General features: G+C 62.2%; 49 protein-coding genes and 1 riboswitch (1 of these 50 running past the window's edge). Of the genes, 27 read left to right on the top strand and 22 right to left on the bottom strand.

Translation table 11 applies throughout. From position 1 onward, the window contains the following. Window positions 1-1,281 carry the 5' portion of a dihydroorotase gene (locus tag OKB87_RS02865; RefSeq protein WP_005302169.1) on the bottom strand. It extends 63 nt beyond the left edge of the window, so only the first 1,281 of its 1,344 coding nucleotides appear in the window; its start codon is at window positions 1,279-1,281; the stop codon falls past the left edge of the window. 79 nt (window positions 1,282-1,360) lie between these two features. Here OKB87_RS02865 and OKB87_RS02860 point away from each other — a divergent pair, with 79 nt between their 5' ends. Further along, window positions 1,361-2,245 carry a 6-carboxytetrahydropterin synthase gene (locus OKB87_RS02860; protein WP_270826405.1) on the top strand — a complete coding sequence of 295 codons (885 nt, stop codon included), beginning with the start codon at window positions 1,361-1,363 and terminating at the stop codon, window positions 2,243-2,245. Between the two features lie 75 nt (window positions 2,246-2,320). Here the strand turns inward: OKB87_RS02860 and OKB87_RS02855 are convergent, their stop codons facing one another. Further along, complete coding sequence (locus OKB87_RS02855) at window positions 2,321-4,321, bottom strand: methyl-accepting chemotaxis protein (RefSeq protein ID WP_270826404.1); 2,001 nt, start codon at window positions 4,319-4,321, stop codon at window positions 2,321-2,323. Window positions 4,322-4,583: 262 nt separating this feature from the next. Here OKB87_RS02855 and hinT point away from each other — a divergent pair, with 262 nt between their 5' ends. The 9 genes from hinT (at window position 4,584) to secF (ending at window position 12,717) form a co-directional block, all read left to right on the top strand. Then, the gene (gene hinT / locus OKB87_RS02850) at window positions 4,584-4,934 is read left to right on the top strand and encodes a purine nucleoside phosphoramidase (protein WP_010633658.1); all 351 of its coding nucleotides are present in this window, start codon (window positions 4,584-4,586) and stop codon (window positions 4,932-4,934) included. Beyond that, the gene (locus OKB87_RS02845; protein ID WP_270826403.1) at window positions 4,934-6,355 is read left to right on the top strand and encodes a COG3014 family protein; all 1,422 of its coding nucleotides are present in this window, start codon (window positions 4,934-4,936) and stop codon (window positions 6,353-6,355) included. Before hinT ends, OKB87_RS02845 begins: the two co-directional genes overlap by 1 nt. Before the next feature lie 68 nt (window positions 6,356-6,423). After that, window positions 6,424-6,822, top strand: coding sequence for a YcfL family protein (locus tag OKB87_RS02840; protein WP_270826402.1), 399 nt, complete (start codon window positions 6,424-6,426; stop codon window positions 6,820-6,822). Further along, on the top strand, window positions 6,822-7,418 hold the full coding sequence (gene lpoB / locus OKB87_RS02835) for a penicillin-binding protein activator LpoB (RefSeq protein ID WP_005302153.1): 597 nt from the start codon (window positions 6,822-6,824) through the stop codon (window positions 7,416-7,418). Before OKB87_RS02840 ends, lpoB begins: the two co-directional genes overlap by 1 nt. Then, the gene (locus tag OKB87_RS02830; RefSeq protein ID WP_270826401.1) at window positions 7,408-8,262 is read left to right on the top strand and encodes a choline kinase family protein; all 855 of its coding nucleotides are present in this window, start codon (window positions 7,408-7,410) and stop codon (window positions 8,260-8,262) included. Before lpoB ends, OKB87_RS02830 begins: the two co-directional genes overlap by 11 nt. A 61-nt stretch (window positions 8,263-8,323) precedes the next feature. Beyond that, window positions 8,324-9,181 carry a DUF6279 family lipoprotein gene (locus OKB87_RS02825; protein WP_270826400.1) on the top strand — a complete coding sequence of 286 codons (858 nt, stop codon included), beginning with the start codon at window positions 8,324-8,326 and terminating at the stop codon, window positions 9,179-9,181. Between the two features lie 52 nt (window positions 9,182-9,233). Continuing rightward, window positions 9,234-9,740, top strand: coding sequence for a hypothetical protein (locus OKB87_RS02820; protein WP_270826398.1), 507 nt, complete (start codon window positions 9,234-9,236; stop codon window positions 9,738-9,740). Window positions 9,741-9,887: 147 nt separating this feature from the next. Then, complete coding sequence (gene secD / locus OKB87_RS02815) at window positions 9,888-11,690, top strand: protein translocase subunit SecD (RefSeq protein WP_024944905.1); 1,803 nt, start codon at window positions 9,888-9,890, stop codon at window positions 11,688-11,690. 112 nt (window positions 11,691-11,802) lie between these two features. Further along, complete coding sequence (gene secF, locus OKB87_RS02810; protein WP_024944906.1) at window positions 11,803-12,717, top strand: protein translocase subunit SecF; 915 nt, start codon at window positions 11,803-11,805, stop codon at window positions 12,715-12,717. 64 nt (window positions 12,718-12,781) lie between these two features. On the opposite strand, the gene OKB87_RS02805 is transcribed toward secF, so the two are convergent. Further along, a complete protein-coding gene (locus OKB87_RS02805) occupies window positions 12,782-13,384 on the bottom strand; it encodes a DUF924 family protein (RefSeq protein WP_085734856.1) in 603 nt (200 codons plus the stop codon). Window positions 13,385-13,642: 258 nt separating this feature from the next. Between OKB87_RS02805 and OKB87_RS02800 the strand changes: the two genes are divergently transcribed. From OKB87_RS02800 to OKB87_RS02790, 3 genes are all read left to right on the top strand, one after another. Then, window positions 13,643-14,560, top strand: coding sequence for a DUF808 domain-containing protein (locus tag OKB87_RS02800; RefSeq protein ID WP_242798598.1), 918 nt, complete (start codon window positions 13,643-13,645; stop codon window positions 14,558-14,560). A gap of 180 nt (window positions 14,561-14,740) precedes the next feature. Next, window positions 14,741-16,519 (top strand): M3 family oligoendopeptidase, encoded by a 1,779-nt coding sequence (locus tag OKB87_RS02795; protein ID WP_270826397.1) that lies wholly within the window; start codon window positions 14,741-14,743, stop codon window positions 16,517-16,519. Between the two features lie 93 nt (window positions 16,520-16,612). Continuing rightward, complete coding sequence (locus OKB87_RS02790; RefSeq protein WP_270826396.1) at window positions 16,613-18,421, top strand: M3 family oligoendopeptidase; 1,809 nt, start codon at window positions 16,613-16,615, stop codon at window positions 18,419-18,421. A 51-nt stretch (window positions 18,422-18,472) separates the two neighbouring features. Here OKB87_RS02790 and OKB87_RS02785 read toward each other — a convergent pair whose 3' ends face one another. Then, the gene (locus OKB87_RS02785) at window positions 18,473-19,888 is read right to left on the bottom strand and encodes a nucleobase:cation symporter-2 family protein (RefSeq protein WP_244088916.1); all 1,416 of its coding nucleotides are present in this window, start codon (window positions 19,886-19,888) and stop codon (window positions 18,473-18,475) included. A gap of 469 nt (window positions 19,889-20,357) precedes the next feature. Here OKB87_RS02785 and ycfP point away from each other — a divergent pair, with 469 nt between their 5' ends. Continuing rightward, window positions 20,358-20,897: an alpha/beta hydrolase YcfP gene (ycfP, locus tag OKB87_RS02780; protein WP_016351064.1), complete on the top strand. Its 540-nt coding sequence runs from the start codon at window positions 20,358-20,360 to the stop codon at window positions 20,895-20,897. Between the two features lie 78 nt (window positions 20,898-20,975). Beyond that, entirely contained in the window at window positions 20,976-22,268 is a 1,293-nt protein-coding gene (locus tag OKB87_RS02775; RefSeq protein ID WP_270826395.1) for an NAD(P)/FAD-dependent oxidoreductase, read from the top strand. Window positions 22,269-22,373: 105 nt separating this feature from the next. Here OKB87_RS02775 and OKB87_RS02770 read toward each other — a convergent pair whose 3' ends face one another. Genes OKB87_RS02770 through OKB87_RS02760 form a run of 3 tightly spaced genes read right to left on the bottom strand, consistent with a single transcriptional unit; the run spans window position 22,374 to window position 25,443 of the window. Continuing rightward, the gene (locus OKB87_RS02770; RefSeq protein WP_270826393.1) at window positions 22,374-23,174 is read right to left on the bottom strand and encodes a hypothetical protein; all 801 of its coding nucleotides are present in this window, start codon (window positions 23,172-23,174) and stop codon (window positions 22,374-22,376) included. A 46-nt stretch (window positions 23,175-23,220) separates the two neighbouring features. Beyond that, complete coding sequence (locus OKB87_RS02765; RefSeq protein ID WP_016351061.1) at window positions 23,221-24,300, bottom strand: HBL/NHE enterotoxin family protein; 1,080 nt, start codon at window positions 24,298-24,300, stop codon at window positions 23,221-23,223. 24 nt (window positions 24,301-24,324) lie between these two features. Beyond that, window positions 24,325-25,443: a hypothetical protein gene (locus tag OKB87_RS02760; RefSeq protein WP_270826391.1), complete on the bottom strand. Its 1,119-nt coding sequence runs from the start codon at window positions 25,441-25,443 to the stop codon at window positions 24,325-24,327. A 448-nt stretch (window positions 25,444-25,891) separates the two neighbouring features. On the opposite strand from OKB87_RS02760, the gene OKB87_RS02755 reads away from it, so the two are divergent. Both OKB87_RS02755 and OKB87_RS02750 read left to right on the top strand, forming a co-directional pair. Continuing rightward, window positions 25,892-26,209 carry a heavy metal-binding domain-containing protein gene (locus OKB87_RS02755; protein ID WP_011706400.1) on the top strand — a complete coding sequence of 106 codons (318 nt, stop codon included), beginning with the start codon at window positions 25,892-25,894 and terminating at the stop codon, window positions 26,207-26,209. 272 nt (window positions 26,210-26,481) lie between these two features. Continuing rightward, on the top strand, window positions 26,482-27,084 hold the full coding sequence (locus OKB87_RS02750) for a hypothetical protein (protein ID WP_044800221.1): 603 nt from the start codon (window positions 26,482-26,484) through the stop codon (window positions 27,082-27,084). Window positions 27,085-27,126: 42 nt separating this feature from the next. Here the strand turns inward: OKB87_RS02750 and cysG are convergent, their stop codons facing one another. From cysG to OKB87_RS02725, 5 genes are all read right to left on the bottom strand, one after another. Beyond that, window positions 27,127-28,518, bottom strand: coding sequence for a siroheme synthase CysG (cysG, locus tag OKB87_RS02745; RefSeq protein ID WP_270826390.1), 1,392 nt, complete (start codon window positions 28,516-28,518; stop codon window positions 27,127-27,129). A 172-nt stretch (window positions 28,519-28,690) separates the two neighbouring features. After that, window positions 28,691-29,701 carry a sulfite reductase subunit C gene (gene asrC, locus OKB87_RS02740; RefSeq protein WP_270826389.1) on the bottom strand — a complete coding sequence of 337 codons (1,011 nt, stop codon included), beginning with the start codon at window positions 29,699-29,701 and terminating at the stop codon, window positions 28,691-28,693. 11 nt (window positions 29,702-29,712) lie between these two features. Further along, window positions 29,713-30,552, bottom strand: a complete 840-nt coding sequence (asrB, locus tag OKB87_RS02735) for an anaerobic sulfite reductase subunit AsrB (RefSeq protein WP_333563315.1) — start codon at window positions 30,550-30,552, stop codon at window positions 29,713-29,715. Window position 30,553: 1 nt separating this feature from the next. Then, window positions 30,554-31,612, bottom strand: coding sequence for an anaerobic sulfite reductase subunit AsrA (gene asrA / locus OKB87_RS02730; protein ID WP_270826387.1), 1,059 nt, complete (start codon window positions 31,610-31,612; stop codon window positions 30,554-30,556). A 200-nt stretch (window positions 31,613-31,812) separates the two neighbouring features. After that, a complete protein-coding gene (locus OKB87_RS02725; RefSeq protein WP_270826385.1) occupies window positions 31,813-32,655 on the bottom strand; it encodes a patatin-like phospholipase family protein in 843 nt (280 codons plus the stop codon). 265 nt (window positions 32,656-32,920) lie between these two features. Here OKB87_RS02725 and OKB87_RS02720 point away from each other — a divergent pair, with 265 nt between their 5' ends. Beyond that, window positions 32,921-33,934 carry a S66 family peptidase gene (locus OKB87_RS02720; RefSeq protein ID WP_270826384.1) on the top strand — a complete coding sequence of 338 codons (1,014 nt, stop codon included), beginning with the start codon at window positions 32,921-32,923 and terminating at the stop codon, window positions 33,932-33,934. Window positions 33,935-34,023: 89 nt separating this feature from the next. On the opposite strand, the gene OKB87_RS02715 is transcribed toward OKB87_RS02720, so the two are convergent. After that, window positions 34,024-36,285 (bottom strand): LTA synthase family protein, encoded by a 2,262-nt coding sequence (locus OKB87_RS02715; RefSeq protein ID WP_270826383.1) that lies wholly within the window; start codon window positions 36,283-36,285, stop codon window positions 34,024-34,026. A 254-nt stretch (window positions 36,286-36,539) separates the two neighbouring features. Between OKB87_RS02715 and OKB87_RS02710 the strand changes: the two genes are divergently transcribed. Next, entirely contained in the window at window positions 36,540-37,628 is a 1,089-nt protein-coding gene (locus tag OKB87_RS02710; RefSeq protein WP_024944922.1) for a hypothetical protein, read from the top strand. Between the two features lie 94 nt (window positions 37,629-37,722). Here the strand turns inward: OKB87_RS02710 and lysC are convergent, their stop codons facing one another. Then, on the bottom strand, window positions 37,723-39,075 hold the full coding sequence (lysC, locus tag OKB87_RS02705) for a lysine-sensitive aspartokinase 3 (RefSeq protein WP_270826381.1): 1,353 nt from the start codon (window positions 39,073-39,075) through the stop codon (window positions 37,723-37,725). Between the two features lie 89 nt (window positions 39,076-39,164). Next, window positions 39,165-39,389: riboswitch (Lysine riboswitch) on the bottom strand. Window positions 39,390-39,496: 107 nt separating this feature from the next. Next, a complete protein-coding gene (gene argA, locus OKB87_RS02700; RefSeq protein ID WP_270826380.1) occupies window positions 39,497-40,825 on the bottom strand; it encodes an amino-acid N-acetyltransferase in 1,329 nt (442 codons plus the stop codon). Between the two features lie 259 nt (window positions 40,826-41,084). Here argA and msrA point away from each other — a divergent pair, with 259 nt between their 5' ends. After that, the gene (msrA, locus tag OKB87_RS02695; protein WP_168967243.1) at window positions 41,085-41,717 is read left to right on the top strand and encodes a peptide-methionine (S)-S-oxide reductase MsrA; all 633 of its coding nucleotides are present in this window, start codon (window positions 41,085-41,087) and stop codon (window positions 41,715-41,717) included. A 339-nt stretch (window positions 41,718-42,056) separates the two neighbouring features. Here the strand turns inward: msrA and OKB87_RS02690 are convergent, their stop codons facing one another. From OKB87_RS02690 to OKB87_RS02680, 3 genes are read right to left on the bottom strand one after another with little or no spacing between them, the layout of a single operon-like run. Further along, a complete protein-coding gene (locus OKB87_RS02690) occupies window positions 42,057-42,392 on the bottom strand; it encodes a DUF3802 family protein (protein ID WP_024944925.1) in 336 nt (111 codons plus the stop codon). Window positions 42,393-42,447: 55 nt separating this feature from the next. Then, a complete protein-coding gene (locus OKB87_RS02685) occupies window positions 42,448-42,936 on the bottom strand; it encodes a GNAT family N-acetyltransferase (protein WP_270826379.1) in 489 nt (162 codons plus the stop codon). Beyond that, window positions 42,933-43,289, bottom strand: coding sequence for an MmcQ/YjbR family DNA-binding protein (locus OKB87_RS02680; RefSeq protein WP_270826378.1), 357 nt, complete (start codon window positions 43,287-43,289; stop codon window positions 42,933-42,935). Before OKB87_RS02680 ends, OKB87_RS02685 begins: the two co-directional genes overlap by 4 nt. Before the next feature lie 106 nt (window positions 43,290-43,395). Between OKB87_RS02680 and OKB87_RS02675 the strand changes: the two genes are divergently transcribed. After that, a complete protein-coding gene (locus OKB87_RS02675) occupies window positions 43,396-44,178 on the top strand; it encodes an alpha/beta fold hydrolase (protein ID WP_005302068.1) in 783 nt (260 codons plus the stop codon). A gap of 153 nt (window positions 44,179-44,331) precedes the next feature. Further along, window positions 44,332-44,727, top strand: a complete 396-nt coding sequence (locus OKB87_RS02670; RefSeq protein WP_270826377.1) for a VOC family protein — start codon at window positions 44,332-44,334, stop codon at window positions 44,725-44,727. Window positions 44,728-44,803: 76 nt separating this feature from the next. Here the strand turns inward: OKB87_RS02670 and OKB87_RS02665 are convergent, their stop codons facing one another. Together OKB87_RS02665 and OKB87_RS02660 are read right to left on the bottom strand one after the other, a co-directional pair. Beyond that, complete coding sequence (locus OKB87_RS02665) at window positions 44,804-45,118, bottom strand: ribbon-helix-helix domain-containing protein (protein ID WP_139704571.1); 315 nt, start codon at window positions 45,116-45,118, stop codon at window positions 44,804-44,806. A gap of 66 nt (window positions 45,119-45,184) precedes the next feature. Beyond that, a complete protein-coding gene (locus OKB87_RS02660) occupies window positions 45,185-46,090 on the bottom strand; it encodes a LysR family transcriptional regulator (RefSeq protein ID WP_270826375.1) in 906 nt (301 codons plus the stop codon). A gap of 132 nt (window positions 46,091-46,222) precedes the next feature. Here OKB87_RS02660 and OKB87_RS02655 point away from each other — a divergent pair, with 132 nt between their 5' ends. From OKB87_RS02655 to OKB87_RS02635, 5 genes are read left to right on the top strand one after another with little or no spacing between them, the layout of a single operon-like run. Next, window positions 46,223-47,920, top strand: a complete 1,698-nt coding sequence (locus OKB87_RS02655; protein ID WP_270826621.1) for an L-lactate permease — start codon at window positions 46,223-46,225, stop codon at window positions 47,918-47,920. A 13-nt stretch (window positions 47,921-47,933) separates the two neighbouring features. After that, entirely contained in the window at window positions 47,934-48,710 is a 777-nt protein-coding gene (locus tag OKB87_RS02650) for a (Fe-S)-binding protein (RefSeq protein WP_270826620.1), read from the top strand. Then, window positions 48,703-50,139, top strand: coding sequence for a LutB/LldF family L-lactate oxidation iron-sulfur protein (locus OKB87_RS02645; RefSeq protein WP_270826374.1), 1,437 nt, complete (start codon window positions 48,703-48,705; stop codon window positions 50,137-50,139). Before OKB87_RS02650 ends, OKB87_RS02645 begins: the two co-directional genes overlap by 8 nt. Before the next feature lies 1 nt (window position 50,140). Beyond that, on the top strand, window positions 50,141-50,785 hold the full coding sequence (locus OKB87_RS02640; protein ID WP_270826373.1) for a LutC/YkgG family protein: 645 nt from the start codon (window positions 50,141-50,143) through the stop codon (window positions 50,783-50,785). Next, window positions 50,785-53,592 carry an FAD-binding and (Fe-S)-binding domain-containing protein gene (locus OKB87_RS02635; protein ID WP_270826372.1) on the top strand — a complete coding sequence of 936 codons (2,808 nt, stop codon included), beginning with the start codon at window positions 50,785-50,787 and terminating at the stop codon, window positions 53,590-53,592. Before OKB87_RS02640 ends, OKB87_RS02635 begins: the two co-directional genes overlap by 1 nt. A gap of 54 nt (window positions 53,593-53,646) precedes the next feature. Here the strand turns inward: OKB87_RS02635 and OKB87_RS02630 are convergent, their stop codons facing one another. Together OKB87_RS02630 and OKB87_RS02625 are read right to left on the bottom strand one after the other, a co-directional pair. After that, a complete protein-coding gene (locus OKB87_RS02630) occupies window positions 53,647-55,380 on the bottom strand; it encodes an anti-phage dCTP deaminase (RefSeq protein ID WP_270826371.1) in 1,734 nt (577 codons plus the stop codon). A gap of 120 nt (window positions 55,381-55,500) precedes the next feature. After that, entirely contained in the window at window positions 55,501-56,469 is a 969-nt protein-coding gene (locus OKB87_RS02625; protein WP_270826370.1) for a hypothetical protein, read from the bottom strand. Between the last annotated feature and the right edge of the window lie 203 nt (window positions 56,470-56,672).

Raw genomic sequence — 56,672 nt, 5'->3', positions numbered from 1 at the left:
GATCTGGCCGTTGACCAGGGTCATCTCCACCGTGCTGTGGAAACGGTAGCCGTTGAAGGGCGACCAGCCGCACAGATAGAGCAGGTTGCTGTCGTTGACCACGTAGGGCTTGCCCAGATCCAGCAGCACCAGGTCGGCGAAGTAACCCTCGCGGATGTAGCCGCGATCCTGCACCTGGAAGCGCTCGGCCACCGCGTGGGAGGTTTTTTTGACGATGGTCTCCAGCGAGAATACCCCGTTGTGGTAGAGCTCCAGCAGGGCCAGCAGGGAGTGCTGCACCAGCGGCACGCCGGACGGCGCCTTGAAGTAGCTGTTCTGCTTCTCTTCCCAGGTGTGGGGGGCGTGGTCGGTGGCGATGATGTCGAGCACGTCATTGCGCACCGCATCCAGCAGGGCGTGCTGGTCGGCGGCGCTCTTCACCGCAGGGTTGCACTTGATCTGGCTGCCCAGGGTGTCGTAGTCCGCCTCGTTGAAGAACAGATGGTGAACGCACACCTCGGCGGTGATGTTCTTGTCCTTGAGATCCTTCAGATCCGGGGTGGCGGTGAAGAGCGACAGCTCCTTGGCGGTGGTCAGGTGCAGCACGTGCAGCTTGGCGCCGTACTGCTTGGCCAGGGAGACCGCCAGGCTGGAGGACTTGTAGCAGGCGTCGGCGCTGCGGATGCGGCCGTGCTCGCGCATCGGCACATCTTCGCCCCACTTGGCGCGGGCTTCGTCTTCCAGCACCTTGATGGTGGGGGTGTCCTCGCAGTGGGTGACGATCATCACCGGGCTCTCGCGGAAGATGGCGGCCAGGGTCTCCTGATTGTCCACCAGCATGTTGCCGGTGGAGGCACCCATGAAGATCTTGATGCCGCAGGACTGTTTCGGATCGAGCTTCTTGATCTCTTCCAGGTTGTCGTTGGTGGCGCCGAGGTAGAAGCTGTAGTTGGCGGCGGAGGAGTTGGCGGCTATCTGGTATTTGGCTTCGAGGGCATCGAGGGTGGTGGTCTGGGGATTGACGTTGGGCATTTCCATGAAGCTGGTGGTGCCACCGGCCACGGCGGCCCGGGATTCACTGGCGATGGTCCCCTTGTGGGTCAGCCCTGGCTCCCGGAAGTGGACCTGATCATCGATCATTCCGGGGATGAGGTGGCGGCCCGCGGCATCGATCACCACTGCATCGGGGGCGCTGATATCCGGGGCGATGCGGGCGATCCGTTCCCCCTCGATCAGCACGTCGGAGGCATAGATGCGGCCTTCGTTGACCAGGGTGGCATTCTTGATAAGCAATTTGTTCATGGGGGGTTCCAGTTCCTTTGCCGATAATCGCGGGTCATAATAGCGCAAACCGCCCTTTCTCTGTAGCAAGGCCTGACTGATGAAGTTATTTGTAAAAGATTTGACCGTGATCGACTCCAGCTACCTGTGCGAACGCCGCGGCATGGTGGGGGAGAGCTGGCTGGTGGACATCGAAATGAGCGGCGAGCTCAACGAGATGAGCATGTTGCTGGACTTCGGCCGGGTCAAGAAACTGATCAAGTCGATCATCGATGACGAGGTGGATCACAAGCTGCTGGTGCCGACCGAATGCCCCCTGGTACAGGTGGCCCAGCTGGATGGTGACGAGAGCACCGTCGATCTGCTGCGGCCGGGTCGCTCCATTCACCTGCGCTGCCCGAGCCAGGGCTTTGCCTTCATTCCGGCCCCCCAGGTGGACAAGGAGTCCGTCACCCGCTATCTGCTGTCGGTGCTGGCCAAACGGCTGCCGGGCAACATCAAGGATCTGTCGCTGACCCTGCGCCAGGAGGCCATCGACGGCGCCTTCTACCACTACAGCCACGGCCTCAAGAAGCACGACGGCAACTGCCAGCGCATCGCCCACGGCCACCGCTCTCCCATCGAGATCCACGTGGACGGCGAGCGCGACCAGGAGCTTGAGCTCAACTGGGCCGAGCGCTGGGCCGACATCTATCTGGGGACCGACGAGGATCGGGTGGTCCTCGGCGATCTCGCGTTGAGCGAGCAGGCCAAGGCCATCCTGCAAGAGGCTGGCGAGCACTACGTCGGCTTCAAGTATGTGGCGCCGCAAGGGCTGTTCCAGCTGGCCATGCCGGCGGCGGAGGTGGAGATGATCGACACCGACACCACCATCGAGCTGCTGGCCCACTACATCGCCCGCGAGGTGAAGAAGAGCGTGGGCGACAAGTTCATCAAGATTGTCGCCTATGAAGGGGTGGGCAAGGGCGCCATCGCCTACGCCTGATCCCGCGCCGCTTGCCAGTAAAAAACAAGGCCCCGCATCTGCGGGGCCTTGTCGTTGCCGGGGCTGGCGTGGGTGTCAGGCGCTGAGCCGGAAGCGCTTGACCAGGCTCTCCTGCTGCTCGGCCAGCGAGTCGAGCTGCTGGCTGGTCTCGGCCACCCGCTCTATGCCCTGATAGTTGAGATCCGAGATGTCGGAGATGCGGTTGAGGTTGGTGGCGATGTCGGCACTGGTGGCCTGCTGCTGCTCGGCGGCGGAGGCGATCTGGCTCGACATGTCGCTGATGAGCACCACTATGCCCTGTACCTCCTCCATGGCGTTGTTGGCGTGGGAGCTCTGATCCATGCAACTGTCCATCTCGCGCGAGCACTCCTGCATCACGGTCACCGCCTTGGCGACCCCCTGCTGCAGGTTCTCGATCATGGTCTGGATTTCGCTGGTGGACTGGGCGGTGCGTCCGGCCAGGCTGCGCACCTCGTCGGCCACCACTGCAAAGCCGCGCCCCTGCTCGCCGGCCCGGGCCGCTTCGATGGCCGCATTGAGGGCCAGCAGGTTGGTCTGCTCGGCGATGCCGCGAATGACGTCGAGGATGTTGCCGATCTGGCCGCTCATGGCACTCACGTCGCCAATCACCTTGCCGGTCTGCTGCAGCTTGCCCGCCAGCTGGTGGGTGGTGGTGATGTTGCCGGCCATCACCTTGCGGCCGGTCTCGGAGGCTTTCTCCACGTCCATCACCCGCTCCAGGGTCTGGTTGGCGGCCTGGGCCACCTCGCGCACCGAGGCCTCCATCTGGGTCATGGCGGCGGCGACCGAGGCGGTCTCCTGACGCTGTTTCTCCAGATCCGCCCGCACCGATTCGGTGGTGTGGCGGTTGTCGTGGGCGGCGTTGTTGAGCTGGGCCGACGCCTGGGAGAGCTGGCTCAACACCTCGCCCATCTGCTCGATCAACAGGTTGACCTGGCTGCCGAGCCGGCCGAATTCGTTGTTGCTGCGAAAACCGATGCGCTGGGTCATGTCGCCCTGGGTCACCTCGGTCAGCACCCGCAGCAGCTCCTTGAGCGGACGGCGAATGGCCTTGCCGAGGGTATAGGCCACCAGGATGGCGATGGTGATGGCGATGACCAGTGCCACCCCCTGGGTGAGGGTGCTCTGGGTCTGCACCTTGCCGGAGGCGCGGATGCTGTTGTTCATCAGCCGCTGGCTCTGGGCGGTGATCTGTTCGAGCTTGCTCTGGATGTTGACGATGAGCTTGCTGGCCTGCTTGCTCTGCTCGCGCATCCGCTCCTGCTGCTGCATCAGCGCCAGGTACTGGGCCAGCACGCCGTCGCTGGCGGTGGTGTCGCGCACGAAGCCGTGCACGTAGTGGCCCATGTTGTTGTCAAAGTCCTTGAGCTCCCCCTGCAGATCCTTGATGGTGCTGTTGAAGCCCTCGATCTGCATCTTGTTGCGCTTGAGCGCCGCCTCGATGGGGGCGGGGATGCTCTGGTTGAGGGCATCCATGGTGGAGAGTTCAATGGCGGAGAGCTTGGTGGTCAGGGTCTCGGAGAGCATCTTGATGAAGCTGTCGTCGATGGTGATCATCATGTCCCCCAGGTTCTTCTTGAACTGGGGCAGGCTGACCTGGAACTGACCCTTGGCCTGGTTCACCTTGTAGAGCCGGGTGAGCAGGGCCTGGTGTTCGGTGGGCAGGGTGTCGGTCAGCTGCAGGTAGTCCTTGACCAGCTGGTTGAGCGCGCCGAGCTCCCCCTGCAGCTCCGGGTGTTCTGCCGCCTGTCGGGCGAGGGTGGCGAGAGTCTGGTCGACCAGTGCCTTGGCCTGCTGCAGCTCGGCCACTTCGGCCGGGATCTGCTTGAGATCCTGCTCGGTCAGCACGTCGGTGAGCCACTTGTTGGCACTGAGCAGACTGATCTGGGTCTGGCTGCTGGCGATCACCAGCGGCATGGTCTGCCGGGTGACCTGATCCAGCGCCTGATTGAGCTCGCTCTGGCTGCGGAAGGTGAGTACCGAGGTGGCCGCCATCACGGCCACCAGGATGGCAAAGCCAAGATAGACCCTCTGCAAGATGGAGAGGTCTGACATTGTTTGTTTCATTATTGTCCCGCTGTATATGCAAAAGTCCCTTGCCTGAATACCCCGTCCATTTGATACCCTGCTACCACTGTGGGCGAGCAACGTCGGCAGACGTCTTCCGGCTATCGGTATTTTTAACAATAACTGAAGAGAATGGGACAACGGCTGTGTCAAATGTCGGCTTGTGTCACACTTGCCGGGCCTTGATGACGGGCGTTGGAACCGCTTGAGACAGGCATTGAATTTTCTTTTTCATATAAAGGAGTTATCCATGGCGCAAGAAACCATTTTCAGCAAAATCATCCGCAAAGAGATCCCCGCCGACATCCTTTATCAAGACGACCTGGTGACCGCCTTTCGCGACATCCAGCCCAAGGCCAAGACCCATATCCTGATCATCCCCAACGTGCTGATCCCCACCGTCAACGACGTGGAGCCGGATCACGAGCTGGCGCTGGGCCGGATGTTCACCGTCGCCCGCAAGCTGGCCAGCGAGGCAGGCATTGCCGAGGATGGCTACCGCCTCATCATGAACTGCAATCGCCACGGCGGGCAGGAGGTCTACCACATCCACCTGCATCTGGTCGGCGGCCAGCCGCTGGGACCCCTGCTCAGCCTGTGATGCCGCGCCTTCCTCTGGCCGGCCTGCTGCTGGCCGGTTCCCTGCTGGGGGGCTGTGCCTCCCACTGGCAAGACATGTTCGTCTCCTATTCCGATCAGATGGTGCCGCTGCGCAACCAGCTGTTGCTGGGTCATGCCGCCGAGGCGCTGTCCGAGGTGCGCGACTCCACGCCGGGGGACGATACCTATGTGCTGGACCGACTCGAGCAGGGGCGCATCGCCTGGCTGGCGAGTCAGGATGCCGCCAGCAAGCAGGCCTTTGCCGCCGCCGACAGCCGGCTGGCGTGGGAAGACAATCAGGCCGAGTACCGGGTCAGCCAGGGGCTGGCCCAGGCGGGCAGCCTGCTCACCAATGACCAGACCATGGTTTACCGTGCGCCCGATTATGAGCGCACCATGCTGCACCACTATCTGGCTCTCAACTACCTGCAGCGCGGGGATGCCGAGGGCGCCCTGGTGGAGGTGCGCCGCGCCAACCAGGTGCAGGAGCAGGCCCTCAAACGGCGGGCCGACGAGGTGCGCAAGGCAAAGCAAAAGAGCGAAGAGGCCGAGGCCGAAGGGGAGATGCGCCAGCTGATGTCGCGCGGCGCCCCCGAGCTCGACCGGCTGATCGGGCGGGTCAAGAACGGTTTCCAGAACGCCTACACCTTCTATTTCTCCGGCGTGCTCTATGAGGCGGCCGGCGATCTCAACGATGCCTGGGTCGATTATCAGCGCGGTTACCAGATAGCGCCGGACAACCGCAGTCTGCAGGATGCCTTGCTGCGCCTGGCTGTGCTGCGGGGCGCCGCAGACGAGATCCGCGAAACCGAGAAAAAGGTGGGTCGCAAAGCGCCACCACCAGCTAAAAATCAGGGCCAACTGGTGGTGCTGTTTGAAGATGGGCTGATCCCGGCACGGCGCGAGCTGTTCCTGCCGCTGCCCATCGCCACCTCCGGCGGCGATTTTCGCACCTTTACCGTCGCCATCCCCTATTACGATAATCGGGCCAGCGACACCGGGCCGCTCACGGTATCGGTGGGCAAGCGGGTCGAGCAGACCAGCGAGCTGGTCAGGCTGGAAGCGCTGGCAGCCAAGGATCTGCAGGAGCGGCTGCCCGGTATGCTGACCCGCCAGGCGCTGCGGCTGGTGGCCAAGGAGCAGGTGCGGCGCACCGCTGCCAAGGAGGGGGGTGATGTGGGCAATATTCTGGTGGGCATCTTCAATACCCTCTCGGAGCGGGCCGACACCCGCAGCTGGCTGACGCTGCCGGCGCAGGCAGCGAGCTGGCAGGGGATGCTGCCTGCGGGCGACGTGAACCTCACCCTGGGCGCGGGGGCAGCGCAGCGGCAATTGCCGCTCACCATCCACCAGGGACGCACCACCCTGGTGTGGGTGCAGCGGCTCGGCGCCGGGTTGACGACCCGGGTGATGCCGCTGTGACGGCGAACGATGGCAATACACATGAGTGACCGGTCGGGCCCCTCGGGGTCGCCGGCAAGGAGAGCAAGATGAAAGCACACGGGTTGGCTATGGGCCTGGTTCTGCTGCTGGCAGGCTGCGCCACCAATACCTCCGGCGTGGCGCTCTATGGGGCGGCGGGCGCCGCGCCAGTGGCGGAGCAGCATCAAAACGTCAATGTCACCCTGACCGAGCTCAGCCGGCGCGAACAGAACGGCCTGCTGCAGGTCAATGTGGCGGCGGCCAGCACCCAGCGCGGTGACAACAAGCTGCAATACCTGTTCTATTGGTATGATGAGGCGGGGCAGGAGGTGGCCAGCGATGGCCGCGGCTGGACGCCGCTCAAGCTGCACGGCTATCAGACCCGCACCCTGTCTGCCCTGGCGCCGAGCCCGGCCGCCCGGGGCTACCGGATTTACGTACGCGAAGTGATTGAGGAATCTTATTGATGAAAATGAATCATGCCCTGCTGATCCTGACCGGCGCCCTGCTGCTGGGCGGCTGCTCCAGCACCACCGTCAGCTATGGCGACCCGACCGAAACCGAGACGGTGACCGTCGATTACGGTTCCAGCGATCTGCAGGCCATCGCCGACAAGATGGCGGATTCCATGCTGGCGTCGCCGGCCACCAGCGAGATCACCGCCGGCGGCCGTCCGGTGATGTTCATGGACTCCATCCGCAACAAGACCTCCGAGCACATCGACACCGAGGCCATCACCGACACCATTCGTACCAAGCTGCTGCGCGCCGGCAAGTTCCGCTTCGTCGACATGAGCAAGGTGGCGGCGGTCAAGCAGCAGCTTGAATACCAGCAGAGCAGCGGCATGGTGGATCCTGCCTCCATGGTGCGCCTTGGCAAGCAGACCGGTGCCCGCTACATGGTCTATGGCAACCTCGCCAGCATCGTCAAGGACAACGGCAAGGTGAAGGATGTCTACTACCAGATGACCATGAACCTGATGGATCTGCAAAACGGCGAGCTGCTGTGGGCCGATCAGAAAGAGATCCGCAAGCAGGCCAAGAAGTCCACCTTTGGCTGGTAAGTCGAGCGAGGGCTCTCTGGAGGCCGCCGAGCGCGCCCTGCTGGCCCGCCTGCCGCCACCCTGGCGCTCGGGCCGGCTGGCGCCATTGGCCAGCGGCCTGACCAACTGCAACTATCGACTGCGCCTCCCCTCGGGGCGCAGTCACTTTTTGCGCCAGGGTCATCCCGATCCGGTGCGCCTTGGCATCGACCGGGCCACCGAATGGCAGCTCTATCAGGGGGCCGTGGGGCAGGGGCTGGCCTTGCCCTGCCATCACAGCGATCCTGCCTCTGGCCTGATGCTGCTGGACTGGTGCGACGAGCCGAACTGGCTGGCGGCGCCCCCCCCGGCCGAGGTGCAGCCAACGCTGCTGGCCGGGGTGCTGACGCGGCTGCACCGGTTGCCGGTGCCGACCGTGGTGATGGCGGTGCGGGCCCACAGCGCCGGCTATCGTGCCCGGCTGGCCCGGGTGCCGGCCTGGTTGCCGGCGCTGGAGCGGGGGCTGCTGGCCAGCCGCGAGCCCGCCGATTGCTGGCTCCCTTGCCATCATGATCTCAATCCGGCTAATTTGTTGGGGAGCCGGCCCTGGGTCATCGACTGGGAGTATGGCGCCGCCGGGCATCCCGGTTTCGAGGTGGCCAGCATCCAGCGCACCCACGGCTGGCAGGATGCCCAGCGCGAGGCACTGGAGCAGGCCTACTGCGAGCGGGCAGGGGGGCCGGTCGGCCCGCGCGGTTTTCAGAGCCGGGCCTTTTTGCCCTGGGTCGATTACATCGGGCTGCTGTGGGCGCTGCTGATGGCGGAGCAGCAGCCGGGGCCTGACTACCAGGCGCTGATCGATCTCAACCGGCAGCGGCTGGAGTAGGCATCAGGCATTATGAATCATCCGTTGCGTCAACCCTGTTTCATCAACATTGGAGCCTTGCATGGTGACCACCTTTTCCTGGCGCAAGCCCAGTCGCTGGAGTCTGCTGCTGCTCTGTCTGCTGCTGGCCGGCTGCTCCACCCGGGTCGTCTATTACTGGCTCGACGTGGCCATCGTCTGGCAGCTGGACGACTACTTCTCGCTGGATCGCAGCCAGAAGCGCTTGCTGGACAACGAAGTGAAAGGGCTGATGGCCTGGCACCGCCAGCGCGAGGTGCCCCGTTATGCCGACGATCTCGATGCGCTGGCCAAGGCGGTGGCGAGCCCCATGACCCCAGCCCAGGTCTCCCGCCATCTGGATGCGGCCCAGCAGAGCCTGACCCGTACCCTGGAGAACACGGTGCCACGGGCGGTGCGGCTGGCACGCACCCTGACCGAGGCGCAGGTGGCCATGTTCATGAAGGACCGGCTCACCCGCCAGGCGGAACGGGAAAAGGAGTTTGCCGACAAGCCCAGGGAGGAGATGCTCAAGGAGTTTCGCGACAAGATGAACGAGCGGCTGGTGTTCTGGATTGGCGAGGTGAAACCGGCCCAGGCCCCGCTGGTGGCCCAGTGGGCCCAGTGGCAGTACGAGCTGCAGGCCCCCTGGCTTGAGTTTCAGACCGCCTGGACCAAGGAGCTGGACCGGCTGATGAAGCAGCGCCAGAGCCAGGACTTCGGCGCCCAGCTCACCGCCCTGCTGCAACAGGGGGACGGCCTGATGGATGGCCGCTTCACCGGCTACACCGATCAGTCGCGCCAGCGCACCGTCAACTGGCTGAGCGATCTCAGCCAGTCGCTGGACATCTCCCAGCGGGCCCACCTCTACAGCCTGCTCAAGGGCTATGCCCGCGATTTCAGGCAGATGTCGGAGGGATAATGGCGCCAAGGGGGCCGGCCGGCCCCCATGCCCTTGTTCTGGTGTGGCCCCTGTGGTAGTTTGCCCTTTCTATTATGCGGGAATTAACTTTTTGAGCCTGACCGACAAAGTGAAACTGGCGCTGATGACTCTGCTCATCACCCTCGCTCTGTTGTTCTCTACCCTCTCGGTGGAGGGGTTCAAGCTGCCCGCAGCCCAGCAGTCGGCCCAGCAGGTACAGCTGATAGGGGAGAGTGTGGCGTCGACCGATGGCGCTCAGGTGATCCACAGTGCCAGCGACAGCAACGACGGGGTCGTCAAGTTCGTCAGCTCCCACCAGAATCACCTGCTGCGGCTCGAACACTCCCTGCGCAGCGATCATCAGCCCGGCAACGTGGTGTACCAGCTGATCATGAGCTGGTCCCAGCAGGCGATCCTGCTGCTGCTGTGCGGCCTGCTGTTCTATGCCGCCCTCTTCTATCGCAAACACAGTTTCCGCGATCGGTTTGCCACCATCCATCGGCACCGGTTGCAACGCCAGCACCTGCAATACCGTTTCTGTCAGAGTTACCTCGCCTGATCCCGATGGGGTCCGGTCCTTTCGCACCACCTCATCGCCTCCTGCTGTCTGCTCACCGCGTGTGAACGGGCCACTGTCTCATTCGTATTTTCTTGCGTGCCGCCTGCGTGGCGAGTGCGCAGCCTTCTCCTGACAGAGGCTGATTTCATGAGAAAAAAGAGTCGTATCACCTTGAACCGCATGAACATGTGGCAGTACGCCCTGCTGCTGCTCATGCTGTTCACCTTTGCGTTTTACTCCCTGCCCACCTTCTTCGGTGAGCAGCCCTCTCTCGGTCTGCACGGCCAGACCAGCCTGACCGAGGCGCAGCGTACCCTGCTGGCCGACAACCGCATCGAGCCACTCAAACAGGTGCAGCAGGGCGAGCGGGTCGAGCTGGTGTTTGCCAGCCAGGCCGAACAGCAGCGCGCCAAGCAGCTGCTGGAGCAGCAGGGCTATGACAGCTCGGCGCTGACCCTGGAGTTCTACTCCAACGCCCCGGGCTGGATCAGCCAGCTCGGCGCCGCCCCCATCAAGCTCGGGCTGGATCTGCGCGGCGGCTCCCAGCTGCTGATCGGGGTCGATCTGAGCTTTGTGGTCGACAACCAGACCAAGAACCTGGTGGATATGCTGCGCACCCAGTTTCGCGAGGCGCGCCTGCGCGGCGCCAACGTGGCCCGGGTGAGCGAAGGGGAGGTGAGGGTGATTTTGCCTGAGGTGGCCGATCAGGCACCCTGGCTCACCATCATCAAGGATTCCGCCGGCACCCGGCAGGATCAGTGGACCCTCAAGCGCAGCGGCAACGAGCTGCGGCTGGTGATGAGCGAGGCCGAGCGCACCCTACTGGCCAACAACGCGGTGACCCAGAACCTGTCGATCCTGAAAAAGCGGATCAATGAGCTCGGCATCGTCGAGGCCTCGGTCCAGCGCCAGGGTCAGGACGGCATCCGCATCGAGCTGCCCGGGGTGCACAATCCCAAGCAGGCGAAAGAGGTGATCGGGGCCACCGCCTCACTGGCCTTCTACGAGGCCCAGGCCGACAGCCGCTTCTTCATGGCGGATCGCAACGGCCAGGCGGTGGGGCTGGCCCGCAAGCCGGTGCTGACCGGCGAGCACATCGTTGATGCCCGCGCCAACATGGGCGAGATGGGGCAACCCCAGGTCAACATCGTGCTCGACAGCCTGGGCGGCAGCAAGATGAACCAGTTCAGCCGCCAGAACGTGGGCAAGCCGATGGCCACCGTCTTTACCGAGTACAAGACCAATGCCGAAGGCAAGCTGCGGGCCAGGAGCGAGGTGATCAACGTCGCCACCATCCAGACCGCCCTTGGCAACCAGTTCCGCATCACCGGGATCGGCAGCCTGCCGGAAGCCCAGGAGCTGGCCATGCTGCTGCGCGCCGGCGCCCTCACCGCGCCCCTCAAGATCCTGGAAGAACGCAGCATAGGCCCGACCCTGGGTCTGCAGAACATCGAGGCGGGCTTCACCGCACTGGCGTTCGGCATGGCCGGCATGATGCTGTTCATGATGGCCTGGTATCGCAAGTTCGGCTGGGTCGCCATCACCGCACTCATCGCCAACCTGTTGATGCAGGTTGGGATGCTGGCGGTGCTGCCGGGCGCCGTGCTGACCCTGCCGGGGATCGCCGGCCTGGTGCTCACCGTCGGCATGGCGGTGGATACCCATGTGCTGATCTTTGAGCGGATCAAGGACCGGCTGCGGGAAGGGGGCTCGTTGGCCAACGCCATCGACTTTGGTTACCGCTCGGCGTTTCGCACCATCTTCGATGCCAACATCACCACCCTGATCTGCGCCGTGGTGCTCTATGCCATCGGTTCCGGGCCGCTGCAGGGCTTCTCCATCACTCTGATCCTGGGCCTCATCTCCAGCATGGTGACCGGCATCTGGGGCACGCGCGCCATCATCAACCCCCTGTGGGGCAAGAGCAGCGCCAAGCTGCTGAGGGTGTGATCATGACTGACCACCACCTGTGTCATCGCGCCGCGCGTTCGAGCCTGCTCCGCGCCCGCGTCACGCGCTTCCCTGCGGGAAGCCAGAGCCATCTGCTGTCGAGGGAACAACAATGCTGAGAATGATCATTGCCATGGGGCTGACCCGCTGGCGTTACATCGGCCTGTGGGCCTCCGTGCTGCTGACCGTGGCGAGCATCGCGGTGCTCGCCATCAACGGCCTCTCCCTCGGCCTCGACTTCACCGGCGGCATCCTGCTGGAGTTTCGCATCCAGACCCTGAAGGAGGCCCATGAGCTCAACGCCCTGTTGACGGCCCCCCTGGCGGGCGTGGTCGAGCTGCACGGCGCCGGCGTGCCCGGCGAGTGGCTGATCAAGCTGCCGCCCCACGAGCTGCCCTGGGCGGCCGAGGAGCTGGCGGTGATGCTGGGTCAGCAGCTCAACCTGCCGGTGGAGCTGCTGCGCACCACCATCGTCGGCCCCCAGGTGGGCGCCGAGCTGTTCCAGCAGGGGATGCTGGCGGTGCTGGTGGCCTCGCTCGCCATCTCCGCCTACCTGGCGGTGCGCTTCGAGTGGCGCCAAGCCATCGGCATCCTGGTGTCGGTGCTGCACGATGGTTTGGTGGCGCTGGGGCTGCTGGCGCTGTTCAACATCGAGTTCGATCTCAACGTCATCGCCGGTCTGATGGCGGTGATCGGCTACTCCCTCAACGACAGCATCGTCATCTCCGACCGCTTGCGGGACTTGCTCAGCTCGCGCACCCAGATGGGGATCCACGACTGCTCCGACGTGGCCATCAAGGCCACCTTCAGCCGTACCATGATCACCTCGGGCACCACCTTGTTCACGGTGGGGGCTCTGCTGCTGTTCGGTGGCGACGCCCTCTACGGCTTCTCCTTCACCCTGTTCGCCGGCATCCTGGTGGGCACCATCTCCTCTATCACGGTGGCCTCTACCGTGCAGGAGCTGCTGGGCCTCTCGCCGCAGGCTTACCAGAAAAAAGAAGAGGAGCTGGCGGAGGCGGCATAACTCCGTCATTCCCATGCAAAACGGGCCTTCGGGCCCGTTTTTTTATGCGCAGCTGGGACTAGGCTCAAAAGCCCGAGCCCGGTTGCAGCAAGAAGGCGGCCTCCTCGGCCGTGTCCTGGCGGCCCAGGATGGCGTTGCGGTGGGGGAAGCGGCCAAAACGCTCGACGATCACCTGATGGCGGCGGGCAAAGTCGGCAAAGCCGGCGAAGGTCTCCCGCGCCGGACCGTCTGCCTGCTCGGCCGCCAGCCCCTCGAACAGGGCCACGCTTCTGGCCTGCTGCTCGCGGGATTCGGCGTGCTCCAGCGGCAGGTAGAAAAAGACCCGCCCCAGCGGCGGCAGCGCCAGATCCGCTCCCAGCGAGAGCCCCTTGAGGCAGAGATCCCGCGCCTTGGCATCCTGGGCAAAGGCGGCGGGGGTGCCGCGGTGGATGTTGCGCGGCAGCTGGTCCAGCAGCAGGATAAGGGCCAGTCGGCCCTCGGCCGCGTCGGTCCAGTGGGCGAGCTCGCCGGCGGCGGCTGCCGCAGCCAGCTCACCGAAGCGGCTGGCGAGCAGGGCGTCGGTGTCGCTGTTTTTGCCCCACCAGAGGGGCGCTTGGCGTTTGGCGCGGGTGACGTCGTCGGTCTCTTCGCCAAACCAGAATGTGATCAGCGGTTGCCAGGGTTGCATGGAATACTCCTTGGGCCTGCGGGCACCGGATAAATCAAGGCCAAATGACCCTGATGTGGTTGCTGCCGAACGGGCGGCTTCTCGTTACACTGTGCCATCTTTTCCCGCAATAGGGATCCCCCTTCGGCCGGCATCGGTTGGTCGGTCCTGTCGGATGACATGGCCAATGTACTCGATGGTGTGGCGCTGATGATGTGGCCAACAAGGGCGTGGTGTGCTGCGGGAGGCTCTCTTCTACTGACATAAGGATTCTCTGATATGGCCGGAACCAGTTTGTTGGCCCTGCTCGACGATATTGCCAGCGTGCTCGACGACGTGGCGCTGATGACCAAGATGGCGGCGAAGAAGACCGCCGGGGTGCTGGGGGACGATCTGGCCCTCAATGCCGAGCAGGTTTCCGGGGTGCGCGCCGAGCGGGAGCTGCCGGTGGTGTGGGCGGTGGCCAAGGGGTCGTTTCGCAACAAGCTTATTCTGGTGCCTGCCGCCATCGCCATCAGTGCGCTGGTGCCCTGGCTCATCACCCCGCTCCTGATGCTGGGGGGCGCCTACCTCTGCTTCGAGGGTGCCGAGAAGCTGGCCCACAAGTTTCTGCCCCATGAGGCGAGCGAGGGGGAGGCGCACACAGCACTCATTCCCGATGATCTGGTGGCGTTTGAACAGCAGAAGATAAAGGGGGCCATTCGCACCGACTTTATTCTGTCGGCCGAGATCATCGTCATCGCCCTTGGCACGGTACAGGGGGCGAGCCTGGCGCTGCAGCTGTCGGTGGTGGCGGGCATCGCCCTGCTGATGACGGTGGGGGTCTACGGCCTGGTGGGGCTCATCGTCAAGCTCGACGACATCGGCCTGCACCTGCTGCAAAAGCCCGATGGCAGTGCCTTGCGCCGGGCGGTGGGGCAGGGGCTGCTGGTGACGGCGCCACGGCTGATGCACCTGCTGGCGCTGGTCGGCACCATCGCCATGTTCATGGTGGGGGGCGGCATCCTGGTGCACGGCTGGCCTTTCGTGCACCACCTGATTGAAGGGGCTGCCGCCGCCGTGGCTACCCTGCCTTCGGTCGGCGCCGCCCTCGCGCTGGTGACGCCGACCCTGCTCAACGCCGTGGCCGGCGTGGTGGCCGGGCTGGTGCTGGTGCTGGCCATGACCCTGGTGAGCAAGCTCAAGCCCGCCAAATAGTGGCGGCGGGCTGACTCTCGTGGGGCAGATCACCGCGGTGGGATCATCCCGTCAGAGACTGTCTCGTCTGTTGCCTCGGATGGGGGCTAGGCAAGGGCCTGCCCCCTTCGTACTATCCGGCTGACACCCGCTCACAGAGGCGGGGTCAGCCCACATGGACGCAAACAGACAAGGAAGGTCATGAAACCACCCGTTTGGCTGGATGATCACATCTATGCCGCCCCCGACTGCCCGGCGATCGACGCCGATTTCCAGCGTGCCCGCGAGGTCCTTAACCGCCTGCCACCCCTGCTGGATGAACTCACCAAAACCAACGACATCAATGCCTTGCGCCATCTGCTTCGGGCCATCCGGGCCTGCTGGCGCGAGGTGCGCCGGCTGGAGTGGAACTGCCAGACCTACGGTTACAACCGGCTCAGCCGAGATGGGCGCGACGAAGCGGCCCGGGTGCTGCTCTCCCGTGGCCAGCAGTTGCAGGCAAGCCTGGCCCAGCTTTGCAAGCCGGTGACCCTGTTCTGGGTGCGTGCTCCTAAGGAGCAGGTACGCGCCCTGCTGCAGGATCCCGAGCTGTTCGAGCTCGCCTACGCCATTCGTCACGACCGACGCCAGCAGGATCAGTGGCTCTCGCTCGAGAGCGAGCAGCTGATCGCGGGGCTGAGCGTGGATGGCCTGCAGGGGTGGGGGGATCTCTACGACAACCTGGTAGGAAGGCTCAGGCCGGTGGTGGAGGGGCAGTCCATGGGGCTGGCCCAGGTAGACAACCTGCTGGCCCACCCGCAGCGGGCGCGGCGCGCCGCCGCCTGGCACGCTATCCAGGCTGCCTGGGGGGCGGAGCAGGAGACGGTGGCCGCCATCCTCAACGCCATCAACGGCTGGCGCAACGAGCTGGCTCGCCAGCGTGGCAGGGAACGCAGGTGGGATGCGCTCGACGTTTCCTGCCATCAGGGACACCTGGAGCGGGTGACCCTGGAGACCCTGATGATGGCGGCCGGCGAGCACAAGGAGCTGGGGCGACGTGCCCTGCGCGCCATGGCCTGTGCCCAGCAGATCAACGACTTCGCCCCCTGGGATCTCTATGCCCCGGCGCCGGCTGCGGCGAGCGGCCTGATCAGCTTCGAGCAGGCGCTGGCCCTGGTGGCCGATGCCTTCACCGGCTTTGACCCCGAGATGGGGGCCTTTGCCCGCATGATGGCGGCCAATGGCTGGATTGACGCCGCCCCGAGCGAACACAGGCGCAGCGGTGCCTACAGCACCGAGTATGCCGATCCGCCCGAGCCGCGGGTGTTTCTCACTTTCGAGGGGACCCTGGACAACGTCATCACGCTCGCTCATGAGTTGGGGCACGCCTGGCACAGCTGGCTGCTGCGGGAGTTGCCGCTGGAGCAGCGTGACTACCCCAAGACGCTGGCGGAGACTGCCTCCCTGTTTGCCGAGGCGCTGGTGCGCGATGCCCTGCTGGCGGCCACCGACAACATGGAGCAGCGCCGGGCCATCGCCTGGCTGGACGGGGAGCGCGCCGCCAGTCTGCTGCTCGACGTGCCGGCCCGCTTTACCTTCGAGCGGGCCCTGGTGGCGGCGCGGGAGGAGGGCTACGTGGGGGCCGGCCAGCTGCGGCAGATGATGAAATCGGCGCAGCAGCAGTGGTATGGTGACACCCTGAGTCAATATGACGAGCTGTTCTGGGCCAGCAAGGGCCACTTCTCCATCGCCGAGCTCGGGTTCTACAACTACCCCTACCTATTTGGCTACCTGTTCAGCCTGGGACTCTATGCCCAGCAGGCGCGGGCGGGGCGTGAGTTCGTTCACGCCTATCGCGAGCTGCTGCGCGACACCGGCCGCATGAGCGCAGAAGATCTGGTGGAGAAGCATTTGGGGGTCGACATCCGTGAGCCCGCCTTCTGGCAGGAGAGCCTCGATTATGTGGAAGAGGCGGTCGCCCGCCTTGAGCGGCTGGTGTAGGCAGTACGGCGGTTTTTATCCTGGTGGCGGGCCCTGTGGCTCGCCACGCGCATTCAAAGGGGCTCGGCCCCGCAACCTGATGACGAGCATTTGATGCAGCAACGAATCTACCCACAACAGTGGCAAAACCAGCATATCTATCCCGCCCTCGACTGCCCGCAGGTGGCCGCGGATCTCGCCCTGGCGCGCGCCAATGTGGACGAACTCGGCCTGTTCATCGAGGGGCTTGGCGCCGTGCGGACCAATGCGCAGGCGCTGCAGGATTTCTTGCGTGAGGCGCGGCTGCGGGCCCAGCGCATTCGCAACATCGGCTGGAACCTGGCCGTGCTGGCGGCCTGTCAGGGCAGTCAGGATGCCCGCGACGCGCTGGCCAAGCAGCTGGCCTCCCGCGCCCGCGCCCTCAATGCCGATCTGTTCAAGACCCTGGCCCCGGTCGAGGATCTGATGCTGGCGCTGCCGGAGCCCGAATTCGAGCAGCTGATGGCCGACTCTCTGCTGGGGGAGGAGGCGTACCGGCTGCGTCACGAGCGCCGCTTGCAGGATCAGCGCCTGCCGGTGGAGGCGGAGCAGCTGGTGATCGGCCTTGGTACCGACGGTCTGCACGCCTGGGGTAACCTCTACAACGATCTGGTGGGCAAGATCCGGCTGGTGATCGATGGCCGCGAGATGGGGTTGGCCGAGGCGAGCAACCTGCTCTCCAGCTCGCTGCGTGCCCTGCGCCGGGAGGCGTTCGATGCCATCAGCGCCGGCTGGGAGGGGGAGCAGGAGACGGTGGCCGCCATCCTCAACGCCATCAACGGCTGGCGGCTTGAGCTTTCGCGCCAGCGCGGTCGCAGCCGCCAGCTCGATGCGCTCGATCTCTCCTGCCATCAGAGCCATATCGAGCGGGCGACCCTGGATACCCTGATGCAGGAGACCTGGCGCGCACGCGGGCTCGGTCAGCGGGCGCTGGGGCTGATGGCCGAGCGCCTCGGTATCGAAGAGCTGGGGCCGGAGGATTTGTTTGCCCCGCCGCCGGCCGCGGTGAGCCGCGAGATCCCGTTCGAGGAGGCCATCGAGATCATCGCCGAGGCGTTCTCTCGTTTTGATCCCGAGATGGGCGAGTTTGCCCGCATGATGGCCGAAAAGGGGTGGATCGATGCCGCACCCACCCCCAACCGGCGCACTGGGGCCTACTGCACCAAGTTTGCCGAGCCGGTGGAGCCGCGGGTCTTCATCACCTATGCCGGCACCATGGACAACGTCATTACCCTGGCGCACGAGCTCGGCCACGCCTGGCACAACTGGCTCATTCGCGATCTGCCCATGAGTCAGCGCAGCTACCCCATGACGCTGGCGGAGACCGCCTCCATCTTCGCCGAGACCCTGGTGCGCAGCGCCCTGTTCGAGCAGGCGCAGACCCCCGAGGAGCAGCAGGCCATCGCCTGGGCGGAAGCGGACGGCGCCGCCACCTTCCTGGTCAATATCCCGGCCCGCTTCGATTTCGAGCGGGCCCTGGTGGCGGAACGAGCATCTGGCTATGTCTCGCCGGCCCGGCTCAAGGCGTTGACCGACGAGGCCTGGGGCCGCTGGTATGAGCAGAGCCTGTGCCGCTATCACCCCCTGTTCTGGGCGGCCAAGGCGCACTTCTCCATCGCGGGCTTGGGTTTTTACAACTACCCCTACCTGTTCGGCTATCTGTTCAGCCTCGGCGTCTATCAGCAATTGATGAGCCGTCAGGCGGCGGGGGAAACTAACGTGGCCCAGGCCTATCGCGACCTGCTGCGCGATACCGGCCGTATGAGCGCCGAAGATCTGGTGGTCAAGCACCTGGGCCAGGACATCCGCCAGAGCGCCTTCTGGCAGGGCAGCCTGGCGCTGGTGGAAGCGGCGGTTGATCGCTTCGCCCAGACCCGCGGCTAACACAGGCTTGCTGAATGAAACCGCCGGGCAGCCATGCTGCCCGGCGGTTTTTTATGGGGCGGGTTTGCCTGGTTGCGGCTGAGCGGGCGGGCGCACCGGCCCCACCAGCAGGGGCCTCGGCTGGTGGCGCAGGTCCGGCTGGTAGCCGTTGAAAAAGAGGTTGAGCAGCACCGAGCTGAGGGTGGCCAGCAGGATGCCGCTGTGAAACAGCGGTTGCAGGGCGGCGGGGAAGTGCTGGAAGAAGTGGCCGGAGACGGTGGGGATCATGCCTATCCCTAAGCTGATGGCGACGATGTAGAGGTTGTGGCGATTGCTGTTGTAGTCGGCCCTGGCCAGGATGCGGATGCCGGTGGCCAGCACCATGCCGAACATCACGATGCCGGCGCCCCCCAGCACGAAGGGGGGAATGGAGGCGACCAGCACCGACATCTTGGGCACCAGGCCGAAGGCGAGCAGGATCCCCCCCGACATGACGCAGACCCAGCGGCTCGACACCCCTGTCACGCTCACCAGCCCGATGTTCTGGGAGAAGGAGGTGTGGGGGAAGCTGTTGAAGATGCCGCCGATGATGGTGCCGATGCCGTCCACCCGCAGGCCGCGTACTATGTCGCCCCGGCTGGCCGGGTGGCCGACGATGTCGCCGAGCGCCAGAAACATCCCCATCGACTCGATAAAGGTGATCAGCATGATGACGGTGAGAGTGGCGATGGAGATGGGATCGAAGGTGGGCCAGCCGAAGGCGAACGGCACTATGGGGGCGAACCAGGCCGCTTCACTCAGGCCGTCCAGGCTCACTTCCCCCATGGCGATGGCTACCCCGAAGCCGAACAGGATCCCGAGCAGCACCGAGATGTTGCTGAAAAAGCCCTTGGTGAAGCGGGTGACCAGCAGGATGAAGGCCAGCACCAGAAAGCTGGTGCCGATGTAGCGCAGGCTGCCGTACTCGGGGTTGCCCTTGCCCCCCGCCATCCAGTCGATGCCCACCTGCATGATGCTGATGCCGATGGAGGTGATGACCACCCCGGTCACCACGGTGGGAAAGAGCGGCATCAAGCGGCCGATGAGGGGCACCAGCAGGGTGGAGAGGATGCCGGCGGCGATGGTGGCGCCGAAGATGCCGGTGAGCCCCAGCGCCGGGTTGGCGCCGATGGCCAGCATCGGCATGACGGCGGCGAAGGTGACCGACATGATGACCGGCAGGCGGATGCCGGCGAAGCGGCCGATGCCGAGGCACTGCAGCAGGGTGACGATGCCGCAGCAGAAGAGATCCGAACTGATGAGATAGGAGATTTGATCCTTTGGCAGCCCCAGGCTGCCGCCGATGACCAGCGGCACCGCCACGGCGCCGGCATACATCACCAGCACATGTTGCAGGCCGAGGGTAAAGAGTTGGCCGGGGGGGAGCAGGCGCTCCACTTCGTCGATGGCGCGGCCCTTGGCCGCCCCGGGGGGCTGGGTCTGGTTCATGAACAGATCACTCCTTGCGACCCGGCGGCGAGAGCCGGGCAAGATGGGGCAGGCTGGCTGCCCCGTTCATGGATGGGGTCCGGGTCGCCCTGGATCCGGCCGCGCAGGCGAAAGTTGCCTTCACGCGGTATCGCAGGGGGAGTGCAGGAACCGTGCTCAGCCGGCGTGCATGGGTGTCTGTTGGCCCTGTTTGTGCGCATTTTTGCAGGCGGGATCACGCTTGCACGCGCCGACGGCTGACAATCGTTTGCCAGTCGATGGGGCCGGGCTTTCAGATTGGTAGCCCGGTTATCATTTCGGTCGGTCGGGCTCTCAGATTGATAGCCGGCAGTGGACGGCGGCGCGCCGTCTGGTTTCATCCGTAACCGAGGGCGTGATCCAAAGCAAGAAAGTAGGATGTTTTGGTGGCGCAGGGCCCCGCCGCTGGGGTAGTTTCGATAAAACCGACACAGATCCTGAGGTCTTATCCATGATCATCTATCTGCATGGCTTCGATGCCACCAGCCCGGGCAATCACGAGAAAGTGCTGCAGTTGCAGTTTATTGATGATGATGTGCGTTTCGTGCACTACAGCACGGTTCACCCCCGTCATGACATGAGCCACCTGCTCAAGGAAGTGAAGAAGCAGCTCGACATGAGCACCGATCCCAAACCCCTCATCTGCGGGGTGGGGCTGGGTGGGTACTGGAGCGAGCGCATCGGCTTCCTGTGCGGCATCAAGCAGGTGATCTTCAACCCCAACCTGCACCCCGAAATCACCATGCAGGGCAAGATCGACCGGCCGGAAGAGTACGAGGATATCGGCACCAAATGTGTGTCTGAATTTCGTAGTAAAAATTCAGGAAATTGCCTCTGCATCCTTTCCGTTCAGGATGAAGTGCGCGATAATGGCGAAACTGAGCGTGAATTGAAGAATTATTACAACATCGTGTGGGATGAGCGAGAGACGCACAAGTTCAAGAACATCTCTCATCACCTGCAACAGATGAAGGCTTTCAAAGAAGCCTGATTGATCGTCACGTCATGGATTCAACTATCAAGGGAGCCGATGGCTCCCTTCGCTTTAATGGAACCGAGGTAATTAACCATGACCAATATTGTTGTCGTCGGCGGCGGTGCCGGCGGTCTGGAGCTGGCTACCAGCCTGGGCCGCAAGCTGGGCAAGAAGAACAAGGCCAAGATCACCCTGGTTGATCGCAACCGTACCCACCTGTGGAAACCCCTGCTGCACGAAGTGGCCACCGGCTCCATGGACGCGGGCATCGACGCCCTGAGCTACCAGTCCCACGCCAAGAACCACGGCTTCGACTTCCAGCTGGGTACCCTCACCGACATCAAGCGCGACGAGAAACGCATCGTGCTGGGGAAGATCGTCGACGATAACGGCGACATCGTGGTCAACGAGCGCGAGCTGCCCTACGACTACCTGGTGATGGCCATCGGTTCCGTCTCCAACGACTTCAACACCAAGGGCATCAAGGATCACTGCATCTTCTTGGACAGCCCCACCCAGGCGCACCGCTTCCACAACAGCATGATGAACCGCTTCCTGCAGTTCGCGACCGAATACCAGCCGGGCGACAAGGTGAAGATTGCCATCGTCGGCGGCGGCGCCACCGGCGTCGAGCTCTCTGCCGAGCTCTACAACGCGGTCGAGCAGCTCTATGCCTACGGCTTCAAGAACCTCACCACCGACAGCCTGAAGGTCACCCTGGTAGAAGCGGGCCCCCGCATCCTGCCGGCCCTGCCGGAGCGCATCAGCGGCGCTGCCCATCAGGAGCTGGTCAAGCTCGGCGTGGACGTGCGTACCGCCACCATGATCACCGAAGCGACCAGTGATGGTCTGCACACCAAGGATGGCGAGCTGATTGAAGCGGACCTGATGGTGTGGGCGGCCGGCATCAAGGCGCCGGACTTCATGAAGGATATCGCCGGTCTTGAAACCAACCGCATCAACCAGCTGGTGGTGAAAGAGACCCTGCAGACCACCCGCGACGAGAACATCTTCGTCATTGGTGACTGCGCCGCCTGCCCGCAGCCGGACGGCAAGTTCGTGCCGCCGCGCGCCCAGTCCGCCCACCAGATGGCGACCCAGGCGTTCAAGAACATCCTGGCCAAGATGAACGGCGGCGAGCTCAAGCCCTACCTCTACCACGACCACGGTTCGCTGGTATCCTTGAGCCGCTTCTCCACCGTGGGCAGCCTGATGGGCAACCTGATGCGTGGCTCCATGATGGTGGAGGGCTACATCGCCCGTCTGGTCTACATCTCGCTCTACCGGATGCACCAGATTGCCCTGCACGGCTACATCAAGACCGGCCTCATCATGCTGGTGGGTCGCATCAACCGGGTGCTGCGCCCGACCCTGAAGCTGCACTAAGCCGCCTGGGGCAACCGTGCCGGGGTGGCAATGGCCCCGTGCACCATGAAACGCGCACTATGAAAAAGGAGAGGCCAAGGCCTCTCCTTTTTTGTTGCTGGGATATCAGGAGGCGTCCACCTGCAGGGTGCGCACCTCGGTGAGGGCGGCGGTGAAGAACAGCCGCGCCAGTTCCGGATCCCCTTGCCCGGCATCGCGGGCGACGTTGGCAATGTCGCCGCCGAGCAGGCTGATGGTGTTGCCGACCTTGCTCACCCGATCGATGAGGGAGCCAAATTGCTGGGAGAAAGCCGTCGTCTGGCCGAGGAAGCCTTGCTGACGCTGGATCTGCCCCTCAATCTGGTTCACCTGTCCCTCCAGGCTGCTCACCTTGTTCTGGGTCTGCGTCAGAGTGACGGCCAGGGCGATGAGGCCCGGCAGTCCCAGCAATCCCAGCCCCAGCAGGTAGAGTTTTTTCTTGTTGAGGGAGTCGAGCTCCTGCCGGGCACCGTCCAGGTTGGATTGCAGCCCGGCGATGGTGGCTTGCAGCTCCACGCCGATCCGTTGCAACGCGATGTTGTCTTGCGTGATGCGATCGTTGGCGGTCTGGCTGGCGGTCAGGGTCTGGGCGGTCAGGGTCTGGATGGGGGCGATCTCCTGCTCGACCAGATCGACGAACGCCTTGAGCGCCTCGGGGTTGAAGGGGCCGGTATTGGCCAGCTGCTGGGTCAGTTGCAGCTCCAGGCGGGCAGCAAATGCCAGGACCTGCTGCTGCATGGTTTGCACCTGGGGCAGCAGGGCCGCAACCACCTCACCGACGTTCTGCTGGATGTTGACGGCGTTTTGCGGCAGACCGCTGAAGGACTGAATGGTCGCTTCGGCCTGCTGCATGTTGGCAATGGATTGGGAAAGAATGCCGTTGCTCATGGGGTCTCCTTGCTGAAAGAGGGCGGCCAGGCCGCCCTCCCGTGGTTTAGGCGGCTAGGCGCGCCACGAAGTTGGCGATGGTGTCGGTCTGCGGCACTTGCAGCGGGCTCACCCCGGCCATCTGGGCCTTGATGGTGGTCACGTCGGTGAGCACCGTCTTGACCGTGGTGTCGGCGGCAGTCAGCCAGAGCTGGCGGATGTCGTCGCCGCTGGTGATCCCCTTGTCCAGGTCGGTGATCAGGCTGCCCAGATCGGAGGTGAGGGAGTCCCAGGCGTTGCTCATCTGGGTGGCGGCGGTGACGGCGTTTTGCGCCTGTACCTGCAGCCCCTTGTAGCCGTTGCCGATCTGGGTAGCGATCAGCACCTCGCTGTTGAGGCTGCTGCGTTTCTGGTACAGATCCTGGCGGGCGCCCAGCGAGTTGTGCAGCACAATGGCGCCAGCCGTGATGCCGCCGGCCCCGGCCACCATCATGGCGACCCCGCCGATGACCACCGGGGTCGAGGTGCCGGCGGTCACGAAGTCGGCCACGGCACCGATGGCGGTGACGAAAGCGCCACCAATCACCAGCAGCCCCCCGGCGACGATGCCGGCGATGGCGCCGTCAATGGCCGCGTTCACCTTGTCGATGTCGCCGTTGAGCTGGGCGAGCACCCCGTTATCCCCCTGCACCTTGCTGTTGAGGTTCACCACGATCCCCTGGAAGTTGCTGGAGTCGGTGATGAGGTTGTTGTTGAGATTGACGATCACCAGGCGGGTATCGGAGGAGAGCCGCTGATATTCGGTGGCCTGCTCCTTGATGACGCTCAGCTGCCTGAGCCACTGCGCCTTGGTGGAGCCGGGCGGCAGCACGGCCGGAATGGCGTTTTGCAGGGCAAAGTAGTTGGAGATGTTGCTGATGTTGGTGATGATCTGCGGCTGGATGGTATTGAGATAGAGGTCGGCGTGCCCCTTCGCCAGATCGAGCCCCTGGTTGATCTGGGTCTGGTTGTCCTTGAGGTTCGGGAACTGGCTGAAGTCCACCGGCACCTGCTGCTTGACGCTGTTGCAGTAGGTCTGGATCTGCATGGCTTGGGAAGCCTGGTTGGCCATACCCTGGTCCATGGTAATGGTTGTTGCGTTGGTCATTTGGCATGTCCTTGCGTGGTGGGATTAAGCGTCGGGCAGGATGCCGTTGCCGGCGTAGGCTGCCTTGATGTCGTCAACCTGGCTCGAGAGCAGCTGCCAGGACTGGGTGTTGAGCGCCACGGTGCGTCGCAGTTGGCGTACGTCGTCGGGGCTGTTGAGGTCAGTGACCACGGGCACGGCCCCTTGGTAGGCGTCGGCCACCTTCTGCCAGCCTGCGGGCAACTGGGTGACGGTGTCGGCAACCCGGCTGTAGGTGTCGACAAACAGCTGGTTTTGCGCCTGCACCGACTTGGCCACGCTCAGCAGGGTGTTGGTGGCAGCCAGCGCCTGATAGGCCTGGGCCAGCTTGTCGGTGTTGGTCTTGAGCTCGCGGGCCGCCTGACTGGAACCAGCAATGCCTGAGGAGAGCGCCTTGAGGCCGGAGATCATGTACTGGGTCTGCTGATCGGTCTCTTTGGCTATCTCCTGCGACGTGGCAGGTTTGGCTCCCTTGTCGGCCGGTTTCTGCTCTAGCGTCAGCGAGGTGACGATGGCTCGCCCCAGCTGGTTGACCCCCTCACCGGCCTTGCCACCCTCATCGACGATCGCTTGGATATTGGCGGCGATAGCCTGGTTGAGGGCGTCAATGATCTCGGTCTGACGCTTGGCGTCGGCCATCAGATCCTGCTCGAGCTGGGTGATGACGCCGTTGAACTGGGTCATCAGGGGGCGCAGGGAGCCCCAGGCCACCTGCACGCGGGTATTGAGTGCCTGGGCATTGAGCCGGTAACTCTGGGCCTGATCGACGAGGGACGTCAGTTGTTGTCCCAGCCGGGCCCCGCCCGCGAGAACGGCTGCGTCGTCTTCCTGACCCAGCAGGCGGTTGAACGCGGCGACCAGGGCGTAGAAGTTGGAGCCGTTGCTCAGCAGATGGATAAGACCGGACAGGTTGGTCTGCTGGTAATAGCGTGCCTGGTTCATCATCTGGGCCTGGTAGGCCTCGATTTTTACCGCGAGGGTGGAGTCGATCTCGCTGTTGGCCAAGGACTGTTGCATCAACAGCAAGTTCGCATAGGTCTGGTTGAGCAGGGCGGGTGAGGTCGCGGACAGGTAGGCGGCCAGCAGACCTTGATCCCCCAGATCCAGGGTGGCGATCGTGGTCATGACATGGCCTCCATCGCGGTGTCGGCGAGCGGGCTGGCGGGGGAACATGTCCCCAGTGCGAGGGTGGGGTGAGGTAGTCGGGTATCCTGCTGCATCATGCTGCTCTCCTCGTGACAAAGTGGGTCTGTCCCCGCGCTGGTGCCGGGACAGACTCACCCTAGGGAAAGGCAAAATGGGTCACAACTGACAGTTTTGTCACTTGATGTTTGAGCCGGATCGGCTAAAGAAGGGGCGTCTGCACGGGGCGTTTTGGTGGCCCGGTGTTGTCTTTTGCCGATAACGTTTGCCGGTAAACAGGCCTGTCATCGGGCTGTGGCTCCGGGATATGGCTCCGGGATATGGGCACGATCAGCCAGGGTCTGGCTGGCACGTATCGAGTCTGCCGGCTTGCCTGGTCTCCTGCGCTGCTTTAGGCTATCTCCCCAGTACACTCCACAAGGAAAGCAAGATGATCCTCTCAACCACTCCCACCCTGGAAGGCAAGACCATTCGCGAGTACCGTGGCATCGTCGTGGGCGAAGCCATTCTCGGCGCCAACGTGTTCAAGGATCTGTTCGCCGGCATCCGCGACATCATCGGCGGCCGCTCCGGCGCCTATGAAAAAGAGCTGGCCCGGGCCCGGGAAATCGCCTTCGACGAGCTCAAGGAGCGCGCCGCGGCACTGGGGGCCAATGCGGTGGTCGGTATCGACATCGACTACGAGGTGGTGGGGCAAAGTGGCAGCATGCTGATGGTCAGCATCAGCGGAACCGCCGTGCTGGTTTAAGCCTGCGTCCCTGCTGTTGTGACATAGGCCGATAACCTGGTTATCGGCTTTTTTGTGGGTGCTGGCGGTGCCGCTTCCCTGGCCATCTGCGGAAAATTTGCCAATGTATGCTCATAACTTTTTGATTGTTATCTTTAATATTTTTTAATAATGGCCCGTTGCCGATTTTATATTTTTTAACTGGGCGGCGGTGAGTCGTCAGCACTAGAGTGTGTGCCATCAGGACGACATCCGGCACGGATGACATTTCATCTCTCTCAAGGCGTATCAAGATGCACAAGAAATCAGCTCTGTTGACCATCATCACTCTGGCCATCACCGCCCATGCCGGCAGCGTTGCGGCGGCCGTGCCCAACTTCAGCGCCAGCTGCCCCATGAATATCCAGGTCAAGGGAGAAGGGGGAAGCGTCTACATCAACGGCAAGAAGGCCACCCTGAAAACCGATGCCCCCAATGCCTATTCGGCCCAGAGCGGCAAGATCATGATCGGCATCACCTCGGATTCCGCCACCAGCGAGCCCAGCATCGACTACGCCATCAAGCACGACAAGCGTGCCAATGGCATCTGTACCGTGCAATCCTGGTCGGCAGGCAAGGCGGCCGCGTTGCCGATGGCCAAGGGGGACTCTCCCTATCAGGGCAAGTGGACCGCCAAGAACAGCGGTACCGGTCAGACCGTGGCCGAGATCCGGATCGACGGCAAGGAGCAGGTGTGGGTCAACGAGGTCAAGGTGAAGGCCAAGCGCACCGACGGTGCCCTGCAGTTTCGTCAGGGGATGATCCTCTATACCCTGCAGGGCGATCCGCGAGTGCGCAGCGAAAGCAGCTGGCAGGATACGGATGCAGGTTCGACCGGTCCTATCTCCTTTGAATAAATTCGCTTTTTACTGGTCTGCTAAGGGGCGTGCTATGAGCGGTTACACTCCGGCCAGGGTATTGGCTTCGCCGTACCAATCCAGTTTGTCAGCCAGCGTCACGACCGAACCTATGATGATCAGGCTCGGACTGCCGACCTGGGTTGCCAGCTGCGCCAACTGCTGCAGCTTGCCGCGTACCACCCGCTGCTGCAGGTGGGTGCCTTGTTCCACCAGCGCCACCGGGGTGTGACCGGGCAGGCCGTGGGTCTGCAACTCGTCCTGAATGCGGCCGGCATGGGCCAGCCCCATGTAGAAGACCAGGGTCTGGTGCGGGGCCGCCAGCGCCGACCACTCCTGTGCGATATTGCCCCCCTTGTCGTGGCCGGTGATGAACTGCACCCGCTGGGCGTGATCACGGTGGGTGAGGGGAATGCCGCTGTAGGCGGCGCAGCCAGATGCGGCGGTGATGCCCGGCACCACCGAGAAGGGGATCCCCGCTTCGGCCAGGGTCTCCAGCTCCTCGCCGCCCCGGCCAAAGATAAAGGGATCGCCCCCCTTGAGCCTGACTACTTGCTTGCCGAGCAGGGCCTGATCCAGCAACAACTGGTTGATCGCCTGTTGCGGTACGCAGTGGCGGCCCGCCTCTTTGCCGACGAAAATCCGCTCGGCATCCCGGCGAACCAGCGCCAGCACCTCCTGCGACACCAGCCGGTCATAGACCACCACATCTGCCTGTTGCAGCTGCTGCAAGCCGTTCAGGGTGAGCAGCCCGGCATCGCCGGGGCCGGCGCCCACCAGGGTGACGCTTCCCTTGCTCTGCTGTGGCTCATTGAGCAGCGCGTTGATGCTTTGTTCGGCTGCCTGCTGCTGGCCCCGCGCCAGCTGGCATGCCAGTCGCTCATGGCTAAAGAGCCGCTCCCAGAAACGGCGGCGGGCCAGTTTGTCCGGTATGGCCTTGACCCGCTCGCGCAGCTTGCCCGCCAGGGTAGCGAGCTGGCCGAGGTGTTGCGGCAGCAGGGCTTCGAGTTTTTCTCGTAGCTGACGGCTCAGTAGCGGCGCCGCGCCTGCGCTGGAGATGGCCACCATCAGCGGCGAGCGGTCAATGATGGCGGGCATGATGGCGCTGCAGTGGGCCGGAGAGTCCACCACGTTGCAGAAGATCTGGCGCAGATTTGCTTCGCTGAAGACCTGCTGATTGACCTCTGGATTGTCAGTGGCGGCGATCACCAGCCATTTGCCATCGAGTAGCTCGGGGTGAAAGTCGGCGGCGCAGACGGTCAGCAGTCCCTGCTCGGCCCAGCTCATCAGCTGGGGCTCGAGATGGGGGGCATTGATGGTCACTCGGGCTTTGGCATCGAGCAGCAGGCGCGCCTTGCGCACCGCCACCTCACCGCCGCCGACGATAAGCACCGGCTTGTGTTGCAGCTGACAGAAGAGAGGGAGAAAGTCCATAACGGGCTCCGGATACGGGTCCGGCAGCAGCGGGCTGCGCAGGACGAAAAGAGGAGAAGGAGTTGAGGTGCAGTGAGAGGAAAAAGGGGGAAGCGTGATTCACGCCCGGGCCAACGACAGATCCCCACCGGTTGTCGGCCACTATGATCAGCTTCCCCAAACGAGGTTTTTCCTATTGCACCGCTTTAACATGCATGTTGGCGACGTACTGATCTTCGGTCCAGAAGATGCGGTCAGCGACCATGGCTTCCGGGTTGAGGGTGACGCCGCGCAGCACCCGCTCCTTGAACTTGTGATAACCAGCTCGGTCGATGAGATGGCCCATGTGCAGGTAGATGGGCTTGCCATCCAGCATCTCGGCCTCGAACTCGAACAGGTTCTTGATCACCGCATGCAGCACATCTTCGGTCACCCAGTTGAGAAACAGCTTGCCGGTACGGGGGGTCTTCTTGCTGGTGCGTCCCCCCAGCTTGACCATGTAGAGCTGCTTGGGATCCCGCTGCCAGGCGAGGGTCGGGCAGGCCAGCACGCACTCGCCACAGCCGATGCACTTGCTCTCCTCCTTGACCGCCTTGCCATGCTTGATGGCGAGGCAATCGACTGCGTGGTGGCTGCATGCCTTGACGCAGGCGCCGCAGCCAATGCAGCGCTCGGCATTGAAGTGGATTTTGGCGATGCCGAGAATGCCGAAGTCGGCCATGTTGGCCTTGGCGCAGTCGTTGGGGCAGCCGGCGATCACCATCTTGAGGTGATAAGGGTTGGGGTAGAGGTGCTTCTCCATCCGCTGGGCCAGCCCGGTACAGTCGATATTGCCCTTCTGGCAGATGGTGTTGCCCTGACAGGCGACGATATTGCGCCCGCCGATGCTCTGGTAACCGGCTCGGGTGTCCTCTACCTCGATGCCGCAGGTCTCCACCTCGATCTCCTTGATGAAGGGCTCGAGGGCGGCGTTGACCTTGTCCATGTCCTGATACTTGATGCCGGGCATCGCCAGCTTCTGGCGGGTGGTGAGGTGGATCAGGCCGTTGCCGTACTGTTCGGCAATTTGCTGGGCTACCGCCAGCAGGTGCGCGGGCATGATCCCGCCGGGAATGCGCACGCTGATCATCGCCTCACCGCGCACCTTGGAGAGGCGGTATTCGTTCTTGGCGCGGGCCTTGATGATGTCGATATCGAGACTCATGGTGTTCTCCCTCAGTCGATCAGATGCTGGGCCTGGTCAAAACGAAAGACCGGTCCATCCACGCAGATATAGGTGTCGCCCATCCGGCAGTGGCCACACTTGCCGACGGCACAGGCCATGCGGCGTTCGTAGTCGACCCAGATGCGATCCTTGGGGATGCCGCGCTCAAGCAGAGCGAGCACCACGAAACGGATCATGACGGGAGGGCCGACCACGATGGCCTGGATATCCTCCTTGTCAGCGAGATCCAGCTGATCGATGTAGTCGGTGACCCGGCCGATGCGAAACTGCTCGCTCTCCTCACCCTCATCCAGGGTGACGATGAGATTCTGGCGCTCGGCCCAGAGCGGCATCTCGTGGCGATAGAGCACCGCCTGCTCGTTCTTGAAGCCGAGGATCATGTCGAGGGATCTCACCTGTTCCGGGTGTTTGCTAAAGCGGCGCAGCAGCCCCTTGACCGGAGCGACGCCGGTGCCGCCCGCCACCACGATGAGGTGCTGGTTGCGGTAGGTCTCCAGCGGGTAGCCGTTGCCGTGGACGCCGCGCATCCACACTTTGTCGCCCACATCGAGGGCAAACAGCGCATCGGTGACCTTGCCGACCTTGCGGATCAACAGATCCACATAGCCATCGCCATAGTCGGAGACCGAGATGGGCGCTTCGCCGACGGTGGGCAGGGAGATCTCCACAAACTGGCCGTAGTGGACATCAAAGTCGCGGGAGACCCGAAAGTTCCACTCAAGCTCGGTGTGGCGCTCGATGGCCAGAATGGTGTAGGCCTTGGGCAGCAGGCGATTTTCGACCACGTCCTGCTGCGGTTCTGCTGTTGCGGTTTGCTGGCACTGGCACATATCAGTTCGCCCCCTGCGCGTTGTCGGCTGCGATGGTCTGTTCGACCACATCGGTCATCTTGTTGATGATGTTGCTAAAGGAGATGTAGTGAGGGCAGCGATCGTCGCAGCGGCCGCAGCCGACGCACATGTGCTCCTCCCCCTGACGGGCCTTGTAGTCGTTGACCTTGTGCAGGGCGCGATAACGCAGGCGCTCGCCATGCTTGGCACGAAAACCGTGGCCACCGGCCATGTCGCTGAAGCCATCCACCATGCAGCTGGCCCACTGGCGACGGCGCTCACCCTGATTGGGATTTTCCGCATAGGTGAGGTCGTGCACGCTGTAGCAGCTGCAGGTCGGGCAGGAGGTGGTGCAGCGTCCGCAGCCGATGCAGCGGCTGTCGTACTCGGCCCAGACCGGATGAGCGGTGAGGATCTGGCGGATCCGCTGGGGGTCGTCACAGACGCTGTCCGGGGTGCGAACCTTGACCGGATTGCTCTGGACAAATTCCGGGGTGAAGTCGTCGGGCTCGCCCAGCTCGGCAAAGTAGCCGAGCAGCTCGGGATCCTTCACCTCGATGCGGGCACCGTCATCGCTCAGACGAATGGCGGCGGCGTAGTCCTGGGTCTCGTTGCTGCCCATGGCGACGCAGAAGCAGTTCTCGAAGCTCTCGCGGCACTCCAGCAACACCAGCTTGAGCTTGCTGCGCAGCCGGGCGTAGTAGACGTCGCTGTTCTGGCCATTTTTCAGGTAGACCTGATCCAGCCTGCGCAGGGCGTGGATATCGCAGCTGCGCAAGAACAGCAGGGTGGGCTTGGCCTCCACCTTGGATTCGCGCAGCTCCAGATTGTCGAAGTGGAACAGGGTCTGGGTGATGGGGAGCACCACCTCTTTCGGGGAGAAGTGGGACTTCTCCTGCCACACCAGATCGGCCGGATGGCGGATGCTGTGGTAGGTGACGTTGTCGGTGTCGGAGAAGCGGCCGCCCCGATATTCGGCCGCGGGCGCCATGATCCGGTAATCGGGCAGCAGCCGCTCGAACAGCTGCGCCAGCGCGGGATGGGTGAGAAGAAACGACATAAATAAACACCTTGTATGAGGGTGAGATGCCCTGGCATAGGGATGAGGCGCAGACCGCTCAGAGTGTCTGGCACCTGTGTTGGCCACGCTTGCCTCGCCACGGTCTGTTTTTATGACTCATGTTGCTCAACTGACCCGATTGTTATTGTGTTGGCGGCGCGTGCGTCGCGGCAGGTCGGGTCATGCCTGTAAAACCCTTGTCAATTGAGCAGGGCGGCCTGATAGCCGGCGCACTTGCCCATCACGTAACCGAGCTCCAGCTTGTCGGGATCTCGGGTAAAGCGGGAGACCGGGAAGTAGTCGGCCGGTGCTATCACCTCGATCTGGCAGTCCGCCGGCGGATGGGCGATAAAATCGAGCGCCTGGTTGTAGCTGCGATCCCGCTGTTCCAGCGCCTGCGCCAGGGCGGGGCGGGTTTTCAACAGGGTGCGGATCATCCAGGGGAAGGGCATCGGCTTGAGCCGATAGCCGAGCGGTTCGGAGAGGATCACCGTCAGCTGACGGGCGCCGCGTCGGTAGGCCTCGATCACCGGGATGGAGTCGGCCACCCCGCCATCGGTCATCGGCACCCCGTGCACCTCGGGGTATTCGCGGGAGGCGAGGGGAATGGCGCAGCTGGCGGGCAGTACCTCGTTCATGTTCTCCGGTTTGACCCGGATGTACTCCGCCTTGCCGGTCAGGGTGTTGGTCACCACTGCGTAGAAGGGGATGCCGGTCTCCCGGTAGGCGTGAATATCGAGGGGGTACTTGCGGCAGCTGGTGTGCCACAGCCAGTGGATATCCACCAGATTGCCCCCCTTGGCAAAGCGCAGCGGATCCATGAACTCCTGGCGGCAGGCCAGCTCGGTCAGGATGTCGTGGCTGCGACCATGCTGGCTGGCGAGATAGGCCAGCAGGTTGGTGGCCCCCGCCGAGACGCCGATGGCAAAGTCAAACGGGCGATAGTCATGCTCGATGAAGGCATCCAGCACGCCGCTGGCAAATATGCCGCGCATGGCGCCGCCTTCGACAACCAGAGCGCTGGGGGATGGGTGTGTATTCATGACTGACGCCTCATCGATGATCCGGCCAAACAGAGCCGTATTAGAAAGGCCAGCAGCGGGCTGGCGAGCTGATTGGGTTCATTCTAGGCAGGGGATGTTGTTCGGTATATCTGTAAATTTTGAATCAGTCGTTTTGTTTTTATAAACAAAATGGGTTGCTTGACTGCTTGTGAAGCAGACCAGGAAGGGACTAGTATGGAGACGTTTTCATCCTCAGCCCCGGGAAGGAGGGGCCCCATCATCTCTGTCAGGGAGTACGCAATTCATGGCTCTGCTCAAACCGCCGGGGCTCAAGCCCGGCGATACCATCGGCTTTTTTTCTCCCTCCAGTGCGGCCACTGCCTGGGCGCCAAACCGCTTTGCCCGTGCCGGGGCGTTTCTGGAAGGGCAAGGCTTCAGACTCAAGGCGGGCAGCCTCACCGGCCAGCAGGATCACTGGCGATCCGGTTCCATCACCGCCCGGGCTGACGAGCTCAATGCCCTCATTCGTGATCCGGAGGTGCGCTGCATCATGTCGGTGATTGGCGGCAACAACTCCAACTCCCTGCTGCCCTACCTCGATTTTGATGCGCTCAAGCGCGATCCCAAGATAGTCATCGGCTACTCCGACGTGACGGCCCTGCTGCTCGGCATTCATGCCCGCACTGGCCTCGTCACCTTCTACGGTCCGGCGCTGGTGGCCTCTTTCGGCGAGCTCTCTCCGCTGGTGGACGAGACGCTGGCGGGCTTTCGCCAGATCTGCCAGGCCGGTGGTGGTGGCGTGCCCCACACCTTGCCGACCCCGGCGCAATGGACCGAGGAGCGGCTTGACTGGGAGAACCAGACCCGTGCCAAGCAGTGCCAACCAAACCGACTGATCTCGGTGGGCACCGGTCGGGTGCGTGGCCGGCTTATCGGCGGCAACCTCAATACGATGGCGGGGATCTGGGGCTCCCCCTATATGCCGGCCATCGAGCAAGGGGACATTCTGCTGCTGGAAGACAGCCTCCATTTGGCAACGACGGTTGAACGCTCGTTTGCCCACCTCAAGCTGTGCGGGGTGTTTGATCGCATCGGTGCCCTGGTGCTCGGCAAACACGAGCTGTTCGACAGTCAGGGCAGCGGCCGGCGGCCGCTCGATATCCTGCTGGAGGTGGTGGGGGAGCCGACCTTCCCCATTCTGGCGGAGTATGACTGCGCCCACACCCACCCCATGCTGACCCTGCCCCTTGGTATCGAGGCGATACTGGATCTCGATGCCCAGCGTCTCACCCTGTGCGAGTCCTGGCTCGGCGAGTGAGCCCACTGCGGCTGCTATGGCTGCATCGGCACATAGACAAAGAGGTCGCCTGGGCGACCTCTTTGTCATCTGTCCCGCGGTAGCGGAGCTCAGGGCAGGGCGTCGGGCCGGAAGCTGGCGCGGATCTGCGGCACCAGGGGGGCTACATCGAAACCCTTCTCTTCTCCCAGCACCGGGTGGAGCAGGGCCAGATCCGGGATGGGGGTCATGTCGCCTGCCAGCAGCTGGCGAGTGGCCTGGCCCATCTGATAGAGCTGGCGCACCGGGGCAAACTGGGTCGCCAGATTGAGGGAGTCATCGGCGCGGGCAAAGGCCATCATGGGGATCTGGTAGCTGGCATCGCGGGGCGGCTTGTCGCCGTGAATGCCCTTGCCGGCGGACATCAGGAACGGCTGGTGATCGCCAAACGCCACCACCAGGTAGCGTTTGCCTGAGCGATCCAGGCTGGTCAGCAGATGCTCCAGCGACGCCATGGCATCCACCACGCCGGTGTAGTAGGTGTTGAGCAGCTGGCGATCGGCGTCGCTCTGATCCGGGCAGGCTTTGTCGAGCTGCTGGGCCTGGTAGCGATCCCCGTCGAAGGGGCCGTGCCCCTGCATGGTGACCGCGTAGGCAAACAGCGGTTTGTCATCCTGCTCGCTGCGCTTGAGCAGGTGGTCGACGAGGGCATCGTCCGAGATATAGAGCCCCTTGTGTTCGAGCGTGGAGAAGCGGGTATCGAACCAGCGCTCCTCATAGCCAAGGGCCGGGATCGCCTTGGCGCGGCCCCAGAATTTCTCCACATAGGGGTGGGCAAACAGGGTCTGGTAGCCACTTTGCCTCGCACTTTGCGCCAGGCCCGGCACCTGCTCCGAGAGGTAGTAGTAGGGCACTACCCCCTGTTTGAGCAGCCCCACCGGCAGACCGGTGTTCATCTCGAACTCCGCCAGTACCGTCATGCCGCCGGTGGTGGGGGAGTGGATGGTCTTGTGCCACTGCTGCACGCTGGCCGGCAGGCTCAGGGTAGGGGGCGGCGCGCAGATCTTGCCCTGCCAGCCGAGCCAGAGGGATTCATATTGCAGCACGATCACCAGATCGAAGCGAGGTGGCTGGCTCAGGCTGACGTGGCTGAGCTGAGGGGTGAACTCGTTGATCTGCAAGGGATAGCGAAACACGCTGCCGCTTTGCAGCATCTCGTCCACCAGGTTGAACAGATAGAGGCCGGGCCCCGAGCGGATGATGTCCCTGTGGTAGTTGACCGCTCTGTCCACGTAGCGAATGTTGGGCCCCAGCAGCTTGTTGCCGGTCTGGGTGGCGAACACGCACAGCGCAAAGAAGGCGGCGGTGGCGGCCAGGGTGCGCAGGATCCAGCGCGACAGGGCGAAGCGCCAGCACAAGAAGAGGGCGAGTGCACCGCCCAGCAGCGGCAGCACCGGGTGCTGCTCCAGCAGGATGCGCAGCAGCGCCACCAGGTTGCCGAGATCGTCTCCCCCGAGCGGTACCCCGTAGATGGCGATCTTCATGAAATTCGCCAGCAGTCCGATGCCGGACAGCGCCGTGAACACCAGCCCCATATAGAGGTTGAAGCCCGCCAGCGCACAGAGGCTCCAGCCCAGCACCATGCTGCCCCAGGCGAGGTAGTAGTGCTCCGGGCGAAAGCCTGACCAGAGCAGAAATTCCCCCAGCTTGAACACCACGAAGCCGTGCAGCAGCACGAAGGTGAGGTTGCCGAGCAGCAGGCTGCCGGCGATGCGCCAGCGCAGATTGCGCCTGAGGGTGGGCAGCACCACCTTCAGCACGGCGGCGCTCAGGGCCAGCACCAGCAGCAGGCTGGTGCAGAGATAGGTGAGGTTGAAACCCCGCTCCGGCAGGGTCTGCAGGATCTGGCTGAATTCACCGCTCTCGGGCCTCTCCTTGAGCAGCAGGCCGATCCGCAGCTGATAGCGGCTGGCCAGGGCGTCGTCGGGGGCGCGCAGGGTGCTGTTGAGATCCAGGGTACAGCGCCCCTTGCGGCACTGCTGGCGCTTGTCCACCGGCTGGCTCAGCTGATCGATGCGCTCGCCCCTCTCATTGAGCAGCTCCACCCTGACCTTGTCACCCTCCTGCAGCGGCCCGCGCAACTGCCACTGGCTGCGAACCACCAGATAGAGGCCGCGGCTGTCGCTCTTGTAGAGCAGGGCGTGACGGGTGAGGGTGGCGATGGGGTTGTCCGCCGGCCCCAGCACCAGCGGCTGGGCTCGACCGAGCCAGCTGGCGGGGTTGATCTGCGGCAGCAACAGGGTCAGCAGCAGCAGCGCGGCCAGCATGGCGAGCAGCACGGCGGGCAGAGCGGGCACCCTGGCTGACAAGCGCGCTGAAGTGGGGGCTTTCATATGGGCTCATCCTTTGAGCGAGTGACGATGAAACATGGCTGCTGCATTTAATTTGACCCGATGGTGATGGGCTTGTTCCTTGTTGTCAATTTAATGACCGGACAATGAACATTGCGTGACCGTGAAACCATGCAAACTGTGATCCCGATCCGGGGGCCGCACTCATTCTGTGATGAAAGCGTCATCATGGCGCTTTGCCACTGGCCTGCCTCTGCCTTGCTGCTTAGTCTCTCAATATGGATGGAGGTACATGTATGAATCCCAAAGTAGCGGCACGTCAGGCAAGATTGCTCCGCATGCTGGAGAGCAAACAGGAGATCCGGATCGGGCGCGAGCAGGACTGTCCCTTGTCCGTGGCCAAGCTGGTGCGACTCAAGGAAGATCATCCGGCGGTGCTCAAGGTCTATCGTCACGGCCTCACCGCCGAGGTGTTCCACCTCAAGGTGGAGGGACATCACTGGTGCCTGAAGCGGCGCCGGCACGACTCCCTGGTAGCCAACGTGGACGGCAGAACCGCCTTCCTGACCGAGCTGGAGCGCCGCCGCGAGATAGAGGCCCTGCGGGAGTTGCACCCCACCATCCTGGCCAACGTGGTCTGTACCTGTTTTGGCTCGGCCCGGGCCGGCGTGCTGGTCTCCCCCTGGCTGCGGGGCGTGCCGGTGCATGAACTGAACGAGCGCAACCTGGCACAGATGCTGGCGGTGCAGGCGGAGCTGGCCCATTGGGGCTGGTTTGACTGGGATCCGAGCCCCGGCAACCTGCTCGACGACGGCCAGCAGATCAGCGTGTTCGACTTTGGCTACATGTGGCCCTTTGACCCCCGCCATGAATTCAACTCCAACGGCCTCACCGATCCCGCATTTCACGTGCCGGAGCGGCTGGAGACCCGCACTCTCTCGGGCCTGTGGCTCGACGAGCCGGATCCGCTGCCGCAGTTTCGTTACTGGCGCGGCCTGTGCATCAATTGGGCGCAGCGGGAGCTGCAACACCTGACCCGGGAGGGGGCGAGCGCGCCCGTGCTGGCCCGCTTGCAGAGCCTGCTGGGGGAGTGGCGCTCGGCGCTGGCCAGCGAGGAAGCGCTCGCCGCCAACTGGTGGCGCGACATGTATCGCAGCCATCGGCTCGACATTGCCGACGATCTCAGCGGCAAGAGCTGCGGCCCGCTCACCCTGCGCCGGCTCGACTGGTTGCAGCAGGCGGTGACCGAACACTTCGCCGAGCTGGTGGACAACCTGGGACCCGACGAGGCGGGCTTAAGTCAGGCAGCGCTGCTGAGCCGGCTGGAAGGGCTGCGCGAGGAGATCCGGGCCAACCTGCTGCCGGTACCGACCCTGGTGGGTTAGGGAGAACCGCACTTAGATCTCATCTGCGTATCACCTTATATAAACAGAGGGGCCAGCCGGCCCCTCTTTTTGATCCTCGATATGTGCCAGCCCCTTAATCGAGCAGCTCCTGGTGGAGACGGTTGACGATATGACCCGACTCGTCCTCCTTGACCAGGAAGCAGAGGTTGTGGGCGCTGGCGCCGTAACAGATCATGCGGATGTTGTGCTCGCGAATGGCGTCAAAGACCTGACTGCCCACCCCGGCCGCCTCGCTCATCCGGTTGCCGATGAGCGCCACCAGTGCCAGCCCCGTCTCCACCTGCACCTTGCACAGCTGACCAAGCTCCGCCAGCACCTTGTCGCCGAGGATGGGCTCGCCATTGCTCTGGCTGCCGGTGTGATCCAGGGTGAGCGACACGCTCACCTCCGAGGTGGTGATGAGATCCACCGAGATGCGGTGGCGGGCCAGGATGCCGAACACCTCGGCCAGAAAACCGTAGGCGTGGAACATGTTGAGGCTGTGCAGGGTGACCAGCACCTGGTTGCGGCGCAGGGCCACGGCGCGAAACAGCGGATTGGTGCGAGTGCTGGCGCGGATCCAGGTGCCGCCGGCGGCCGGATCCTTGCTGGAGCCGACAAACACTGGGATGTCCTGGCGCACCGCCGGCTGCAAGGTGGCCGGGTGCAGCACCTTGGCGCCGAAGGTGGCCATCTCGGCCGCCTCCACGAAGCTGATTTCGGGGATGGGGCGGGCCCGGGTGACCAGGCGCGGATCCGTGGTGTAGATGCCGGGCACATCGGTCCAGATCTCGATGGAGCCGGCGTCGAGTGCCTCGGCCAACAGGGCCGCGCTGTAATCGGAGCCACCCCGGCCGAGGGTGGTGGTGCGCCCATCACCGTCGGCACCGATAAAGCCCTGGGTGATGATGAGGCTGTCGCCAAGCAGGGGGCCCAGCGCGGCCTGGCAGAGGGCGCGAGTGGCGGCCAGATCCACGCTGGCCTTGCCAAAGCGGCTGTCGGTGCGCAGCAACTGGCGCGCATCCTGCCAGCAGGCCTTGACGCCGCGCTGGCGCAGCAGTTCGGTAAAGAGGCGGGTGGACATCAGCTCGCCGCAGGCGATGAGCCTGTCGGCCAGCTCGGCATCGGTGTGCAGATGAGCCTGGCGTGCCATGGTGCGGATTTCGCCGAGCTGGCCGTGGATGAGGTCACTCAGATCGCCTGAGTCGCCCAGCTCCGTCAGAATGGCCTGCTGGATCTCGGTGAGCCTGGCCAGTTGCGCCTCCTGGCCCGCCTCGTCCAGATCGCCCTGAGCCAATGCAACCAGCAGGTTGGTGACGCCGGCGCTGGCGCTCAGCACCACCACTCGGGTGGCCGGGTTGGCCAGCACCACATCGGCGCAGTTGTTCATGGCTGCCGCGTTGGCGACGCTGGTTCCGCCAAACTTGGCGACATTGATCGGGCTCATTGCTTACTCCTGTCTTAATATGAAAATCCGGATCCATCGGGCAAAAAGAGAGGAGGAGGCTGAAAATGGCAGGAATGATCGAAGCTATCCCGGCCAGAAGCACTCCACCCGCAGAGCCCATCCCGTACCCGCCCCTGACGGGGCGCGGTGGGGGATGACCACTACCGATGACAACCCGGGGGATTCAGCCCCCGCAGCCGACACTGAGGTATCCAGTTGCCTCAGATGTCTCGGCGCTGCTCCCCCTGACCCAAGTTCACCGGACACTGGTGTCCTCCCTCGAGCTGCCTGGGCAGCGCTCCTCTTCTGGCTCCACCAGGGCGGTGGAGTGCATTTAGAAATACCTTGCGTTGGATTGCACTGTCAATCGAGTTTGTGAAAAAGTTCAAAAAGTCAGCCAAGCCAACGCAAAATCAATGGCTTATATGATTGTCTTTGACAAAACCTTGGAGCGACGCTGCCAGTTGTAGAGGCGCTGGCGCGCCACCGGCAGATCTTCCACCTCCAGCGGATCGAAGCCCCGTTCCCGGAACCAGTGAATGGAGCGGGTGGTGAGCACGAACAGGCGGCGGATGCCGAGCCGTTTGGCCCGCTCGGCCACCTTGGCCACCAGCTGATCCCCACGGTTGGAGTTGCGGTAGTCAGGGTGGATGGCGACGCAGGCCATCTCCGCCATCGCCTCTTCCATGAAACAGTAGAGCGCCGCGCAGCCGATGATCAGGCCGTCGCGCTCTATGATGGTGAACTTGTCGATCTCCATCTCCAGCTGCTCGCGGGAGCGGCGCACCAGAATGCCTTCCTCCTCCAGCGGGCGGATGAGATCCAAGATGCCACCGATGTCCTCGATGGTGGCGGCGCGCGCCTGCTCGGCGCTTTCCCGCACTATCTGGGTGCCGAGGCCATCGCGGCTGAACAGCTCCTGCAGCATGGCGCCATCATCTTGATAGCTCACCAGGTGGGAGCGGGGCACGCCGCCGCGGCAGGAGGCGATGGCCGCACGCAGATAACGGGCGGTGCCAGACATCTCTTCCCCCGCCTGCTCCAGCTCCACCAGCAGCTCTTCGGCCTGCTCGGGGAAGAGCTCGGAGATAGCCTCGCCATGGCGGTCCATCACCCCCTGGGTGCTGCTGAAGCAGATGAGCTTGTCTGCTTTCAAATCTACCGCCACCCGGCGGGCCACCTCTTCCGAACTCAGGTTGAAGCTCTCGCCGGTGACCGAGCAGCCGATGGGGGAGATGAGCACTAGGCTCTTCTGATCGAGCTGGCGGGTGATCCCCTCCACGTCGATGCGGCGTACCCGACCGCTGTGGCAAAAATCGATGCCGTCATCCACCCCGAGCGGCTGGGCGGTGACGAAGTTGCCACTCACCACGCTGATACGGGCACCCTGCATGGGAGTGTTCGCGAGCCCCATGGAGAGCTGGGCGGTGATGTCATACTGCAACCCGCCGCACACCTGCTTGATGATGGCGAAGCTCTCGTCATCGGTGACCCGGATGCGCTTGTGGTACTGGGCCTCGATGCCGGCACGAGCCAGCGCCTCGTCATTTTGCGGACGGGAGCCGAATACCAGCACCAGGCGTATCCCTAAGGTCTGCAACAAGGCGATATCGCTGACGATGTTGGCGAAATTGGGGTGGCAGAGGGCTTCCCCCCCCATCATCAGCACGAAGGTGGCGCCTCTGTGCACATTGACGTAGGGGGTAGACTGCCGAAAGGCATAGACCAGGCTGGGTTCGCGTTCACGCACTTGAGGCTTCTTCCATAAAAAAACAGCAATGGGCTCAATATATGAAAATAAATTCACAAATCAAGATTAAATATTGATTTGGCGTGATTTTGTCACCGGGACGGCCAGGCGGACAGAACAGTGGTGACACCAGGCAGGGCAGGGGCGTCAGCGGTGTGAGGGTGCGCCTCAGGTTGATCCCGGCCCATAAACTGTTATCTTCGATATTCCTTTTCGTCAGCTGTGCGATCGCACAGGTTTTTATACAAGGACAGGGTGCATGGAACAGATTATTTCGCCGGCAGACGCGCTGCCGGGACGCCGCGAGGCGATGGTGATTGGCCAGCAGCATGCGGTCAATGGTCACCCGACTCAGGGACCCTGGCCTGAAGGGATGGCGGTGGCCTGGTTCGGCATGGGCTGCTTCTGGGGGGTGGAACGCCTGTTCTGGCAGCAGCCCGGGGTCTACTCCACCGCCGCCGGCTATCAGGGCGGGGTGACCCAGAATCCCACCTACAAGGAGGTGTGCAGCGGATTGACCGGCCATGCCGAGACGGTGCAGGTGGTGTTTGATCCCAAGGTGATCAGCTATGGCGATCTGCTCAAGCTGTTCTGGGAGCAGCACGATCCGGCCCAGGGTATGCGCCAGGGCGGTGACATCGGCACCCAGTACCGCTCCGTCATCTTCTTCGGGGACGACACCCAGGAGGCGATTGCCCAGCAGAGTCTGGCCGCCTACCAGCAGGCGATGACGGCGAGCGGTGACGGGCGCACCATCACCACCCGCATTCTGCCGCTGGTGCCCTTCTATTACGCCGAGGATTACCATCAGCAATATCTGGAGAAGAATCCGGACGGATATTGCGGCCTGGGGGGCATCGGCGTCTGCCTGCCACCGAGCCTCAACAGCTAGGTGAAGATGACGGGTATCTGTGACTTGTCATTGATGGTAAAAAGAAAAAGGCCGCGTTTGCGGCCTTTTTATCGGGCGTTGTCAGGAGAATGAAAAAATCATAAAAAAATGTGTCATGGGTGGGAACTAAATTGAACCCGCTTTGCCTAACCTAGTAGCCACCATGGATGGCGGCTAAGACCAGACACATTTCTTGCCTCGAAAATTCATAAAAGTCATTGAAAAGCTTGATGAGTTGAAATGATAGCAAGCAGGGCTGCCCGTTGAAGGCGGCCCTTTTCATGTTTGCGGTGCGGAAAATTTGCGAAGGAGTGGCGAACTTGGCGTTCGCCATTGTGATCAGCTGATGGCGCCGTCAAACAGGTTCTTGATGAGGTCGATGAACTCTTCGAGGAAGGCTTTCTGCTCCGGGGTCGGGGCGCGCAGCCAGACGGCGGAGAGCACCTCTTCCAGATCGGCCACCACCGCATCGGCTTCCTGCATGATCACGAAGCGCAACTTGGGATCGAGCTGCGGGTTCTGCTCGCAGATGGCCATCAGGTTGCTGGCCACCCGGCCGCTCACCAGATCTTCGATGGTCTGTTCACCACTGCTCTGTTGCTGGGTTTCAAACAGTCCCAGACTCTCCACCAGATACTCAATCAGGGCGATATAGCCTTCGCTTTCTACAACCATGGCGGCCTCAATCCTCAACAATACGAAAAAACTGTGCGTATTTTAGTGGCTGGACCTAGCTTGGCAAGCGGCAGTGCAGGCGATAACGGATAAAACTGACCCCGCCGCGCTCCACGCTCTCCAATCCGGTCAGCTCAAAGCCATACCGTAAAAATAGCCCATAGCTGAAGACGCTGGCTTCCGTTGTCAGCTGTGTGAGTCCGAGCCGTTTTGCCTCGGCGAGGGCCGCAGCCAGCAGCTGGCTGCCATAGCCCCGGCGCGGGTGATCGGCGCTCACATAGAGCAGGCTGAGGTGGCCATCCTGACTCAGGGTGACGAAACCGAGTGGTTCGCCGCCTTGCTCCAGCACCCAGCCGTGGTGCTCGCGCAGCTGGCCGGCAAAGCCGGGATGATGGGCGCCGAGGGCCCATTGCTCGACCTGCTCCGGGCTGTAGTGCTGGGGGCCAATCCTTCTCACCGACTGCTCGAACAGGGCGCAAAGGGCGGGGATGTGTTGCTCGTTCAGCTGGACGAGCCTGGGCTCTGCTGCCATGGCGGGGCTCATCGCTGCGGTGCCTGCGGGCGCTTGGCCTTGGGCAGACCGGCCACCACCCGCTCGTAGGAGTGATGCACCCAGCCTTGCCAGAGATCGTCGGCCAGGCTGTCGTTGAAGGTAACCGTGTTCCAGTGCTGCTTGTTCATGTGCCAGCCCGGTTTGACCTCGGGGTGGAGTTCGCGCAGCAGCAGGGCCAGCTCGGGTTCGCACTTGAGGTTCAGCCGCAGCGGCTCGGCCTGCCAGTCCAGCAGGGCAAACATCTTGCCGGCGATGCGATAGACCAGGATCTCTGGGCCGAAGGGGGTATCCTCCTGAGCGCCCGGCAGGGTCAGCAGAAAGGATCTCAAACGGGTCAAGTCCATGGTCATGCTCCTCGCCGCTTGCGGTGCAAACGTATTAGTCGGGTGAAAAAATCTGCTAAGATGCGCGCCTACTATACCCCAATGCCGTCGATGAGGGAGTCGCAAGATGCTGTATCACAAGACCTTCGAGCTGGGTCCCGAGCGGGATTGGGTAGTATTCGTGCACGGGGCGGGCGGCAGCTCCTCCATCTGGTTCAAGCAGCTGCGCGCCTATCGCGAACACTTCAACGTGCTGCTGCTGGATCTGCGCGGCCACGGCCAGTCCCACAAGCTGCAGCAGGTGATCAAGGGCCACTACAGCTTTCGGGCGGTGACCGAGGATATCCTGCAACTGCTCGATCACCTCAACATTCGCCGCGCCCACTTCGTCGGCATCTCCCTTGGCACCATCCTCATTCGCCATCTGGCGGAGCTCTGCCCCGAGCGGGTCAAGAGCATGGTGCTGGGCGGCGCTATTTTGCGGCTCGACATCCGCTCGCGGGTGCTGGTGCAGCTCGGCCGCCTCGGCCAGCACATCCTGCCTTACATGTGGCTCTACCGGTTGTTTGCCTTCATCATCATGCCCCGCCAGCACCATCAGGAGTCACGCAACCTGTTCGTGCGCGAGGCGCGCAAATTGTGCCAAAAAGAGTTCAAGCGCTGGTTTCGCCTCGCCACCGAGGTAAACCCTCTGATGCGTTATTTTAAGGAGCGGGCCCTGCCTATTCCGACCCTCTATGTGATGGGGGAGGAGGATCACATGTTCCTGGCGCCGGTGCGCGAGCAGGTGGCGCGCGACCCCTACAGCCGGCTCGAGATCATCGACGGCTGCGGCCACGTCTGCAACGTGGAGCGGCCCGAGCACTTCAACCGCCAGTCGCTGGCCTTTCTCACCGCCCAGCCCGGCTGAATTGGCGCCAGCCGCCGATTTGATGCGGCCCTGGTGGCTTGAGCCTGCGAGGTCATGTCAGGTTTTGGCCGCCGATTTCCGGGTGCTAGTCCACTACTACCTGGCCGGCTGAGCCCTTGGTTACCCTGTGACTCCCATCACCAAGGAGTCCCTATGACCAAACTCATCCACACCATGATCCGGGTTCGCGACCTGGATAGATCCGTACGTTTCTACCGCGAGGCCCTCGAGCTGGCGGTGCGGGATCACTTCCCCTTCGACGGTTTTTCCCTCACCTACCTTGCCAATGACCAGAGTGGCTTCGAGCTCGAATTGACTCACAACCACGGGCAGGTCGAGCCCTACAGCCACGGTAACGGCTATGGCCATCTGGCGGTGACGGTGGAAGACATCGAGGCGGCGCATCAGCGTCTGACGGCGCTGGGTCTGGCCCCTGCGCCGGTCAAGGCGATGCACCATGAGGGCACCCTGCTGGCCCGGCTGTTCTTTTTGACCGACCCCGACGGTTACCAGATCGAGTTCATCGAGCGGGCCGGCCGCTTCGCCTGAGCTTGAAGCGTGGAATAGGAAGGGGCCGCAGCCTGGTGCTGCGGCTCTTTTTTCATGAGGAAGGAAGCTGCGCCCCTCAGGCTGCGACGTCCGGCTCCTGTCTTGTTTCCAGATGGACCAGGCAGGAGCAGCGCAGCAGGGAGGCAAAGTTGCTCATCTCCATGCCGTTGCCGAGCGCCTCCTGATAAAGCTCGGAGAGAAACAGCCCCATGGAGCGTCCCTGGGCCTGACAGAGCTGCTCCAGGATGGTCCAGAACTTGTTTTCCAGCCGGATGCTGGTGCTGTGGCCGCAGATCCGCACCGAGCGGGTGGTGCAGGCGTAGTGAGTGGGATCCTGGCCAGAGAAGACGGTGCACATGGGCTGGTCCTGAGCGGTAAAGGGGAGGGCCATGGTAGGCAACTCTGCCGCCCGGGTCAAAAAAGCCCCCCGTTGATACGGGATGAGCGCCATCCCCCGTCAGCCAAAATAGTGGGCTATGTCGAGGTAGCGCTGGCGGATGTGCTCGATCAGCAGCCGGATCTTGCGCGGCGGCTGGCGGGTAAAGGGGTAGACGGCGTAGATGCCGAGCTTCTTACCCACCTGATCGGGGAAGAGATCCACCAGCTCGCCCTTCATCAGATCGTGATAGACCAGGCAACGCGGCACATAGACGATGCCGCGCCCCCCCAGCGCTGCCTTGCGCAGGGCGCCGGCGTTGTCGGTGCAAAAACTGCCCGACACCGACAGCAGGTAGTTGCCCTCTTCCCCCTTGAAGGCCCACTCCGAGGCCCCCGTGCTCTGGTAGGCGTAGCGCAGGCAGTTGTGGGTGAGCAAGTCTGATGGCTCGCGCGGTGCCCCGAAGCGGCGCACATAGGCGGGGGCGGCGCAGATCACCCACTGGGAGTCGAGGATGTGGCGGGCTATGAGGCTGGAGTCATCCAGATAACCGGTGCGAATGACCAGGTCGAACCCCTCTTCCACCAGATTGACGAAGCGGTTGTCCAGCGACATCTCCACCGTGAGCCCCGGGTGTTGCTGGCAAAAATCGGCCACCGCGTCGGCCAGCAGCAGCTCGCCGGAGATGGTGGGCACCGACATTCGCACATGACCGCTCACCTTTTCACCAAAACCCGCCACCGCGTCGAAGGCGTCCAGTGCGGCGGCCTTCACATTTTTGGCACCCTGATAGAGCTCCTTGCCCGCCTCGCTCAGGGTGAGCCGGCGGGTGGTGCGATAGAGCAGCTGCACCCCGAGTTCCTCCTCCAGGCGCCCGATCCGTTTACTAACTACCGAATTTGTCAGGGAATTTTGTTCAGCTACCTTGCTGAAGGAGCCGGCCTCCACCACCTGGGCGAAGAGGATGAGGTCGTCGGTACTGGTCATATTGATCAACTTTTGGAACTAATGTTGTTCATTATTTCCATATATCGCGAAAAAGGAACAGGGTAAGGTCACGTCCGCTTAACAAAACAACAACAAGGTGCGCCTCTGCACCGCTCGGACAAGGACGCAATGATGACAGACACCCTGCTGGCCCTGGTGGCCTTCTCGCCGATCCTGGTGGCCGCCGTGCTGCTGGTCGGCCTCAACTGGCCCGCCAAGCGCGCCATGCCCGTCGCCTTTTTGTTGACCGTGTTCATTGCCCTGTGGGGCTGGCAGATGAGCCCGACCCGGCTCTTTGCCTCCACCCTGCAGGGGCTGGTGATCACGGTAACCGTGCTCTGGATCGTGTTCGGCGCCATCCTGATGCTCAACACCCTCAAGCACACCGGCGCCATCAGCGCCATTCGCAGCGGCTTTACCAACATCTCGCCGGACCGGCGCATCCAGGCCATCATCATCGCCTGGTGCTTCGGCGCCTTTATCGAAGGGGCCTCCGGTTTTGGCACTCCGGCCGCCATCGCGGCGCCGCTGCTGGTGGCCATCGGCTTTCCGGCGCTGGCCGCGGTGCTGCTCGGCATGATGATCCAGTCCACCCCGGTGTCGTTCGGTGCGGTGGGCACCCCCATTCTGGTGGGGATCAACAAGGGGCTCGACAGCCAGACCATCGGCCAGACCCTGAGCGCCGGCGGCAGCAGCTGGGAGGTCTACCTGCAGCAGGTGACCACCAACGTGGCCCTGATTCACGCCGTGGTCGGCACCCTGATGCCGGTGCTGATGGTGATGATGCTGACCCGCTTCTTTGGCCGCCACCGCAGCTGGACCGAGGGGCTCGCCATCCTGCCGTTCGCGATTTTCGCCGGGCTCGCCTTCACCGTCCCCTATGCCCTGACCGGCATGCTGCTTGGCCCCGAGTTCCCGTCCCTCATCGGCGGGCTGGTGGGGCTGGCCCTGGTGGTGACGGCGGCGCGAGCCGGTTTTTTGGTGCCGAAATCCAGCTGGGATTTCGCCCCCGAGCAGGAGTGGCCCGCCGAGTGGCTGGGTTCCCTCAAGCTCGATCTCAAAGAGGCCGCCGCCCGCCCCATGTCGCTGCTGCTGGCCTGGCTCCCCTATGTGGCGCTGGCCCTCCTGCTGGTGGCCAGCCGGGTGAGCCCGGCATTCAAGGCCAGCCTCCTGTCGGTGAGCCTCGCCTTCACCGACCTCCTGGGAGAGAAGGGGGTCAGCGCCTCCATTGAGCCGCTCTATCTGCCGGGGGGCCTGCTGGTGCTCTGCGCCCTGCTCGCCACCTTGCTGCAATCGCGCTCCCTCGCCCCCTTCGGGCGGGCGTTGGGGGAGTCCAGCCGCACCCTGATTGGCGCCGGCTTCGTGCTGATCTTCACCGTGCCCATGGTGCGCATCTTCATCAACTCTGGCGTCAACGGGGCGGATCTCGCCAGCATGCCGGTGACCACCGCGAACTTTGCCGCCGGGCTGGTGGGGGAGTTCTTCCCGGCGCTCAGCGCCACCATAGGCGCGCTGGGGGCCTTTATCGCCGGCTCCAACACGGTGTCGAACATGATGTTCAGCCAGTTCCAGTTTGAAGTGGCGCAGACCCTGGGGGTCTCCACTGCCGCCATGCTGGCGCTGCAGGCCGTGGGCGCAGCCGCTGGCAACATGATTGCCATTCACAACGTGGTGGCGGCGTCGGCCACCGTGGGGCTGCTCGGCCGTGAGGGGGCGACGCTGCGCAAGACCGCGCTGCCGACCCTCTACTACCTGCTGGCCACCGGCCTTATCGGGTTGGCGCTCATGTACAGCTTCCACATCTCGGACGTCCTGCTGCAGTTGAAGTAAAGGAGAGCAAGTGATGAAGGTAATGCGGGTCTATCCGGCCAAGCCGGCCGATGTCTATCTCTACGCCACCTGTCTGGTGGACCTGTTCGACCCGGTGGCGGGGCTCGATGCCATCGCCCTGCTCGAGCGGGAAGGGATAAGGGTGCACTTTGTCGAGAAACAGACCTGCTGCGGGCAGCCGGCCTACACCTCGGGCCATGAAGAGGAGGCGCGCCAGGTGGCGCAAAGCCAGATGGCACTCTTCCCCGAACCCTGGCCGGTGGTGGTGCTGTCGGGCTCCTGCGGCGGCATGATGCACCACCACTATGCACGTCTCTTCCCCGAGAGCTCCGAGGTGGCGGCGTTTTGCGAGCGGGTGTTCGAGCTCACCGAGTTTCTGGCCCAGGTCTGCCGGGTGCGCTGGCACGGGGTGGGGAGGGCAAGCATCGTCATGCACACCTCCTGCTCGGCCCGGCGCGAGATGCAGGTGCACAGCCGGGCCCGCGCCCTGCTGGGCCAGCTCGATGGGGTCACCTTGCATGAGCAGGCCTACGAGAGCGAGTGCTGCGGCTTTGGCGGCACCTTCTCGGTGCGCCATCCCCACATCAGCCAGGCCATGGTGGAGGACAAGACCCGCCACCTGCTAGCCACCGGCGCCGACACCCTGGTGAGCGCCGACTGGGGATGCCTCTTGAACATCAAGGGATCCCTGGCCTATCAGGGCAAGACACTGCCCGCCATGCACCTGGCCAGCTTCCTGCTCGCCCACAGCAAGCCTTTGTCAGAAAAACAGGAGGCCCATCATGAGTGAGTACGCCAAGTATTCGCCGCGCCGCTTTCATCCCCAGGCCGAGGCGGCCCTGGCCGACCCCGTGCTGCGCCAGAACTTTCGCGGCGCCATGGATTACCTGCGCGGCAAGCGCCGCGACGCCTTCGCAGACCCGCAGGAAGAAGCGGCGGTGCGCGATGCGGCGGAGCAAATTCGCCAGCGCTGCCTGTCGCGCCTGCCGGAACTCCTGGTGCAGCTCGAGGCCAACTGCGAGCGCAACGGCATCAAGGTGCACTGGGCCCAGACGCCGGCCGAGGCCAACGCCATCATCCTTCGCATCGCCCAGCAACATGGGGTGAGCAGCATCGTCAAGGGCAAGTCCATGGTGAGTGAGGAGGTGGGCTTTAACCACGAGATGGCGCGCCACGGCATCCGCTGCCTTGAGAGCGACATGGGGGAGTTTATCGTCCAGCTCGACGGCGACACCCCGTCCCACATCATCATGCCCGCCATCCACAAGAACAAGCAGGAGGTGAGCGACACCTTCGCCGGCAATCTGGCGGATTTCACCCCCACCACCGACGTGGACGCCCTGATCCAGACCGGGCGGCGGGCCCTGCGTGAAGAGTTTCGCCGCGCCGGCATGGGGCTCTCCGGCGTCAACTTCGCGGTGGCTGAGACCGGCAGCCTGTGTCTGGTGGAGAACGAGGGCAACGGGCGCATGTGCACCACGGTGCCGAAAGTGCACGTGGCCATCACCGGCATCGAGAAGGTGGTGGAATATTTCAGCGACGTGCCGCCGCTCTACAGCGCCCTGACCCGCTCGGCCACCGGCCAGGCCATCACCACCTACTTCAACGTCATCAGCGGCCCGCGCCGGGCAGGGGAGCTGGACGGCCCGGACGAGGTGCACCTGGTGCTGCTGGACAACGGTCGCAGCCAGGCTTACCGGGACGAAGAGCTGCGCAAGACCCTGCAGTGCATCCGCTGCGGCGCCTGCATGAACCACTGCCCGGTCTACACCCGCATCGGCGGTCACGCCTACGGCACTATCTACCCAGGCCCCATCGGCAAAATCATCTCCCCCCACCTGCTGGGGCTGGAAAGCACCAGCGATCTGGTGACTGCATCGAGCCTGTGCGGCGCTTGCGGCGAGGTGTGCCCGGTGCGCATCCCCATCCCCGACATGCTGCAGCGCCTGCGCCGGGAGGCCAAGCACGACGCACAGCCTGGCCACGAACCGTTGGCGGGGCAGGGGGCGGCCAGGAGCCGGCTCGAGACCCTTGCCATGCAGGGCTTTGCTTTTGCCGCCACCCACCCGCGCCTCTATCACGCCGCGACCGGGGTGGCCGGTCGCCTGCGTGGGCTGATGCCAAAGCATCTGGGCCCCTGGACCCAGTGCCGCGAGGCCCCCAAACCCGCCCCCCAGAGCCTGCACGCCCTGCTGCGCCAGAAGAAGAAGGAGTCCTGAGATGTCGAGCAAAGAGGCTATCTTGAACCGCCTGCGCGGCGCCGCCACCCCCATTGCCCACGCACCGCACGCCTGGCAGCCCTGGCGCGGGGTAGATGACAACGCACGGCGCGAGCGCTTTGTTGCCGGGATCAGCGCCAGCCACGCCGAGATCCTCACCGTCAAGGAGGAAACACTGGCCCGGGAGCTGACCGCTTGGCTGGATGAAGAGGGCGTGACGAGTCTGGCCTGTGGCCAGGGCGGCCGCTGGCAGGAGGCGGTCGCGGCCGCCTGCGCCGGGCGCTCTGTGCTGACCCCCTCTGGCGAGTTCGCAAGCTGGAAGGACGATCTGTTCGATGCCTGTCAGGCTGGCATCACCCACTGCGCGGGCGCCATCGCCGATACCGGGACTCTGGTGTTGCTGCCGGATGGCGGCGAGCCGCGCACACTCTCGCTGGTGCCCCCCTGCCATATCGCGCTGCTGGCGGCCTCCACCGTTGCCGACAACCTGGCAGGGCTGGTGGCGGCCGGGTGCTGGCAGCAGGCCATGCCCACCAATCTGCTGCTGGTCTCCGGCCCCTCCAAGACCGCCGATATCCAGCAGACCCTGGCCTACGGCGCCCATGGCCCGAGCCGTCTCTTGGTCGTACTGATGGAGGATTGCTGATGCGCTGGAATGAATTTGACGCCGCCGTGCTCTCGCGCATCTCGCCGGAGCGCCTGGTGAGCGACCCGGACTTGCGATTGGCCCACGGCACGGACGCCAGCTTCTACCGGCTGGTGCCCGAGCGCATCGTGCGCCTCGACTCCCTCGATGAAGTGCGCTTCGTGCTGTCGGTGTGCCGCGAATTGGGCCTGCCGTGCACCTTTCGCGCCGCCGGCACCAGTCTCTCGGGCCAGGCCCTGAGCGATTCGGTGCTCATCACCCTGACCGACAGCTGGCGCGGCCACCGCATTCTGGACGAGGGGGCCCGCATCGCCCTGCAACCCGGGGTGATCGGCGCCGATGCCAACCGCTATCTGGCGCCCCTGGGGCGCAAGATTGGGCCGGATCCCGCCTCCATCAACGCCTGCAAGCTGGGCGGCATCGCCGCCAACAACGCGAGCGGCATGTGCTGCGGCACCGCCCACAACAGCTACCACACCCTGCACGCCATGACCCTGCTGCTGGCCGATGGCACCGTGCTGGACAGTGGCGATCCCCAGAGCCGCGCCGCCTTTGCGGCCAGGCGCCCGGAGCTGCTCACGGGGCTCGCCGCCCTGCGCGCCGAGGTGCTGGCGAACGCCGAGCTTGCCGCCAAGATCCGCCACAAGTACCGGCTCAAGAACACCACCGGCTACGCCATCAATGCCCTGCTCGATCATGAGGACCCCGTCGATATCCTCACCCACCTGATGATCGGCTCGGAGGGGACCCTCGGCTTTATCGCCGAGGTGGTGCTCGACACCGTGCCCGAATACCCCCACAAGGCCTCGGCTCTGCTGGTGTTTCGGGACGCCGAGCAGGCCTGTCTGGCCACCTCGCGGCTCAAAGCTGCCCCGGTGGCGGCGGTGGAGCTGATGGATGGGCGCTCCCTTCGCTCGGTGGCGGGCAAGCCCGGCCTGCCGGACTTTATCAAGACCCTGGATCTGGCTGCCTGCGCCCTGCTTGTCGAGGTGCATGGGGAGTCGAAGGAAGAGTTGGTGGATCGCTGTGAGCAGGTGACGGCCATGGCCGCCGAGTTCGCCCAGGTCGCCTCTGTGCCTTTTACTACCGACAGCGCCGGGCTCTGGGCCATTCGCAAGGGGCTCTTCCCGGCGGTGGGGGCGGTGCGCACCACTGGCACCACCGTCATCATCGAGGATGTCGCCTTTCCCATCGAGCGTCTGGCCGAAGGGGTGGCGGGGCTGCAAGCCCTGTTCGATCGCTTCGAATACGGTGAAGCCATCATCTTCGGCCACGCGCTGGAGGGGAACCTGCACTTCGTCTTTACCCAGGGGTTCGACGATCCGGCGCAGGTGGCCCGCTACGGCGCCTTTATGGACGCGGTGGCCGAGCTGGTCGCGGTGCGCTTTGGCGGGTCCCTCAAGGCCGAGCACGGCACCGGCCGCAACATGGCCCCCTATGTGGAGCTGGAATGGGGGCCGGAGGGGATGGCGCTGATGCGCCGCATCAAGGCGCTGCTCGACCCAGCTGGCCTGCTCAATCCCGGCGTCATCATCAACGACGACCCCAAGGCCCACCTGGCCCACCTCAAACCCATGCCGGCGAGCGATGCCATCGTCGATCCGTGTATCGAGTGCGGCTTTTGCGAGGCGGTCTGCCCCTCGCGCACCCTGTCGCTGTCGCCGCGCCAGCGCATCGTGCTTTACCGCGAACTGGCCCGCCGCAATCGTGCCGATGAGCCCTCCAACCAGTTGGCCCAGCTATTTGACTATCAGGGCATCGACACCTGCGCCGCCACCGGGCTGTGCGCCGATCGCTGCCCGGTGGGCATCAACACCGGCAGCCTGATCAAGAAGCTGCGCAGCGAAAAGTACCAGCGCTTCGTGCCCATCGCCCGATGGAGCGCCGATCACTTCGCTGGTGTTACCCGCACCGCCCGCAGTGCGTTGGGCCTAAAAGCCATTGCGGGCAAGGTGCTGGGAGACAAGGCGCTGGCTGGGCTGGTGAACGGGGTTCGCCATCTGAGCGGCCAGCGCACCCCCGCCTGGCTGCCGACCCTGCCGGGGCCGAGCCGCTACCTGTGGCCGCAAGGGGAGGGGAGCCATGGCGGATCCAATGAGGGCATTGGAGAGGATCGCGCTGTGGTCTATTTGCCGTCCTGCGCGAGCCGGGTGTTCGGCCAGCAGGAGGAGGCCCCGTCACTGCCGGACGTGGTGTTATCCCTGCTCAAGAAGGCGGGCTGCCGGGTCATCGTGCCGGTGAGAGTTGAGGGGCTCTGCTGCGGCATGCCTTATGACAGCAAGGGGATGGTCGAGGTAGCGGGAGCCAAGCGCACTGAGCTGGCCGAGGCCCTGTGGCAGGCAAGCGAGCAGGGGCGCTGGCCCGTGCTGCTCGACACCAACCCCTGCGTGCAGCGACTGCTTTCGGGGGCGATCGGCAAGGGCCTTCGGGCGTTTGAGCCCGCTACCTTTGTGCTGGAACACCTGCTGCCCCACCTTGAGCTGACCCCCATCGATGAGACAGTGATGCTCCATATCACCTGCAGCAGCCGGCGCATGGGGCTCGGGGAAACCATGCTGGCGCTGGCCTGCGCCTGTGCCCGCGAGGTGATCGTGCCTGAGCATATCCAGTGCTGCGGCTTTGCCGGCGACAAGGGGCTGATGATCCCGGAGCTCAACGCCGCCGCCCTCGCCAGCCTGCCCGCTCAGATACCCAGCGATTGCCGTCAGGGATTCAGCAACAGCCGTACCTGCGAGATGGGGCTCAGCCAGCACGCCGGCATTCCCTATCACAGTATCCTCTATCTGGTGGATCAGGCGGCGAAATAAATAAAACCCCGGTAAAGCAAGCTCTGCCGGGGTTTTATAAGAAAGAATGAAGGCTTATAAGGCCATCATATGTTCAAGTTCATCTTTTATAGGAATTATTTGCTCATATAAGCGATGATAGGCTTTACCTATTGCACCTCTAAATTGGATCAGTTTGGGAACATTATTACCAATGTTAATGATATGCTCTTGAGCTATTCCTGGATATGGATCGATAAATATGATCTCTGCAATGCCTAATTGATAAGCTTTTTTAGCACATAACTCACAAGGGCTTGCAGTTGTGTATAGCTTACCACCCTCTATTCCAGAGGAACCATATTTAGTAAGCTGTAAAAAGGCATTTTCCTCAGCATGTAATGCTCTTGTATGAACTTGATTTCCCTTGTCATCCAGACTGTTGTGAATATCTTTAAAGCAATAAGATAAATTGTGTCCTTCAAAAACAGGTTTCTTTGAATTTACTTCTTTGATTTTAATTAATCTATCATGTGCTTTTGCTCTGAAGAGCTGATTGTTTCTTTCATAATGACTGTAAGATACAGGGTTGAACTCTTCAATTAAACCAGTTAATGAGCGCATAGAGCAAGGTACTTGGCCCTTTGCTACATCGTTCCAACCAACAGATTTAATTGAGTTGTGAGAGTCTGTAACTACTGCGCCAACTTGACGAGATATACACCCTGAGTTCATTTTCATTGTGTAGGCAACTTGCATTACCCTTTCCATTGAGGAGGGTGGTATTAACCCAGGGTGCTGCATTAATGCAATATACCAAGCAATTTGAGCTTTTAGAATATTATTGTTATTAAACTCACTCTTAGGGTTGAATAAGTGGATATCCGATATTTCAATGCATTTTTTTACATTTTGATTAGTGAATGCTACAAATTTTCCTTCCGTTTTTCCTGATTCAATCTTTTCTATTGTATCTATCTGGTCGGATGAAAATTTGTGTAGTTTCTGCATATACCTGCTGCGATGTTCAGCTGGAGCATTAATTGAAACTAAATGAAAAGCAGCATAACGGTCTTTGAAAAATTTGGCTTCGTAAGGATTGCGGATCGCGTCAATAACAATATATGCTTTATTTTTTGTTATTTTTCTTATTACTTTTATTATTCGGTTGATAGTTTCTGGTAGATTAAATACGCATGTAGGGTCAAACTCAGCTTTATCATAAGCATTTTGAACGCTACCTGTCTTGCGAATAGAGTTACCACTGGCTTGGTAGGTAGATACATAAAGACCGTGACTTATATCATCTAACTCTTTTTTGAAGTCTCGGGTGAATTTTCTAATAAGAGTCAGTATACGGATAAAATCATTAGCTTCTTTTTCCGTAACATGCAGGTCTTTTGAATGATCTAGCAGGTTATGTATTAACTCTTTGTAATTTAATACAAGGCGATTATTACTGAACACACCACTTTTTAGCTTATCATAAACAAGATTTTCATTTAAAGATTGATTGCTTGTGCTACATATGAATTTAGCGAGATGCTCTGGAGAAAGTGTTAATATATAAGTTGATATTAAATCACTCACTTTTATTGAATAGAAATTACTCCAGTGCTGCTCAGCATATTTTTTAACTATTTTATAGCGAGTTATATCTAAGCCTTTATAAAAACCATTTAAATGCTCTGGTTCTGGAAAGTTTGGGTTCTTGCTTTCCAATATATTTGCTGTCGTTGTACATCCTGAACCAGTACGGCCGGTTAAACCTACTAAAATAAACTGACTATTCTCTAAGAATAACTGACTTATAAATTGCGTACTTTGCATAAATCTCTCGTTTTTATATAAAACAATTAGATGATATGGTTAAAATTAGTAGTGAAGTAGATTGTAATTTTAAGTGTTAATGCTATATTTCTATTTACTAGAGGGCTTATGAATTAGTGGTTACGAAAACTCCCTATCATGAAAAAGATCACCTTGAGAATTTTGTAAACTTCTTTTGTGTCGATATGCGCGACCTTGTATAGTTTCAACATTTTTGTAACCGCTTATATTTTCAATTACTGTTTCTACAGCATAACCCGTAGTGACAATTTCACCGATTTCATCCAATTTCCTATATATAATTAGGGCGCATTTGATAGCTGAGCCATGTTGGAAGCTAATTCGCTCACTAAGAACATCCTGTTTAAAAACATTATCTTTCATGATGAAGCTAATCGGTTCTCCATCAAAAATACCTTTCCACTTATAGTTTCCTTGTTTTAGAACTGGGGAAACGATTTCTATAACTGCCTCATCTACAGTTTGAATTGGTAAGGAATTTGAGTTTAATATAAATCTGGAAAATCTATTTCTAGTTATTTCTGATTCAGGTTTAGACTCTATGTCATCTGCAGTGAGGCTATTTACACCGACCTTAAATACTTTTTTGTAACTATTAAGGTGTTTAAAGAAATTTGAGCGCCGAGTAATTATTTTGTAATTTTCGTTAACTACTTCTGCAGCTTTAGCTAGAGTGTTGTAATTAATATTGCTTGATTCTATCTCTGTTTTAAGTAGTTTAATTCTTAGTTTTCTTTCTTCAATACTTAAGCGAAGATCTTCTTTTTGAAGTCTATCGAGTTCAGAATCTGACCTTGGTAGCAGTGGTACAACAATTGATGCAATGCCAATTATTATTGAAATAACACCAGCATTAGCATTCGCTAATTTCCATATGTCTCGTAACCCCCCCTCTCTATGAGCTTCACATTCAATCAAAACACTTTCATTAAGAGTTTTCGCAATCTCTATGAGGATAGCAATTATCTCGGCTTCACATCTATTACGCACGATGGCGTCCATTGAGTGAGAGTTGTCATCGAAGTAGTAATGTATTTGAAACCTATTTGCTAAAAGTTGCTTGTTCATAAATTTTATCTAGAGGATTGATGTGAGTATTATGCTGGTTCAGGCAACTGTTACGGAGATTAATACTGGGGTTGTTGACCAGAAAGGCAGATATCTAGAATTAAACATCTCAGACGGTAAACCACTAGGGAAGGTGCGAACAAGTCCCTGATATGAGATCATGTTTGTCATCTGGAGCCATGGAACAGGGTTCATCATGAGTC

It is taken from the genome of Aeromonas sp. Y318-1, from assembly GCF_027706125.1.
GTDB lineage: Bacteria > Pseudomonadota > Gammaproteobacteria > Enterobacterales > Aeromonadaceae > Aeromonas > Aeromonas hydrophila.
This window is presented reverse-complemented; position numbering and strand designations above follow the sequence as displayed.

Coding starts and splice junctions, on each gene's coding strand:
- OKB87_RS02685 (WP_270826379.1), bottom strand. CDS start 42,936: ATGAGCCCCGCCATGGCAGCAGAGCCCAGGCTCGTCCAGCTGAACGAG.
- lpoB (WP_005302153.1), top strand. CDS start 6,822: ATGAAAATGAATCATGCCCTGCTGATCCTGACCGGCGCCCTGCTGCTG.
- OKB87_RS02650 (WP_270826620.1), top strand. CDS start 47,934: ATGAAGGTAATGCGGGTCTATCCGGCCAAGCCGGCCGATGTCTATCTC.
- OKB87_RS02755 (WP_011706400.1), top strand. CDS start 25,892: ATGATCCTCTCAACCACTCCCACCCTGGAAGGCAAGACCATTCGCGAG.
- OKB87_RS02845 (WP_270826403.1), top strand. CDS start 4,934: ATGCCGCGCCTTCCTCTGGCCGGCCTGCTGCTGGCCGGTTCCCTGCTG.
- OKB87_RS02640 (WP_270826373.1), top strand. CDS start 50,141: ATGTCGAGCAAAGAGGCTATCTTGAACCGCCTGCGCGGCGCCGCCACC.
- ycfP (WP_016351064.1), top strand. CDS start 20,358: ATGATCATCTATCTGCATGGCTTCGATGCCACCAGCCCGGGCAATCAC.
- OKB87_RS02680 (WP_270826378.1), bottom strand. CDS start 43,289: ATGGACTTGACCCGTTTGAGATCCTTTCTGCTGACCCTGCCGGGCGCT.
- OKB87_RS02670 (WP_270826377.1), top strand. CDS start 44,332: ATGACCAAACTCATCCACACCATGATCCGGGTTCGCGACCTGGATAGA.
- OKB87_RS02665 (WP_139704571.1), bottom strand. CDS start 45,118: ATGGCCCTCCCCTTTACCGCTCAGGACCAGCCCATGTGCACCGTCTTC.
- asrA (WP_270826387.1), bottom strand. CDS start 31,612: ATGTCGTTTCTTCTCACCCATCCCGCGCTGGCGCAGCTGTTCGAGCGG.
- OKB87_RS02805 (WP_085734856.1), bottom strand. CDS start 13,384: ATGCAACCCTGGCAACCGCTGATCACATTCTGGTTTGGCGAAGAGACC.
- secF (WP_024944906.1), top strand. CDS start 11,803: ATGCTGAGAATGATCATTGCCATGGGGCTGACCCGCTGGCGTTACATC.
- OKB87_RS02625 (WP_270826370.1), bottom strand. CDS start 56,469: ATGAACAAGCAACTTTTAGCAAATAGGTTTCAAATACATTACTACTTC.
- secD (WP_024944905.1), top strand. CDS start 9,888: ATGAGAAAAAAGAGTCGTATCACCTTGAACCGCATGAACATGTGGCAG.
- OKB87_RS02775 (WP_270826395.1), top strand. CDS start 20,976: ATGACCAATATTGTTGTCGTCGGCGGCGGTGCCGGCGGTCTGGAGCTG.
- OKB87_RS02715 (WP_270826383.1), bottom strand. CDS start 36,285: ATGAAAGCCCCCACTTCAGCGCGCTTGTCAGCCAGGGTGCCCGCTCTG.
- asrB (WP_333563315.1), bottom strand. CDS start 30,552: ATGTGCCAGTGCCAGCAAACCGCAACAGCAGAACCGCAGCAGGACGTG.
- OKB87_RS02785 (WP_244088916.1), bottom strand. CDS start 19,888: ATGAACCAGACCCAGCCCCCCGGGGCGGCCAAGGGCCGCGCCATCGAC.
- cysG (WP_270826390.1), bottom strand. CDS start 28,518: ATGGACTTTCTCCCTCTCTTCTGTCAGCTGCAACACAAGCCGGTGCTT.
- OKB87_RS02765 (WP_016351061.1), bottom strand. CDS start 24,300: ATGACCAACGCAACAACCATTACCATGGACCAGGGTATGGCCAACCAG.
- OKB87_RS02750 (WP_044800221.1), top strand. CDS start 26,482: ATGCACAAGAAATCAGCTCTGTTGACCATCATCACTCTGGCCATCACC.
- hinT (WP_010633658.1), top strand. CDS start 4,584: ATGGCGCAAGAAACCATTTTCAGCAAAATCATCCGCAAAGAGATCCCC.
- OKB87_RS02645 (WP_270826374.1), top strand. CDS start 48,703: ATGAGTGAGTACGCCAAGTATTCGCCGCGCCGCTTTCATCCCCAGGCC.
- OKB87_RS02800 (WP_242798598.1), top strand. CDS start 13,643: ATGGCCGGAACCAGTTTGTTGGCCCTGCTCGACGATATTGCCAGCGTG.
- OKB87_RS02690 (WP_024944925.1), bottom strand. CDS start 42,392: ATGGTTGTAGAAAGCGAAGGCTATATCGCCCTGATTGAGTATCTGGTG.
- OKB87_RS02660 (WP_270826375.1), bottom strand. CDS start 46,090: ATGACCAGTACCGACGACCTCATCCTCTTCGCCCAGGTGGTGGAGGCC.
- OKB87_RS02655 (WP_270826621.1), top strand. CDS start 46,223: ATGACAGACACCCTGCTGGCCCTGGTGGCCTTCTCGCCGATCCTGGTG.
- OKB87_RS02675 (WP_005302068.1), top strand. CDS start 43,396: ATGCTGTATCACAAGACCTTCGAGCTGGGTCCCGAGCGGGATTGGGTA.
- lysC (WP_270826381.1), bottom strand. CDS start 39,075: ATGAGCCCGATCAATGTCGCCAAGTTTGGCGGAACCAGCGTCGCCAAC.
- msrA (WP_168967243.1), top strand. CDS start 41,085: ATGGAACAGATTATTTCGCCGGCAGACGCGCTGCCGGGACGCCGCGAG.
- OKB87_RS02635 (WP_270826372.1), top strand. CDS start 50,785: ATGCGCTGGAATGAATTTGACGCCGCCGTGCTCTCGCGCATCTCGCCG.
- OKB87_RS02790 (WP_270826396.1), top strand. CDS start 16,613: ATGCAGCAACGAATCTACCCACAACAGTGGCAAAACCAGCATATCTAT.
- OKB87_RS02720 (WP_270826384.1), top strand. CDS start 32,921: ATGGCTCTGCTCAAACCGCCGGGGCTCAAGCCCGGCGATACCATCGGC.
- OKB87_RS02710 (WP_024944922.1), top strand. CDS start 36,540: ATGAATCCCAAAGTAGCGGCACGTCAGGCAAGATTGCTCCGCATGCTG.
- OKB87_RS02630 (WP_270826371.1), bottom strand. CDS start 55,380: ATGCAAAGTACGCAATTTATAAGTCAGTTATTCTTAGAGAATAGTCAG.
- OKB87_RS02725 (WP_270826385.1), bottom strand. CDS start 32,655: ATGAATACACACCCATCCCCCAGCGCTCTGGTTGTCGAAGGCGGCGCC.
- asrC (WP_270826389.1), bottom strand. CDS start 29,701: ATGAGTCTCGATATCGACATCATCAAGGCCCGCGCCAAGAACGAATAC.
- OKB87_RS02825 (WP_270826400.1), top strand. CDS start 8,324: ATGGTGACCACCTTTTCCTGGCGCAAGCCCAGTCGCTGGAGTCTGCTG.
- OKB87_RS02860 (WP_270826405.1), top strand. CDS start 1,361: ATGAAGTTATTTGTAAAAGATTTGACCGTGATCGACTCCAGCTACCTG.
- OKB87_RS02855 (WP_270826404.1), bottom strand. CDS start 4,321: ATGTCAGACCTCTCCATCTTGCAGAGGGTCTATCTTGGCTTTGCCATC.
- OKB87_RS02770 (WP_270826393.1), bottom strand. CDS start 23,174: ATGAGCAACGGCATTCTTTCCCAATCCATTGCCAACATGCAGCAGGCC.
- OKB87_RS02760 (WP_270826391.1), bottom strand. CDS start 25,443: ATGACCACGATCGCCACCCTGGATCTGGGGGATCAAGGTCTGCTGGCC.
- OKB87_RS02840 (WP_270826402.1), top strand. CDS start 6,424: ATGAAAGCACACGGGTTGGCTATGGGCCTGGTTCTGCTGCTGGCAGGC.
- OKB87_RS02795 (WP_270826397.1), top strand. CDS start 14,741: ATGAAACCACCCGTTTGGCTGGATGATCACATCTATGCCGCCCCCGAC.